Genomic DNA, 55,491 nt, shown 5'->3' with positions numbered 1-55,491 from the left:
CCAAAAAATGCGCGGCCTGCGCGGCGTACGGCGTGGAGTATCCGGGATCGGACGCTGCAGCAGCTCCGCCCGGCCCGCCCTCGGCCACGCCCTCGACTCCGCGGAACGTGAACTCGTCGACCGGATGCTCACCGCCCACGAAACGCGTCACGACGATGCCCGCATCTCCGGTCACCTGCAGCGAGGTGGCGAAGGAGACGGATGCCGGCATCCGCGCGTGACTGAGCACCTGTGCGAGGCCGCCATCCTCGTACCGCACGGTGGTCTCGACGGGCCCGAGCGGGTCGAGCGACGTGGAACGAACCCCGACCGGACGCCCGAGCACGAGGTTCGCCTGATCCAGATCGTGGATGCCGAGATCCACGGCCGGCCCGCCCGACTGCTCCTCGTCGAACCACCACGGCGTCGCCGGCGGGGCGATCATCCGCTCGGCGCGCACGTGCACGGGTTGCCCGATGCCGCCGGCTTCGACCACCGACCGCACTCGCGCGTACGCGTCGAAGAACCGAACGACGTGCCCCACCATGAGCACGCGACCCGACGCCTCCGCCTCGCGTGCGATGGCCTGGGCATCCGGCACGGTGAGCGCCATGGGCTTCTCGAGCAGCACGTGTTTGCCCGCGCGCAGCGCGGCCTCCGTGATCTCACGGTGCGTCGGCGTGGGCGTGCAGACGGTCACGATGTCGACGGCCGGGTCGGCGAGCGCGACCTCGACCTCAGTGACCGTGCGGGCGTTCGGCGCATCCTGCAGCGAGGCATCCGGATGCCTAGCCACAAGGTAGGACACCTCGGCCCCCACCTCACGCCATGCGGCCGCATGGGTCGCGCCGATCATTCCCGGTCCGACGATAGCGACAGTCATGACGTCATCCTCGCAGGCGCGGCACCGGACGGACCATCGAGCGCAGAGACGGTCGACCGTTCGGCGGCGTACCGACGCCCGGCTGCTGCCCGCTGGTCAGGCGAGGCGCTCGCCCTCCAGATGCTCGACGAGCTTCCACGTGGCGCCTTCGTCGTCGCTCACCCAGCCGTCGAACGTGTAGCTCTGCTCGGAGACGTTGCTGAAGTTCCAGCGGATCGGCCGCTCGTCGTTCTGCGTGCCGTCCTGTCGGATGCCGTCGCGCCAGCCCTGCGCGACCAGGTTCGCGTACTGGTTGAGCGCCGGGGAGAAGTAGCTCACCCGCACGACGCCGGCCGTCGGGTCGTACACGCGCACGGCGACCGCCACCGTCTCAGGCCCCTTGCCCGAGTCGACCAGCTCGAGGTCTTCGATGGCGCGGCCGTCCATCACCCACGACACGAGCCAGGTGAAGTCGCGATCCCGCCATTCGCCTGTCGTCTCCTCCAGCCGCCGGCCGCGAACATGCCACGAGCCCACGAGCTGCCCGAAGCGCGTCATGCGTTTCGGATGCTCGGGAGACGGCCCCGAACTGACCAGGGCATCCGAGAACATCCGGTGCGCCTCAGCGCGGCCTGCGTCGTCCATCGGCTCGCCCTTCTGTGAGATTCCGGTCAGCTTTCCGCCGACTGCGCTTGGAGGGGCGCGGACGCCCGTGCATCCCCGGTCCCGTCGCTCGCGTGCGTGCCGCTGACATCCGTTCGGTGGAAGCCGAGGTACGAACGGGATGCCGTCGGCCCCCGCTGCCCCTGGTACCGCGAACTGTACGCGGCGGAGCCGTACGGCTTCTCAGCAGGAGATGACAGCTGGAAGAAGCACATCTGGCCGATCTTCATGCCCGGCCAGAGCTTGATCGGCAGCGTGGCGACATTGCTGAGCTCGAGCGTGACGTGGCCCGTGAATCCGGGATCGATGAACCCGGCCGTGGAGTGCGTGAGGAGTCCGAGCCGGCCGAGTGAGCTCTTGCCTTCCAGTCGAGCGGCGACATTGTCGGGCAGGGTCACGCGCTCGAAGGTCGAGCCGAGCGCGAACTCGCCGGGGTGCAGGATGAACGGCTGGTCGCCATCCACCTCGACCAGATGGGTGAGCTCCGGCTGGTCCTGGGCCGGATCGATGAACGCGTACTTGTGGTTGTCGAACAACCGGAAGAAGCGATCGAGGCGCACGTCGATGCTCGACGGCTGGATCATGGCCGGGTCGTACGGCTCCAGCGAGATGCGTCCGGCGTCGAGCTCGGCTGTGATGTCGCGATCGGAGAGCAGCACCCCGCCAGACTACAGACGATTGAGGCTTGGTGAGCGGGAGCTCGCTCACGCTCACCAAGCCGATTGAGCCTGTTGAGCGCGACAGGGCGAACACAGACGATTGAGGCTTGGTGAGCGGGAGCTTGCTCACGCTCCTCGAACCGATTGAGCCGGTTGAGCCCGAAGGGCGAACACAGCCGATTGAGTCTGTTGAGACCGAAGGGCGAACACAGACGACTGTGCCGAGAGCGTCGACCGCAAGCGGTTCCTTGCGAGCGACGCCGACTGGACGCCGAGACGACGCCCGTTAGGATGTCTATGCCCGCCTCGGCAGGCACGTGCGGATGTAGTTCAATGGCAGAACCTCAGCTTCCCAAGCTGATAGCGCGGGTTCGATTCCCGTCATCCGCTCTCATGGCTCCGACGCCGTCCAAAGGACGGTGGCGGAGCCATTCGTGTAGCTGGGCCGGGAATCGAACGAGCAGGCGAAGCCTGCGTTCGAAGGGCCCACGCGGCCGGAGGCTCCGGGCGCAAACGCCGCCGCGGTCCCTCGTTCTGGGAGCAGCGGCTCCCGGCCGCAGTCTGATGGTCTTGGATGGTGCCGGATTGCTTCGGGGTGATCGTCGTGGCCGTGACCGCGCTCGCGCTGGGCATGGCGCTCGGCTCCCTCATCACGTACGTCCGCGTTCACCGCCGACGACGATGACACCTGCGTCTCGCGGTACAACCTGCCCCTCGACGCTCAGCGGCGGGGCCTCACTTCGCCGGCTGGGGCACTCCGAGCATCCGATCGAGCAGCCTGGCCACCAGCCCCGCGATGCCGAGCAGGAACAACGCGTAGTACGACAGCTCGGGCACGACGATCGAGAGGATCAGGCTCACCACGAACAGGATGCTCATGGCCAGGTTGACGGCCATGCCGCGCAGCAATGCGATGCGGGTGATGTCGTGCAGACGTGGGTGGGCGCTGAGGAACAGGTCCTGGCAGAACCCGAGCAGGCTGGTCAGTGCCATGGTGCCGATGTACGCGACTTTCACGAGCGCGTCGTCCCCGTCGGGAAGGTTCGTCATGGCGGTGGCCACCGGCAACCACACGATCGTCAGCAGCCAGGCCACGTTGAGCCAGAGCAGCCCGGTCGTGACGAGCCGCACCCGCGCGTACATGCGGTGGTGATTGATCCAGAACATCGCGATCACGCCGAAGCTGATCAGAAAGCTCAGTAGGAGGAATTGGTTGCCGGCGAACCACGAACTGGCCGATGCCTCGCTCTCGCCTCCGGGACGGGTGAGCTCGGTCAGGGAGTCCAGCAGCGGCAGGATGAGCAAGGTCAGCGCGATCGCGACGACCGCATCGACGAACGCCTTCGCACGGTCCGCGCTGAAGTAGTTCTCGACGTTCTCCGCCTGCACGGCATCGTTGCCCGCCTCTTCGCTCACCCGACGATGTTATGGGCCGACGGGCCGCATCGCTCCGTTAAGCTCACAACGAGCGGCGCTGGCGCCGACAAGGGTGTCGCAACACTCGACGGGGGAAGACGATGACCGACAGGGTCGGCACGACCCTCGGCCTCACCTCGGCCGAGGTCGCTGAGCGGGTCGCCGACGGGCGCACGAACGCCTACACGGATGCCACCAGCCGCTCGGCGTGGAGCATCGTGCGCGCCAACGTGTTCACCCTGTTCAACGGCATCATCGTCGCCTGCTTCGTGGTGCTCCTCGCTCTCGGCCGCTGGCAGGATGCCCTGTTCGGCTTGAGCGCGATCGCCAACACGATCATCGGGTCGGTGCAGGAGTTCCGTGCGAAGGCCGCGCTCGACAAGCTGGCGCTGCTGCACGCGCCGAACGCCCGCGTGCTGCGGGACGGCCGGCCGCACGACGTGGCGATCGCCGACGTGGTGATGGACGACATCCTCGTGCTGCGCGCCGGCGACCAGATCGCGGCGGACGGGGTGGTCATCCAGTCCGCCCGGCTGCAGGCCGACGAGTCGATGCTGACCGGCGAGTCGGATGCCGTCGACAAGCTTCCTGGCGGCGAGGACGGCGCAGGCGAGGTGCTGAGCGGCTCGATCGTGGTCGGCGGCGAGGGCCTGGCGCGCGTCATCCGCGTCGGCGCCGACTCGTTCGCGAACAAGCTCGCCAGTGAGGCGAAGCGGTTCTCGCTGGTGGCGAGCGAGCTGCGCAGGTCGGTGAACCGGGTGCTGAAGTTCCAGGCCTGGATCATCGGTCCCATCGCCCTGCTCGTGCTCAACGCGCAGCTGTTCGTGTTCGGAGGCTGGGCCGAGGCCGCCAGGACCGGCGAGTGGCGCCAGGCTGCGGTGAACGCCATCGCCGCCGTCATCGCGATGATCCCTCTCGGACTCGTGCTCATGACGAGCATCGCGTTCGCCGTGGGCGCCGTGAAGCTGGCGTCGCGGCAGGTGCTCGTGCAGGAGCTGCCTGCCGTCGAGGGCCTCGCCCGCGTCGACGTGATCTGCCTGGACAAGACCGGAACCCTCACGGAGGGCGAGATCGTGTTCGACGAGGCGCATCCGGTCGCGCAGTCGCTGCCGTCCGGATGGAACGAGGTGCTCGCCTGGTACGGCGCGGAGCCCGACGCGAACGCCACCGCCCGTTGCCTCACCGCCGCCTATCCAGCAGGCCGGCAGCTCGAGCCGTGCGCGCGCATCCCGTTCTCCTCAACTCGCAAGTGGAGCGCCGTGTCGTTCACGGCGCACTCGGCAGGCACGTGGGTTCTCGGCGGGCCCGAGATGGTGTTCGGCGACGGCGCTCACGCCGAGCTGCGGGAGCGGTCGGCGCAACTGGCGGCATCCGGTCGCCGTACCCTCGTGCTCGGCCACTCGCCCGCGGCTCTCACAGCCGAGCAGGTGGAGGCGGAGGCGCTCCCGGTCGACCTCGCGGCAGTGACGCTGCTCACGTTCCGCGAGAGCGTGCGGTCGGATGCCCTGGAGACTCTCGGCTACTTCGCGTCGCAGGGCGTGGACGTGAAGATCATCTCGGGCGACAACCCGCAGACCGTGGCCGCCATCGCGCGCGAAGTCGGGCTGGATGCCCCGATCGGCTTCGACGCCCGCGAGCTGCCCGACGACCCGGATGCCCTCGCCGCCGCCCTCGAACAGCACACCGTCTTCGGCCGGGTCACCCCGACCCAGAAGAAGGGCATCGTGCAGGCGCTGCAGGCTGCCGGGCACACGGTCGCGATGACCGGCGACGGCGTCAACGACGCGCTGGCCATCAAGGAGGCGGACATCGGCATCGCCATGGAGTCGGGCTCGGCGGCCACCAAGGCGGTCGCCCGCATCGTGCTGCTCGACGGCAAGTTCGAGCACCTTCCCGGCGTGGTCGCCGAGGGGCGTCAGGTGATCGCCAACATCGAGCGCGTCTCCATGCTGTTCCTCACCAAGACGGCCTACGCGACGGTGCTGGCCATCGTCTTCGGCATCAGCGTGATGCAGTTCCCGTTCCTGCCTCGGCAGCTGTCGATCATCGACGGACTCACCATCGGCATCCCCGCGTTCTTCCTCGCGCTCATGCCGAACCCGCGCAGGTACATCCCGGGGTTCCTGCGCCGATCGCTGAGCTTCGCGATCCCGGCAGGCGTGATCGTCGGGCTCATCCTGTGGTGGTACTCGTGGGCGGCCAAGGACCTCGGCATCGGGCAGGACGAGCTGCGAACGGGAGCGACGCTCATCCTCACGATCGTCGGCCTGTGGGTTCTGGTGGTGCTCTCCAGGCCGATCGACGGCTGGAAGATCGTGATCATCGGCGCCATGATGATCGGTCTCATCCTGGTCTACGCGGTTCCCCTGTCGCGCGACTTCCTCGGACTCGTCGATCCGTCGCTCTACGACACGCTCCTCGTGATCGGGCTGTCGATCCTCGCCGTCTTCGGCATCGAGGTCGTGCGGTTCATCCATCGGCGCTACGTGCGCCGCCACGGCGGCTCCGGCGACTACTGAGGCGACTGCTGAGCCGTCGCTCCAACGCGGATGCGCCGCATCCGTTCACATGCCGGTGCGGCGTGCTGCGGCATCCTGCTCGCTGATGTGCGCGAAGTACCTGCCGCCGCGCCCCACCCAGAGCACCACGACCGTGAGCACCGCGACGACCATCAGCGTGATCTCGAACCAGTACGACGACACGTCGATCACGAGCGCCGCCACGGCGAGCGCGAACTCGGCCGCCATGGCGATCGTCGTGAGCACACGCGCGTAGTGCTTGCCGCGTCTGAGCGCCGATGCGAGCGCGATGATGAACAGCCCGAACAGGATGATGATGGCGCCGATCAGCGTCACGCCGAACGACCCGCCCAGCATCCCGTTGTCCACCACGTAGCGAAGCAGGATGAACACGAGCCCCAGGCCGATCGCGAGGAATCCGGCGATGAAGGTCAGCACCACGACGGCGATGAGCTCGGCCGGGGGGCGACGACGCCGCGCCGACGCCGCCGGGTGGCGCCGCGGTTCGTTCGCGGGTGTTCCCGAGGTCATGCTCACACCCTATGAGTCGAGGGATGCGCCGCGGAACGGCAGCGGCGGCTCCGTCCGCGGTGCACGGCACAGAAGTATCTGGCCGGCACACCGTGTATTCGGCCGAATGGGCGGCGTGCCGGCCGGGCCCCGCCGAACGATCGGCGGGCGGACCCCGTCAGGTTTCGGGTGGGATCCGGAATGCGGCGGCCGTCGATCGGCCGGCGCGGAAAGTTCCGGTTGGAACCGTGGGGCCCGTGGGCGCGGTTGCGGCCCCCGCGACATCCGCGCCCATGGCATCCCCACATGAGTCCAGTGCGGAGGCCAGCCCCCCGGCACGATGCCTGCAGCGCACGTGACTCATGCGAATCATCTTGCCGCGCCGCAGGGGCGGGGGCCAGAGCGCAGGGCCGCGATTGGGGCCGAACAGCCCGTTCTGGCCGCCCCAATTCGGGTGACGATGCCTCCGCGCGGCTCGTGGACCGGGTTTTCGGGAGGCTCAGTAACGCCGGAATCTCGGTTTGCCGCACATCTCATGAGGCTCATGGCGATCTGTCATGGGGCACGCATACCGTGTAACTCCTCGGCGCGCCGAGCCGATTCCACCCCGCGAAGAAGAGGAGCACCTCGTGTCGGATTCCCGTGCGGTTCGTCCACCACGCACCCCTCGTGCCCCCTTGCGCGTCGGCATGTTCACCCGCGGTCACCTGCGGCGGCTCGCGAAGCGGGATGCCCGTGCCGGCGTGCCGCGTGCTGCCTACGAGGCGGAACCCGTCGGCGATCCCACGCCTGCCGTGCAGGTGATGCAGGCGCACGCGGCGACGTACGCACAGCGCGAGGGGCAGCGGTTCTTCACCGACGTGCGCATGCAGTGGATGGAGCACGAAGCCCTGACGGACACGCTGACGCGAGAGCAGCAGGAGTACGCGGAGCGCGCCAGCGGACTCGAGAAGGCCGCGATCGAGGCGATGCTGGATGACACCAGCCCCGCCCACGAGGAGCTGCGGCGCCTGGAGCGGCGCATCCAGCGCGACCACAGACGGGCCGCGCACCTGAAGGCGATCATCCACACGAGGTTCACGGTCGCCCGGCTGAGGGCGCGTCGGTACTTCGACTACTCGGATGAGAAGGTCGCGATCTACTGGAGCAACCTGCGGCGCCGGCATCCCGCGGCCGAGAACATCAGCGACCGACCGCCGGTGCTCGCCCGGCCGACGTGGCTCACCGTCGACGACAGTTACCGGGCCCTGGAGCTGTGGCACGGCACCGACGTGTTCGGGGGGATCGCCGCGGGAGGACAGCCGCGGCTGCCGGCGTCGTGACGAGCTGGCCGGCAGGAGTGCTGGATGCCCGCGGGCGGGCGAGCCGGGCCGGTGACCGGCATCCGGTGCAGGCTCGCGCTCAGCTAATGGCTGGGCAGGCGGCGGACGCTGGAACGAGGGGGCCGGTCGCGCACGCGACCGGAGCGAGGAGGAGACCATGTCGAAACGTGACCGGCTAGGGGCCGTGGTCGCCGTCGTGGACACGCACGACGCGTTCGGTCTGGAGACCGTTGAGTACCGGCTGCCGAAGGTGCGCCGCCTGTCCCGCAGGCTGCACTGGCGGCTGTGGCGCATGCGGCGTTCGCTCGATGTGGAGACGCTGGACGTGTTCGAGCACGAGATCTCGGCGTTCGAGGAGGCCGGCCTTGCCGAGCTGGCGCGTCAGCGCACCCGGCACGAGGCCACCACGGCTGCGCTGCAGACCATCGCGCGCGGCCGCATCGCGCTGGTGGACGGCGCACTCGCGTCGGTCCACGCCGACCTCGCCAAGGCAGAAGCCGACGCGGCGATGCTGGAGCGCAAGCTCGCCGACCGCGACCCGCAGTTCCACAGCTACGCGTAGGGGGATGACATGGCTCGCGACATCGTGATGCGGCCGCCGCGCAGCGGTCCGCGCCTCGGCAGGCTCTCGCCGCTGGCGCACGTGCTGGTCTACGTGCTCCTGCTCGGCATGATCGCCGTCGACTACTACCTGCTGTCGCAGACGCTCACGCTTCTGCTGCGCAACGACAGTCAGTACGGGTCGATCGGCGCCATGATGTACATCATCACGGCAGGCATCTCGGCCGCGATCGTCACCATTCCGCACCTGGTGGCCGTGCTGATCCGCCGCATCGAGAGCGGGATCACCACGCGTGGCTGGGTGGCGGTCGTGATCGGACTCGGAGTGCTGTGGGCGGCGATCCTGATCGCCGTCACCCTCGCCAGGATCAAGGCCGGGATCGACACCCAGAACGCCGGAGGTCTCTCCGGCCTGGTCGGCACCCAGCAGGCGACGACGACGGGCTTCTCGTGGACCGCGCCGGACACGATCATGGCCTTCCTCATGCTGGGCGTGCTGACGACCTCCGGCGCCTTGAGCTTCGTGACGGCCTGGCTGACCACGCGTCCGCTGGTCACGGCGGTGGAGCGCGGATGGCGCAGGGTCGCCAAGCTGCGTCAGCATCGCGACCGTCTGCTCGCCGAGCAGCTGAAGGCGGCGGAGACGGTCGCGCAGCAGGCTCTGCAGGATGCCGCCGACCAGCAGCGCTACCAGCTCGCGCAGGCGACGCTGCGCTGGCAGCTGGAACAGGTGCGAGCCCGGCTCGGCACTCGCTTGGCGCAGCGCCAGCGCGATCCGCAGGGAACCAGCCAGATCATCCACGAGCTGCAGCTGCGCCGGGAACCGCCGGAACCGGCGGCCTGAGCACGCCGACGCCCCGCAACGAGAGGACCCCTGTGAGACATCCCCATCGCCTCATCGCCCCCGCGCTCGCGGCGTGCCTGGTCGCGGCCGCCCTCGCCGGATGCTCGTCGTCGGCCGCGGCGTCCGGCGCGTGCAGCCAGGCGCACAAGCGCAACCTCGGTGTCGTCGCCGGCAGCACGGCCAACGAGCCGGCGACGCAACTGCCGGCATCCGCCACCAAGCAGCTGCGGGCCACGGGTGAGAGCAACGGCAGCGTGACGATCGTGGTGCCCTCCGGTACGCCCCAGGCGCGCGGCACGACCCTTCTCGGATCGACGGCCAACGACGAGATCGTGTGCAAGAGCGATCAGCGCAACAAGCTCACGCAGGTGACGAACTACATCAACGCACTGAAGGCGTCGACACCCGAGGTGGACTTTCTCGACTCCATCGACCAGGCGGCGCGCAACCTGGGCAAGGACTCCATGGGCGTTCTCGTGGTGGGGAGCGGACTGCAGACGGTGGACCCGCTGAACTTCGCCGTGCAAGGCCTGCTCTCGGCCGACCCGCAGCAGGTCGCCTCCGACCTGAAGTCGAAGGGGGAGCTGCCCAAGAACCTCGAGGGTGTGACCGTGTACTGGTCGGGACTCGGCGACGTCGCCGGGCCGCAGCAGCCGCTCACGATCACCGCGCGCAGCAACCTGGAGGCCATCTGGGCCGCGATCGTGAAGGCGGCGGGCGGCACGCTCTCCGTGCTGCCCGAACCGGCATCCGGCGCGGCGGCCACGGGGCTCCCGGCCGTCACGACGGTTCCGGTTCCCGCTGCCGCGACCAAGACGGACTGGTCGCATCCCATCGTGGTGCGCGACAGCGACCTGCTGTTCGTGAAGAACACGGCGACGTTCTCACAGCCGGCCACCGCCCAGCAGGTGCTCGCCGGCCTCGTGCCCGCCATCGAGCAGAACGGCCAGACCGTGACCATCACGGGTACGGCGTCCAAGGATCAGGCCACGAGCAACGCCTCCGACCTCGTGCTCTCCAAGCAGCGAGCGGATGCCGTCAAGCAAGCGCTCGTGACGCTCGGCGTGCCCCCTTCATTGCTCGTCACGGCGGGTGTGGGCCACGACTGGTGCGGCTTCAAGCCCGAGACGGATGCCACCGGCACCTACTCCGACGCCCTCGCCGCACAGAACCGCTCGGTGATCCTCACCTCGGCTGGCGTCGGGCTCTGCGGGTAGGCGGATCCAGGACCCGCCGTCGCGTGCGCGGCTAGCGGCGCACGTCCCACAGATGGTGCACCGGATCGTGGATGAAGTACCGTCCGAGCGTCTCCACCGTGAACACGCTGCCGTCGCTGCGGCGGCCGCTTCGGCCGAGCGCCGCGTCGGGAACGGCCTGCCAGGCATCCGCAAGAGCGAGGCCTTCGTCGCGCAGCTGCCGGGCCACGGTCGCCGGGTCCTGATGGTTGTAGCGCTCGGCCACGGCCGTCGCGTCCTGGTCCCAGTTCTCGAACTCCGGGTCGTCGACCTCCAGCAGCAGGCGCAGCCTTCCGCCCATCACCCGGAACACGTCGCGCACATGCGCCGCGTACTCCAACGGCGACCAGGTGGACTCGTCGGGTCGCTCCCGCGCGTCGTCGCGCTGGAGCACGGGCGTCCACGCGGCCACGTTCTCCCTGGTGAGCCGAGGGATGTCGCGGAACGCGACGCTGCTCGCGTCGAACCCGCACTCCGGGCAGGCACGCTCGAGCACCCAGGTCCAGTTCTTGGTGTCGGGAATGATGGGCATGGCTCGACACTAACGGCAAGCCGACCTGCCGGTGTTCGCGCGCGTGCTGGGCAGCACCCAGGTCAGTTCGCCGGCAGCGGGCGGTACACCGCGGGAGCCGGCGTAGGCTCGGGGGCCGGAGTCGGCGCTGGGCCGGCGTCGGCCGGTCGGCAGGTGGCGAGCTGCTGGAGCGCCGCCTTCGCGTCGTCCGCCTTCCAGGGCAGCGAGACGCCGGGAGCCTTGCGCCCCTCCGCAGGGGCGAAGCCCGCCGCGATCGCCGTGAGCTCCATCGCCAGCGACTGTGCGTACGCCGCACCCGAGGTGGAGTTGTTGAGCATGACGACGACCGTCAGACCGGAATCGGGGTCGCTCAGGACGGACGTGATGAAACCGGGCACCGAGCCGTCGTGTCCGCGCATCGGGCCGAGTTGCAGGCCGCCCATGCCGTACTGCTGCCAGGCCGCCACATCGGTGCCCAGCGGAACCGTCTTCCACGCCGCCTTCTTCGTCTCGCCTTGCAGCAGCGATGCCGTGGCGAAGGACTGCGCGAACGTCTTCAGGTCGCCAAGGGTGGAGACCACGCCCTTCGCCGTCCACGCCGAACTCGGCGCCATGGCCGTGTCGTCCATGAGGGTGCCGCATCGCGGATCCCCCGTCACCTCGTCCAGCGCCGTCGCGTACCCGTGCAGGTCGGAGCCCGGGATGCTTGTGGTCTGCGGCAGCGTCGACGACGACATGCCGAGCGGGCTGAAGACCTCGTCGCGGTAGAGGGTCTGCCAGTCCTTGCCCGTTGCGGCCTGCAGGGCCATGCCCAGCAGGATGAAGCCGGCGTTCGAGTACGACCAGGTCTGCCCAGGCGTTCCCGCGCGAGGCTCTCCCATCCCGTTGGAGACGAGCTCGAGCGGAACGTAGGTGCGCAGCGGGTTGTCGACGAACTGCGGGCCGAGCGCTGCCGAGTAGTCGCCGAGACCCGAGGTGTTCTGGCACAGTTGGCCGAGCTTCAGACCGTCGATGCCGACGAGCCTGGGCAGGTACTTGCTCACCGGGTCGTCCAGCGACACCTCGCCCTTCTGAGCGAGCGACAGCAGCACGGTGCACGTCATCGGCTTGGTCACCGATCCGATGCGCCAGGCCATGTCGGGCGTGACGGACTGCTTGCCCTTCGTGGTGGTCGTGCCGATCCCCGCCGTGTATGTGCCGGCCCACGGCGCCCAGACACCGACGATGGCGCCCGACGCTCCCGCGAGCTTCATGGCATCCGTCACGGCGGTCTTGATCGCTGTCGCCTCATCGTTCGGAAGGGTCACGGATGCCTGCGAAGGCTCGGACGACGACGTCCCGGGAGCCGTGCATCCGGCAAGGCCGAGCGTGGCGGCCAGCATGGCGGCGATGCCTGCCACGAGCAGGCCGGAGCGGCGCCTGCGCCCCCGGCGCCGTGACATGCTTTCCACTCGAGGTCCCCCCGGTCCTGTCATTCCACCTTAAGCGCGACGCTGCGGATTCCGCGCAGCCTGGCATAACGAGACGACAACGGACGGAGGCGGATCATCCGAAAGGATGACGTCTCGCGCGCATGTGGTCCGACCACACAGCGCGTGGATGACCCACCCGGCTACGGCGGAGTGAGGCAGTCGCTCCCGAAGCGGAGCTCCCGAAGCGGCACTCCTCGAAGGGGCGCTCCCGAAGTGCGCCTCCCGCAAGGAGCACTTCGGGTGCAGCGACGCCCTGCCGTCTACTCGCCGAGCATGAAGCGATCGACGTCGCGGTCGACCATCACGTCAGCGGGCCGCAGCGGCCTGGTCAGATAGAGGCCGTCCAGCGACGTCAGCCTGCTCAGGGCGACGTAGGTCTGCCCGGGGCTGAACGCGCGAGCACCGAGGTCGACGATGGCGCTCTCGTACGTCTTGCCCTGCGACTTGTGGATCGTCACGGCCCACGCCAGACGCAGCGGGAACTGGGTGAACTCGGCCGCGACATCCTTCGTCAGCTTCTTCGTCAGCGGATTGTAGATGTACTTGTAGCGCTCCCAGACGGCCGGCTCCACCTCGTAGAGTTCGCCCTCCACGTCGACCCACACGTTCGAGTCGATGCGCGCCACGGTTCCGATGGTGCCGTTGACCCAGCGCGGCGGATCCCCACCCTGTCCGGTGTCGTTGCGCAGGAACATGACCTGCGCGCCGACCTTCAGCTCGAGCGTCTCGTCGGCCGGGTAGTTGCGCTGTCCGAAGTCGCCAGAGACCTCGGCCTTCGCCGTCAGGGCGCGCCCGGGGAGGCGGCGGAGTGCCGACGCGTTGATGCGGTTGACCGTGTCGTTGCGGGTGGCCAGCGTGATCGTGCCGTCGTCGGGCTGCGGTCGTGCTCCCATGCTGTTCAGCCGGTCGGCGATCTCCTTCGTGACCCGCCCGTGTCGCACGGCGTTGAGCATGAGCTTGAAGTCCAGCTCGTGCTGGCGGTGGATCTCGCTCAGCTCGAACCGCCGCAGCGACACCTCCTGCCACACTTTCGCGTCGAAGAACCACATCGAGCGATAGTGGTCCGCGAAGTACGCGCGTTCGTCGGCGTCGCCGGGCACGGGTGCCAGCTGGTACGGGTCACCGAACAGCACGATCTGCACGCCGCCGAACGGTTCCAGCTTGCGCTGGCGGGCCTGACGGAGGGCGCGGTCGATGGCATCCATCAGGTCGGCGTTGACCATGGACACCTCGTCGATGACGAGTGTGTCGATGGTGTTGAGAAGCTTGACGAGCTCGCGCGGCTGGTCGAGGTCGTGGTCGGCGATGACGCCGATGGGCAGGCGCAGCAGCGAATGGATGGTCTGACCGCCCACGTTGAGCGCCGCGACACCGGTCGGCGCGCTGATCACGAGCTGCTTCTCCGTGTTCCAGGCCAGGTGGTTGAGAAGCGTGGACTTGCCGGTGCCGGCGCGCCCGGTGACGAACACGTGATCGCGCGTATGCTCGATGGCGTCGAAGACGGCCGCCTGCTCGGCCGTCAACCTCACCGTGTTCAACGCTGCGGCTCCTTCGCGGCATCCCTGCCGGCTGCGCCGCCTACCTCGTCGAGCGGTCCGGCTCTGCCGTCGGTGCGCTCCGGATCGTCGGATGCCATGCGCTGCAGCATCGCGTTGTAGGCGACGAGTTCGGCGTCGCCGTTGCGATCCGCCTGCCTGTCTCGTCGTTTGCTCTCGCGGGCATCGCTCCGGCTCCACTGCACGGCCACGGTGATGGCGAGGGCGACCGTGGGAATCTCGCCGATGCTCCATGCGATGCCGCCCGCCAGCTGCTGGTCGGCCATGGGCGTCACGCCCCAGGTGCGGCCCATCGCGCCGAACCAGTCGGCGAGGAACAGGCTGTCGGTGGTCAGGATGGACAGCCCGAAGAAGGCATGGAACGCCATGGTGCCCAAGAGCAGCACGAGCCGGAGCGGATACGGGAACCGATACGGCACCGGGTCGATGCCGATGAGCGACTGCACGAACAGGTATCCGGTGATCAAGAAATGGATGATCATCCACTCGTGACCGATGTGGTCGGTCGTCGCCCAGCTGAACAGCGGCGAGTAGTAGAACGCCCAGAGCGACCCTGCGAAGAGCACGGCGGCCGTGATCGGATGCGTGAGGAACGCGGCGACCTTCGAGTGCACGACGAGCAGGATCCACTCGCGGCCGCCCCGAGAGCCGTCCGAGCGCTTCTTGATGGCGCGCAACGCTAGCGTGACGGGTGCGCCGGGGACGAGCAGCACGGGCACCGCCATCGTGAGCAGCATGTGCGCGAGCATGTGACTGGAGAAGAGGTACTTCTCATAGACGTTGATGCCGCCGTTGGTCACCCACAGCAGTGAGAGGATGCCGGCGACCCAGGCGATCGTGCGCCCGACGGGCCACTTGTCGCCGCGCCTGTGCAGCCGCACGACGCCGGCGAGATAGAAGAACAGTGCGAACGCGCATCCGATCAGCCACAGCGGATCGATGTTGATGCCGAACAGGTAGCGCGCGAGCGTGAGCGGTGCCGGCAGCGGCTCCCCGGTCAGCACCTCTGCCGGGGTCGGCTGCGAGACCGGAACGTCGGCGATGGGCGTCGCGGTGCGCGAGAGAGCTGCCGCCACGCCGGAGGCGATTCCCATGAAGCCGAGCTCGGCAGCCGCGATCCACCAGAAGTACTTCCTGGCGCCCCCGTTTCTGATCCGGTCGATCATGTACCGCCGCCAGAACATGCCGAACAGGCCGAGCACCGCCAGCGCCAGCACCTTCACCAGCACCAGCACGCCGTACGCGGTGAGCAGGTTCTGCAGGGTTCCGATGCGCAGGTCCGCGTTGATGATGCCGGAGAACGCCACGACAACGAAGCAGATGATGGCCAGCGTGGAGAACCGCTCGAGCACGGTGACGAGGCGGTCCCCGTCCAGCGTCTTGCGGATGAGCACGATGGTGAGCAGGCCGCCGATCCAGATGGCGGCGAAGACGAGATGCAGGCCGAGCGAGGTGATCGCCTGGTCGTGCCCCGCCGTTCCGGCGGCGTGCCCGCTCAGGGCCATCGGGATGAGCGTGCACAGCGCCACGACGGCGACGAAGGCGACGGCCGTGTGGTTGCGCACGGCGAAGCAGAGCACCGTCGTCACGGCTGCGATGAGCGTGATCGCCAGCCAGACCTGTCCGACGGCGATCTGCGTGGCGAACTCGCTGATGCCGTCGCTGAACTGCTGGCTGAACGAGAGCGCGGAACCGGTCACATTGAGGTACGTCAGCACACCGGTGATGGCGCTGACGACCGTCATGATGGCGGCCGAGCCGGCCGCGACATCCAGAGCCTTGTCGTACTCCGGTTTCTCGGGGCTCAGAGCGAAGCAGGCCATGAGCAGCGAGCCGATCATGGCGGCCGCGCTGAGGTTCACGAACAGATTCGCGACCGGCAGTCCCCACCGCACCACAGCGCCGGGGTCGAGAAGCGCAGGCGCGGATGCCCCGCCACCATACGCGAGCGCCACCAGAATGGCCAGCAACGCGAACACGACGAGGGCGACGGGACCCGCGACGCGTTGCACTCTGCTCACCTCTCAAGCGTAGGCGCTGCAACCTTGGCGGAGGACGAGACCGCGTGCCCCTGCATCACGTGCGGAGAAGCGCGCCCTGGGGACGCAGAGAGGTCGCCACCGGTCGCACGACGTCCCGCTGGTTCGGAAGCATCGCAGTGCCCAGAAGACGTCCGCCCGTTCGGCGGCACAACACTCGCCCGACGGGTGCTGCTGCTCGGGAGGTGGGACGGCTGACGGGGAGGACGCGGGTGAGCGGCGGCGCGGCCGACCGGGTCATCCGTGCACGGGAGGTGCCATTGCTGACTGGGTGCGCCACTGCGAAGCGCCGGACCGAGCTCCATGAACGCGGTGACGACATGCGAGAGGGGGACGCCGGCGAACCGGCATCCCCCTCTCCAGAGTGCTGAGGACTACTTGACCGAGGCCTTGAGCTTGCTGCCAGCGGTCAGCTTGACGCGGTGTCCGGCCGGGATGTTGATCTCGGCACCGGTCTGCGGGTTGCGACCCGTGCGAGCGGCCGTCTCCGTGCGCTCGGCAGCGAGCCAACCCGGGATGGTCACCTTGCCCCCACCGGCGACGGTGTCGGCGATGGTCGCGAAGAAAGCGTCGACCACAGCCCCCACGGCGGCCTGACTCTGACCGGTCGACGCGGCGACCGCCGCCACGAGCTCGGTCTTGTTCAGCGACTTGTCAGCCATTGAGTGTCCTCCTCGGACGTTCTGCTGCTCAGCAGCGTTTGTTGTTGAAGATCACGGCACGAGCCGCTTGCAGTTCGCGGACGGTCCGTCCCGAACCGCCCTCAAGGTACCAAGAATCCGCGGAATCTCGCGGATTTTCGGCCCTTCCGAAGGCAATTCAGGCCCCGGATGACCCAACTCGCCCCGGAGCGCGGCGGTTATGCACAGAAATGGCCCACTTATGCACAGGACGGCGCCGTCCGGCACGCGGGACGGCTGTGCGCGTATTGCACGGGACGGCGGTGTCCGGCACACGGGAACGGCGTCGTCGACCGGCGGCATCCCGCATCCCGAAACCGACCAAATCAGCCGAGACAGACCGCACGGAGTGCTGTCTCAACCGGAATGTGCCGTCGCACCGCGACGTGGGCGGAACGCCGACGCCACGGGGCCGCGGGGCGGGACGGGACGCGACTGGGTGGGACGGGAGGGACGGAACGGGAGGGGCCGAGACGGCAGGGACGGAACCGGAGGGGCCGAGACGGGAGGGGCCGAGACGGGAGGGACCGGGACGGGAGGGACGGGGACGCGAAAAGGGGCGCCATCCCGAAGGACGACGCCCCTTTCGAAGCACCAGCGGCGGGCGTGGATGCCCGTCCGCGCTACCGGCGGCCGATCACCAAGAGGACTTGGTGATGCCCGGCAGCTCACCGCGGTGAGCCATGTCGCGGAAGCGCACACGCGAGATGCCGAACTTGGTCAGCACGCCACGGGGACGACCGTCGACGGCGTCACGGCTGCGGAGACGCACCGGCGACGCGTTGCGCGGCAGCTTCTGCAGACCGACGCGGGCGGCCTCGCGCTCCTCGTCGCTCGCGTTCGGGTTGACGAGGGTCTTCTTCAGCTCGGCGCGCTTCTCGGCGTAGCGGTCGACGACCACCTGGCGCTGCTTGTTGCGCGCGATCTTGCTCTTCTTAGCCATGCTCTACCGCTCCTCGCGGAATTCGACGTGCTTGCGCACGATGGGGTCGTACTTCTTCAGCACGAGACGGTCGGGGTCGTTGCGGCGGTTCTTCTTGGTCACGTAGGTGTAACCGGTGCCGGCCGTCGAACGAAGCTTGATGATCGGGCGGATGTCCTGCTGCTTGGCCATCAGATCTTCTCCCCACGGGCCAGGATGTCCTTGACCACGGACTCGATTCCGCGGGCGTCGATCACCTTGATGCCCTTGGCGCTGACGTTCAGAGTGACGTTACGGCGCAGCGAGGGCACGTAGTACGTCTTCTTCTGGATGTTCGGGTCGAAGCGACGCTTGGTGCGTCGGTGCGAGTGCGAGATGTTGTGTCCGAAACCGGGCACAGCTCCCGTCACCTGGCAGACAGCTGCCATGATTCCTCCATCAATACCGAAGGGCGGATGCCCTTCCCAAGATCTCTTGTCGGCACGCACAACCCATTCGGTTCACGAGAAGGGGATTGTGTGAGCGAACTGTGCAGAGGAGCCTGCACAGACGAACATCTAGCTTACGCGACACGCCGCATCCGCCCAAATCGCGCCGCATCCGCCCGCGTCGTGCCAGCATCCGCCACCCACATCGTCCCACCCGACCGAACTGTGCCGGCATCCGCCCGCAGGCTGGCGGCATCGCCGCACCGGTCGCGCCGGCAACGAGAACAGCAGGTGTCGCCCGCAACAGCAGACATCCTCCTGTTTTCAGCGCGAGAGCGCGATCACTGCTGTTTTCGGTGCGGAGCGGCGGCCGGGGCGACGGCCGGAGCAGAGACGGATGACCCCGTGCACGCCGCGCAGAGGCCGAACACGTCGACGACGTGGCGCGCATCCGTGAAGCCGTGCTCCGAGGCCACCCGATGCGCCCACGCTTCGACGTCGTCGGCCGCGATCTCGACCGTGAGCCCGCATCGCCGGCAGATCAGATGGTGATGGTGCCCCGAGGTCGAGCACGCACGGTAGAGCGCCTCGCCATCGGGCGACTGCAGGGAGTCGGCCTCGCCCTCTGTCGCCAGGTCGGCGAGCGCGCGGTAGACCGTCGCCAGTCCGATCGGGGACCCGTGCTCCCGCATGCCGGTGTGCAGGCTCTGCGCGCTGACGAATCCCTCGTTGGAGGCGAGCGCCTCGCGCACGGCCTCGCGCTGCCACGTATTGCGCTTCATGATGCACCTGCCTCGTCGGAGAGCGCGGACTGGGCAGTCTTCGGTGTCGCGCCGGCGAGGTCGACCACCGCCGCACCCGCGGACGCCGGCGAGCGGCGGGTGGGATGCCCAGCGACGGCTCCCACGGGCATCCGCCTGCCGCTCACTCCGCGACGCTTGCGCGACCACGCGACGATGCGGCACACCACGTAGATGAGGAATGAGATCGTCGTCACGTACGGGCTGATCGGCACCGAGCCGCCGAGGGCCAGCATGATTCCGCCCACCATCGAGACGATGCCGAACCCGACGCTGAGCAGCGGTACGACGAGCGGCGATGACGACACCTTCAACGCGGCGGCGGCGGGGGTGACGAGGATCGACAGCACGAGCAGCGCTCCGACGATCTGCACCGAGACGGCGACCGCGAGCCCGAGCAGGAGCATGAAGACGATCGACAGCGTGCGGGTCGGGACGCCGCGGGCGGCAGCGACGTCGGCATCCAGGCTCGCGAACGTGAGCGGCCGCCACACCACCGCGAGCCCGGCCAGCACGATGACCGAGATGACCAGCAGGGCGCCGATCTGCGGGTTGTCGATGGCCACGATCTGGCCCGTGAGCAGCCCGAACTTGTTGGCCGACCGCCCCGGGTACAGCGCGAGACACAGGATGCCGAGTCCGAGCCCGAACGGCATCAGCACGGCCGTGATGGAGTTGCGTTCCCTCGCTCTGGAACCGAGCAGCCCGATGAGCAGGGCCGCGACGAGCGAGCCGACGAGGGAGCCCTGCACGACACCGACGCCGAGCAGCAGGCCTGCGGATGCCCCGGCGAACGAGAGCTCGCTGATGCCGTGCACGGCGAAGGCCATGTCTCTGGACATCACGAACACGCCGATGAGCCCGCCGACCAGGCCCAGCATCGCTCCGGCCAGGATCGAGTTGTGCAGCAGCACCAGCAGCTGGCCGTAGTCGGTGAAGTCGAAGATCTGGTTCCACCAGGTGGAGGCATCCGCGTGGATCATCGCTCGCTCCTCCCCCCGGTCGCAGCGCCCGGCACGGTGTGATGCAGGTCCTCGCCGGTGTCGTGATGCGGGTCGTGGTGCTCGTCGTGGTGCGCATGGAGGCCGTCCGGGTGTGCGCCCGGCGCGTCGGCCGTTCCGACGACGACGATGCGTCCGCGCGTGCGGATGACGTCGACCGGTGCGTCGTAGAGCTCGCTCAGCACCTCGCTGCGCAGCACCTGGTCGGGTGTGCCGATGCGGAACTTGCCGCCGGCGAGGTAGAGCACGCGGTCGACGAGGTCGAGAACCGGGTTCACGTCGTGCGTCACGAACAGCACACCGAGCTGCCGCTCGCGGCGCTGCCTGTCGATGAGCTCGCTCACCGCGCGCTGGTGCGCGAGGTCGAGCGAGAGCAGCGGCTCGTCGCAGAGGAGCAGCCGCGGGTCTCCGGCGAGCGCCTGTCCCACGCGCAGCCGCTGCTGCTCCCCGCCGGAGAGCGTGGCGATCGGCACCGGGCCGTACGGAGCGGCGCCGACGGCATCCAGAAGGCCGTCGATGCGCTCCCGTCGCCTCCGCGACGGCCAGGGAACACCCCACCGGTGCCCGTCAAGCCCGAGGCCCACGAGATCGCGGGCGCGCAACGGAGTGCCCTCGTCGGCCAGCCGCTGCTGCGGGATGTAGCCGATGCGGCGATTGCCTCGCGTCACGGGCTCGCCCAGAAAGTCGATCGAGCCGGAGACGAGCTTCTGCTGGCCGAGGATGACCTTGAGCAGGCTGGTCTTGCCCGATCCGTTCGCGCCCAGCACGGCGATGAACTCACCGCCGTGCACGTCGAGGTCGAGGCCGGACCACAGGGTGCGCTCCGCGAAGCCGAGCGTCGCATCGCGCAGGCTGAGCACGGTCTCGAGCGATGCTGCACTGGGCGGCTCCTGCACGCCCGCCGCCTCCGGCCCTTCCAACGCATTCGGCCTGGCCAGCGCGTCCGGCTCTGTGGGCGCCCCCGGCGACCCCGGCGCTTCGGAGTGCGTTCCGGCCGCGACGGCCCGTGCCGCGTCGTTCACGATGCCGTCCTCTGCAACGCGGAGCCGATGGCATCCAGGTTGGCGCGCATCCAGGTGAGATACGTCTTGCCCTCTGGCAGGGTCTCCGTCACGGGAACGACGGGGATGCCGTTGGACTTCGCCGCGTCGACCACTTTCTGAGTCTGCGCGCCGGTCGTCTGCTCGTTGTATGCCAGGAGCACGACGGACCGCGACGAGAACAGGTCGAGGGTCTGCTGCAGCACGGACGGGGCGACATCCGAGTCGTTCTCGATCGCCTCGCTGAACTTCTGCGGCGTCTTGTCGACCAGCCCGATCGCGTTCAGCATGTACAGCGGAACGGGCTCGGTGATGGCCACCCCCTCGCCGTCGTGCTCGGCCTTGAGCTGGGACTCCGTCTCGCGCAGCTTCTGCACGGAGGAGGCGAACCGTTTCTCGTTGTCCTCGAACGTGCCTGCGTCGTGCGGACGTGCCGTCGCGAACGCCGACTCGAGCCTGCGCGCCACCTTGTGGACGGTGGGGAAGTCGTACCAGAGGTGCTCGTTGAACTCCCCGTCGGCCGGATGCTGGTCGTATCCGGAGATGTCGGCGGCGTTCAGCACGACGGGCTTGGTGTGGAGCGAGCCGAGCATCTCGTTCACGAAGTCGTCGTAGCCGCCGCCGTTCACGATGACGACCTCGGCTTTGGAGAGCGCGAGCTGATTCTGGCCGCTGGCCTGGTACTCGTGGGGATCCTTGTCCGGGTCGTCGATGATCGACGTCACGGCCACGTCGTCTCCTCCCACCGCCCGGGCGATATCACCCCAGACGTCGGTGGAGGCGACGACGGAGATGCGGCCGGTGTTGCGGGGATCGGAGGCGCCGTCGGCGGGCGAGGATGAGCATCCGCTCAGGACGGCGGCGACCGTGGCGGTCGCCAGCAGGGGAGCGATGAAGGCGGAGCGCTTCATGGAAAAGGGGAACCTGTCTAAGTCGCGTTCGCGAGAGCTGCGTCGACTGGCGCAGACCGAGCGGTCGGTGACGCGACTGACGCGGACCGCCTATTGATAATGATACTCAACAGCAACAGTGCTCGGGACAACGGGTGCCCGGCGGCCCTCTGCCTTTCCGACCGCTCGACGCCGTGTCAGAGGACCTCGGCCCATCGCGTCGACGGATCTCGGCACGCCGCGTCGTCCGTATCGGCCTCGCCGACGCCATCCGGCCGCTCGGCGCCGTGCTCGCGGGGCGCTCGGCGCGCCGTGTCCGCACGGCGCAGTGCCGCGTCGCTCTGCGCCAGTGCAAGGATCGACGCATGACCGGCCGACTGATGCTGCTCGACACCGCCTCGTTGTACTTCCGCGCGTTCTACGGCGTGCCGGAGAGCGTGAAGGCGCCCGACGGGATGCCGGTCAACGGCATCCGCGGCCTGCTCGACATCATCGCCAAGCTGGTCTCCGAGTTCGAGCCGACCGAGCTCGTGGCGTGCTGGGACGACGACTGGCGTCCGCGCTGGCGCGTCGACCTGATCCCGTCGTACAAGGAGCACCGGGTCGCCGAGCAGGTGCCGGGCGGTGTGGACGTGGAGGAGACGCCGGCGGGGCTCGTGCCGCAGATTCCGGTGATCAGGGAGCTGCTCGGTGCGCTCGGCATCGCCGTGGTGGGCGCCGAGCAGTCCGAGGCCGACGACGTCATCGGATGCCTCGCCCGGCGAGCGGCGCAGCGTGCGCCCGGTGCCGCGGTCGACGTCGTCACCGGCGACCGCGACCTCTTCCAGCTGGTCGACGACGCGACAGGGGTGCGGATCATCTACACGGCGCGCGGGATGAGCAAGCTCGAGCTCGTAACGGATGCGGTCGTGCAGGCGAAGTACGGCATCTCGCCTCGCCAGTACGCCGCGTTCGCCGCCATGCGCGGGGACCCTTCGGACGGGCTGCCCGGCGTCGCCGGGATCGGCGAGAAGTCGGCGGCCGGCCTGCTGCGGGAGTTCGGGGACCTCGACGGCGTGCTCGCTGCGGCATCCGACCCGGCGACGCCGCTCGGCACCGGCGTGCGCACCAAGCTCACGGCCGCCGCCGACTACCTGGAGCGAGCCGTGCCGGTCATCGCGGTCGGCGAGCGTGTCGAGCTGCCCGAGGTGGACGGCACGCTGCGCGCGCTGGATGCCGACGGGCTGGCATCCGTGCGTGCCATAGGGGAGCGCTACGGCCTGGGCGGTGCGCTCGACCGCGCGTTGAAGGCCCTGGAGGCGCGCCGCCAGGCGTGACTCGCCCACTCCGACCGCTCAACGCGAACCCGCGCCGATCGTCCTCCTGGCTCGCACGCTCGAGGCACCCGACGCTTCGGCGAACCTTCCCGACGCCCCCAGTGAACGCGGCGGCCGGACGCCTCAGTCCAGGAGCAGCGCCGGCTCCTCGATGATCGCCGCAACGTCGGCGAGGAAGCGGCTGGCGACATCCCCGTCGACCACGCGGTGATCGAAGGATGCACCCAGCGTCGTGACGAAGCGCGGTCGCACTTCGCCGTCGACCACCCACGGCTTCTGCTTGATGGTGCCGAGCGCCACGATCGCGACCTCGCCGGGGTTGAGGATGGGCGTTCCGGTGTCCATGCCGAAGACGCCGATGTTCGTGACGGTGATGGTGCCGCCTGCCATCTGCGCGGGCTGCGTCTTGCCGTCGCGCGCCGTGATGGTGAGCTGCTCCAGGGCGCCGGCCAGCTCCAGCAGCGTCATGGACTGCACGTCTTTCACGTTGGGAACGATCAGGCCGCGTGGGGTGGCGGCGGCCACTCCGAGGTTGACGAAGTGATGCACGATGATCTCCTCGTCGGTCCACGTCGAGTTCACCGTGGGGTTGCGGCGCACGGCCCAGATGATCGCCTTCGCCATGATGAGCAGCGGCGACACCTTCACGCCCGCGAAGTCCGGCGACTTCTTCAGCCGCTGCACGAACTCCATCGTGCGCGTGGCATCGACGTCGACGAACAGGCTGACGTGCGGCGCCGTGAACGCGCTCGTCGTCATCGCCGTGGCGATGGCCTTGCGCACACCCTTGACCGGGATGCGGTCCTCGCGGGCATCCGGCCACTCCGGCGTCTGGATGTTGCGGAACACGCTGGCCTGGCTGGCCTGCCTGATGACGTCGTCGCGGGTGATCTCGCCGGCGATGCCCGTGCCGGAGATCTGCGCGAGCTCGACGCCGAGGTCTTTGGCCAGCTTGCGGATGGGCGGTTTCGCCACCACGGGCACGGCCCTGGCGGCGGGAACGAGGTCGGCGGCCGTCGGCACATGCCTGCCCTGGGCCTCGGATGCCTGGCTACGCTGGCTCATCCGGCGGCTCGCCCCGTGCCCCGCCGACCCGTAGCCCACGAGCACAGCTCCCGGCCTGGGCTCGTCACCCTCCCGCTCGATGAGCACGGATGGGTCGGGCTGCAGCTCCTCCTCGTCGACTTCGATGACGTTGTCGATGCCTGTGCCGCCGTCGGCGACGCCGCCCTGCGGCCCAGCGCCGACGATGATGATGGGCGCGCCGACCTCGACCGTCTCGCCTTCGCCGACCAGCAGGCGGTCGACGACGCCCTCGAACGGCGACGGCAGCTCGACGAGCGACTTCGCCGTCTCGATCTCGCAGAGCACGTCGTTCAGGTGCACGGCGTCGCCGGGCGCGACCTTCCACGACACGATCTCCGCCTCGGTGAGGCCTTCGCCGACGTCCGGCAGCAGGAACTCGGACTCACTCATGGCACTCCTTGGACGATGGGGTCGAGACCCGCGATGCGGTGTCGCCGCACGGCGAACACGGATGCGATGGCCTCGCGGACGGGATGGCCTCAGTACGCGAGCGCACGATCCACGGCCTCGAGCACGCGGTCGGCGTCGGGCAGGTAGGCGTCTTCGAGCTTGGCGGGCGGGAACGGGGTGTCGAAGCCGGAGACCCTCAGCACGGGGGCTTCGAGCGAGTAGAACGCCTTCTCGGCGACCGTAGCGGCGATCTCGCTGCCGAGGCTGGCGAATCCCGGTGCCTCCTGCGCCACGACGAGCCTGCCGGTCTTGCGCACCGACCCGAGCAGCGGGCCGTAGTCGATCGGGGAGAGCGATCGCAGGTCGACCACCTCGACGCTCGTGCCCTCGTCGGAGGCGATCTCGGCGGCGCGCAGCAGCACGCTGACCATGGCTCCGTGTCCGACCACCGTCACCTCCGAGCCCGTGCGCACCACCCGGCTGGCGTGGAGCGGCACGGCGCTGGCGGAGAAGTCGACCTCCCCCTTCGGCCAGTACCTGCTCTTCGGCTCGAGGAAGACGACCGGGTCGTCGGAGGCGATGGCCTCCTGGATCATCCAGTACGCGTCGTTCGGCGTCGACGGGCTGACGACACGGAGACCGGGCGTGTGGGCGAAGTAGGCCTCGGGGCTCTCCTGGTGGTGCTCGACAGCGCCGATGTGGCCGCCGTAGGGGATGCGGATGACGACCGGCATGCTGATCGCACCCTCGTGCCTGGCGGTGAGCTTGGCGAGCTGCGTCGTGATCTGGTTGAACGCAGGAAAGACGAAGCCGTCGAACTGGATCTCGCACACCGGCCGGTAGCCCCGCATCGCGAGGCCGATGGCGGTGCCCACGATGCCCGACTCGGCCAGTGGCGTGTCGATCACGCGATGCGACCCGAACTCGGCCTGCAGGCCCTCGGTGACGCGGAAGACCCCGCCGAGCGGACCGATGTCCTCGCCCATCAGCATGGCCTTGGGCTCGTCGGCGAGCGCTTGCCTCAGCCCCGCGTTCAGCGCCTTGGCCATCGGCAGGCTCTCCACGCCGGTGCGGAACCGCGAGCCCGCCTGCGCCTGCCGCACCTCGGTCGTCGTGTCGTTCATGCGCCGGCCCCCTGGGCGGCACTCGTCGGGACGGACATCGGGACATCTGCTTCGAACGACTTCTCGTACCGCTCCAGCCACGCCTGCTGCTCGACCATTCCGGCGTGCGGTTCCGAATACACGTTCTCGAACACGATCTCGGCGGTCGGGGCCACGAGCTCGAGCGTGCGTCTCCGCACATCGGCGGCGTAGTCGGCCGCCTCCTCGTCGATCGCGTCGAACCACTCGTCACCCACACCGCGGCCGGCGAGGAAGGCCCGCATGCGCACGATGGGGTCGCGCCCGCGCCAGTGGTCGTCTTCGTCCGGCGATCGGTACCTGCTCGGGTCGTCGCTCGTCGTGTGCGCGCCCATGCGGTACGTGACGGCCTCGATGAGGCTCGGTCCGCGACCGCTCCGCGCGTCGTCCAGCTGCTTGGCGGTGACCAGGTAGCTGGCGAGCACGTCGTTGCCGTCCACCTGCACGCCGGGGACGCCGAACCCGCCGGATCGCAGGTAGAGCGGCGCGCGGGACTGCGTCTTCACCGGCACCGAGATGGCCCACTGGTTGTTCTGCAGAAAGAACACCTGGGGCGTCTGGTAGCTGCCGGCGAAGACGAAAGCCTCGCTGACGTCACCCTCTGAGCTCGCGCCGTCGCCGAAGTACACCATGACGGCTTGATCGGATGCTGCGTCGCCCGTCGCGAACGCCCCCTCGAACTTGACTCCCATCGCGTATCCGGTGGCATGCAGTGCCTGGGTGCCGAGCACCAGCGTGTAGATGCGCATGTTGCCGTTCTTCGGATCCGTAGGATCCCAGCCGCTGTTCGTGACGCCGCGCATGACCCGTATGATGTCGAGCGGATCCACCCCGCGAATCGTTGCGACGACGTGCTCCCGGTAGGACGGGAAGATCGTGTCCTGCGGTTTGGCGGCATGCGCCGAGCCCACCTGTGCCGCCTCCTGGCCGCTGCTCGGCGGCCACAGCGCGAGTTGCCCCTGTCGCTGGAGGTTCGTGGCTTCGGTGTCGAAGCGGCGCACGACGACCATGTCGCGATAGAAGCGCTGGAAGTCGTCGTCGGAGAGCGCCTCGAGGTGCGGCAGGAACTCGGCAGCGGCATCCGTCGGCTCGAACCGGCCGTCTTCGGTCAGCACCTGCACCGTCGCTGTCGAGAGCCCGGCCGGCGACGCGAATCGGTCGTTCGTGGCAGACATCCTGACTAACCTAACTGCTCGTTTTGCGCACTCTTCCGTAGGTGATCGACAAGCTCCTGGGCGATCTTTAGCACCCGGTCCATAGATTCCTCTTCGCCGACGCCCACCCGGATGCCGTCGGGCGCGAACCCGCGAACGGCCAGTCCCTCGTCGAAGAACCTGTCGACGCAGAACGGCGTGTGCTCGCCCGTCGGCAGCCACACGAAGTTGCCCTGCGCATCCGGCACGCTCCAGCCCTGATCGAGGAGGGCGTCGCGCAAACGACCACGGCGCTCCGCGATGGCCGCCACCCGGTTAAGCAGCTCGTCCTCGCGTTCCAGCGAGGCGAGCGCCGCGGCCTGCGCGGTGTCGGTGACGCTCATCGGGATGGCCGTCGACCTGGCCGCGTTGAGCAGCCGTTCCGGCCCGACCGCATATCCGATGCGCAATCCGGCGAGGCCGTAGGCCTTGGAGAACGTGCGCAGCATCACGAGGTTCGGGTATCGGCCGACGAGCGCCCTCCCGTCGACGTGCGCCGGGTCGGTGACGAACTCGACGTACGCCTCATCGAGCAGCACGAGACGGTCGGCCGGCACGGACGCCATGAACCGTTCGAACTCGTCGGCGGTCACGATCGGCCCAGTGGGATTGTTGGGCGTGCAGACGATGATGACGCGCGTGTGCTCAGTGATGGCTGCCGCCATGGCGTCGAGGTCGTGCCGGGCATCGTGCAGGAGGGGAACGGTGACGCTGGATGCCCCCGACACCGTCACGAGACCCGGATACGCCTCGAACGAACGCCACGCGTACAGCACCTCGTCGCCGGGGCCGGCCGCCGCGTTGATGAACTGGGACAGCAGCGCGACGGAACCCGCTCCGAGATGCACCTCCGCGGTGCCGACGCCGAACCGCTCTGCCAGCCGGTCGCGGAGCGCGAGCGCTGCGCCGTCGGGGTAGCGGTTGAGCGTGCTCGCCGCGGCCGTGGCCGCCAGCACCCCTGGCAGCGGATCGAACGGGTTCTCGTTGCTGGAGAGCTTGAAGCCGTCGGCCGGGGGGACGCGCCCCTGCGCATACGCTGCAAGCCGCGCGATCTCGGGGCGCAACAGCACCCGCTCGACGTTCTGGGCATCCACAGGGCTAACTTACCCGCGCTCGTATTCCGCACCCTGAGTGCATTCCGCACCCCGCTGTGCGCGTTTCGAACCCGTGTGCGCTCCGCAGCCCACGACGCTCGGCCGCGCCCCCGAGCACTACGCACCCCGGGGGGGGCACCCCCCTCGTGAGCACTCCGCATCGGCGTAAGCGCTCCAACCCGTCGGTGCTTCCCGCGGCTCCATACACGTCTCTGCCTTCCTGCTCCCGCTCTTCCCTGGCGGGCCGCGCCCTGGAACACTGTGCAGATGAGGTTTCTGCTGAAGCTCGTCCTCAACGCGTTCGCCCTGTGGGTCACCACCCTGATCGTGAGCGGCGTGACCGTGAAGTCCTACGACAGCGCAGGCGGGACGTTCCCGCTGATCCTCACGTACCTGCTGCTGGCACTGATCTTCGGCATCGTGAACGGCATCGTGGGCACCATCATCCGCATCGTCGCCTTTCCGCTCTATCTGCTGACGCTCGGACTGATCTCCCTCATCGTGAACGGGCTGCTGCTCCTGATCGTGTCGTGGATCAGCGACGCAATGGGCTTCGGCCTGCACGTGGACGGCTTCTGGGACGGCGTGTGGGCCGCCCTGATCCTGGCCATCATCAGCTGGCTGCTCGGACTGATCTTCCGGCCGGTCATGCGGCGCTGACCGTTCATGCACGGGAGCAGTCATCCTGCACTCACCGGTGCGCAGAAGTCGGCCGACGGCGGTGCAGGATCCACCCGGATGCCGCGGTAGAGCGCGGACTGCCCTGCAGCGCCCTCGGGAAGTGCGGCGAGCGCGGCCGACAGGCGCGGGTCGCTCGTGGCATCCATCTTCTCGGCGGTGATGGCGTACTGCTTCATGAGATGGGCGTCGATCGGCGACGAACCCTGCGGAATGTCGCCGGTGAACGTCTGACGGGTGACGAGGATGCGGTCGCCGCCGTTCCTGTCCGCAGCCAGAGGGATGCCGCCCAGGGCAGGCACCAGGTCATCGGTGTGCTCGACGGCGACATCGACGGTGGCGGAGGGGACGTCCACGCCGGCCGTCGGGGAGCCGAACGTCACGAGGGCCGGTGTCTGATACCGACCGGAAACGGTGAGGTCGGTGGCGACGATGCCACCCTGCGAGTATCCGATCGGGATGACAGTGTCGCCCGGCTGCACGCCTGCCTGGCGCATCGCCTCCTCCGTCGCCCTCAGAGAGGCGGGATCCAGTTGGGCCACGCCCACAAGGTCGCTCGTCAGGTCGAACGGCTCGTCCCCGGCGACAGGGGAGGTGTCGACCGTGCCGCCGACGTACACCAGGTACGTCGGCTTGCCGCTCTCTCCGGCGTAACGCTCGACGCGCACCTGGGGTGAGTGCTCCCGCGTAGGCGGAACGCGCGAGGCGAGGTCCGCGAAGCCCGTTGGCGGTGCGACCGAGCCCGTCGTCGTCCGCTCCACGCGCACCGGAGCCTCCTCGAACAGGCCAACCGCTCGTCCGGCTCCCACGACGACCGACGTGGCACCTCTCAGCCCGAACGCCCGCGTGCCGCGGTCGTCGGTCAGTCCCGTGAGCCACAGCGGTGCCCCTGCAGCGCCGAGCATGGTGTCGTCCGCGGCGGAGACACCGAATCTGATGAGCGACACGACCCGCGGATCGCGCAATGCGCTCGCCTTGGACCCGACCGCCCTGCCGAGATTCTTCACGAAGGCTTGCGGGGAGCCTGCGGCGATCGTTCCCACCTGAAGGGCGGTCGCGAGCGTGGCCAGGATCTGGGGCAACGCGAGTGCGCCGAGGAAAGCGGCGATGGGCGCGAGCCGTCCGAACGACCACCCCACGAAGGTGCTCAGCTCGGCCGATCTCGCATCCGAGGTGCGCTCGGCTTCGCTGTAGTTCGCCGCCGCCACCGCGAGATCCGCGGCCAGCTTGCCGGCGTCGGAGGCTGCGGTCCGGATGCCTGTGGCCGCGTGACGAGCGAGTCGCGCCGCATCCTGAGCACCGACGGCCACGGCACCCGGTGCGAGGGCCAGCGCCGGGCCGAGCGCGAGCACCGGCTCGAGCGCAGCGGGGAGGTCGTCCAGGTCGCGGCTGAGGAAGGCGAGCGTGGCGTGCGCCGAAAGGAGAGACTCCGATGCCACTTCGGTGCTGCCTCCGGAGATGGTGATGTCGCCGCTCACGTGCGCCGGCTCCCCTCGAGCGCCGATCCTCGAGGGCGTTCGGATGCCCCTGGCGCTGGGAGAAGCGAGCTCCGGACGAGCGAGCCTGGAACGAGCGAGCCTGGAACGAGCGAGCCATCCGTCATGGACAGCCGGGACAGCCCATCGGCCGCATGATCGAGTGCCAGCATTGCCTGGCCGATCGTCGCGGTGAGGTCATCGAGCCTGTTCCTGAAGCGGCGCTGCGCCTCCGACCGCCAGTCGAGGTCGGCGGCATCCGGCAGCTGGGCCGCGACGGACGCGAGCTCGGAACGCACATAGTCGACGGCCGCCTGCGCGGCTCGCACTGCCGACTCGTCCAGACGATCACCTCCTCGGTCGCCCCCAGGTTGCCTCGGCGCCAGTCGTCGCCGAGGACGTGGGGGCGGAACCGGGGGCAGGCGGCCGTCGAGACCGGTTGGGGAGGGCGGGACCGAGGGCCAGGACGGTTCGAGGGCCGGGGCGGATCGAGGGCGAGACCGAGGGCGGGATCGGTCGCCGAACGTACAGCAGAATGGAGGCATGAGCTTTGCGCCGGATTCCCCGGGCGCGCACCCCCAGGCATCCGTCACGTCCGATGCCCCGCTGCCCGAACCGCTGGACGGCGATGCGACCGTGCGGTTCCGCATCTGCTTCGTGTGCAGCGGAAACATCTGCCGGTCGCCCATGGCCGAGGTGGTGCTGCGCCGGCTGGCTGAGGAAGCGGGCCTGGCGGATCGGCTCGCCATCTCATCCGCCGGCACGGGGGACTGGCACGTCGGCGAGCAGGCGGACCCGCGGGCACTGGATGTGCTGCGCGCGCACGGTTACGACGGCGCGACTCACCGTGCCAGGCAGTTCGACCCCGGCTGGTTCGACGACTTGGACCTGGTGGTCGCGCTCGACCGGAGCCACGAGCGGATCCTCAAGAACTGGGCGACGAACGAGGTCGACCGCAGCAAGGTTCAACTCCTGCGCAGCTTCGAGATGCCGCGCTCGGACTCCATGGACGTGCCGGATCCCTACTACTCCGACCACGCCCTGTTCGCCGCGGTTCTGGGCATGATCGAGCGCGCCGACCGTGCGCTTCTCGACCAGCTGGCGCCCGCGCTGCGCCTCCCTGCCCCCGCGACCGCGCGCGGAAGCGCAGCTGCACACGACCGGGAACCGACGCAGGACCGGGAACCGACGCAGGACCGGAAACCGGCACGGCCGCCCCTGCACGTGCAGGAGCAGCTCCCCGGATTCCCGTCGACAGCAGACCAAGAACAAGGACAAGGAAAGCCATGACGTCCCTTCCTCCCCAGCCGCTCAGCCCGCTCGACGGCCGGTATCGCGCCGCCGTCTCCGAGCTCGGCGACCACCTCTCCGAGGCCGGCCTGAACCGTGCGCGGGTGCAGGTGGAGGTGGAGTGGCTGCTCTACCTCACCTCGCACGGCATGTTCGGGATCACGCCTCTGGACGAGGAGCAGGCATCCGCGCTGCGTGCGCTCGTGAGCGACTTCCGCCAGGACGAGATCGATCGACTGGCGACGCTCGAGGCGACGACCAGGCACGACGTGAAGGCCGTCGAGTACCTCGTGCGCGAGAAGCTGCACGATTTGGGTCTGGACTCCGTGGCCGAGCTCACGCACTTCGGGTGCACGAGCGAGGACATCAACAACCTCTCGTACGCCCTCACCGTCAGGTCCGCCGTGACCGAGGTCTGGCTTCCCAAGCTGCGTGCCGTCATCGATGCGCTCCGCTCGCGCTCGTTCGAGATGCGGGATGCCGCCATTCTCGCGCACACGCACGGCCAGCCCGCGACCCCGACCACGATGGGCAAGGAGTTCGCCGTGTTCGTGTACCGTCTGGAGCGCATCGCCGCACAGGTGGCGGCCAGCGAGTACCTGGGCAAGTTCAGCGGCGCGACCGGAACGTTCTCGGCCCATGTCGCCGCCGACCCGGCGACGGATTGGCCGGCGGTGTCGCGGGAGTTCGTGCAGTCGCTGGGTCTCACCTGGAACCCGCTCACCACGCAGATCGAGTCACACGACTGGCAGGCCGAGCTCTACGGCCGCATCGCACACGCCAACCGGGTGCTGCACAACCTCGCCACGGATGTCTGGACCTACATCTCGCTCGGCTACTTCAGGCAGATCCCGCAGGCGGGCGCGACCGGATCGTCCACCATGCCGCACAAGATCAACCCGATCCGGTTCGAGAACGCCGAGGCGAACCTCGAGCTGTCCAGCGCACTGCTGGACTCCCTCGCCGCCACGCTCGTCACCAGCCGCCTGCAGCGCGATCTCACGGACTCCACGACGCAACGCAACATCGGCGTCGCACTCGGCCACTCGCTGCTCGCACTCGACAACATCCAGCGCGGCCTCACCGAGATCGCCTTGGACGAGGATGCCCTCGCGCGCGACCTCGACGCGAACTGGGAGGTGCTGGGCGAAGCCATCCAGACCGTCATCCGAGCCGAGGTGACGGCAGGGCGCTCGTCGATCAGCGACCCGTACGCGCTGCTGAAGGAGCTCACGCGCGGCAAGCGCGTCGACCGCGAAGGGCTGGCGGAGTTCATCGGCACGCTCGACATCGGCGACGACGCCAAGGCGCGGCTCCTCGCGCTCACGCCCGGGTCGTACACGGGGTTGGCCTCGCAGCTCGTCGAGTACGTGGATCGGTAGGTCGGGCGGGGAAACCGGCTAGGCGGGTTTCGACGGGCTCAACCCTCGGTGGCCGGGCTTCGACAGGCTCAACCCACCGCGGGGCGCTAGTCGTGGGGGTTGCGCGGGACGTCGGGGCGGGATGGGCCGGCATCCGGTGACGACGGCGGCAGCTGCGGATGCTCGCCGTCCTGCTCGGCGAGATCCTGGCGCTCGGCGTCATCCGGTTTGAACCCGAGCGCGAACATCGCGAGCACCACGAGCGTCACGATGAACGCCACACCGAAGAAGATCAGGGCGAGAAGCGGCTCGCGAGTCGCCATCAGCACGATCAGACCGGCGAACAGCGCGAGCACGGCCGCGAATCCCAGGAACTCGGCAGGCTTCATCCTGTCGCGCAGGCTCGGCCTGCTGCTCGGCTGAGGCTTGTTCTGATCGGTCACGCGCGTCTCTCCGAAGCGTTCTCGCCCGTGTCATCGGCACCGGCGTTCTCGGCAGGCTGGGCATGCGCCAGCCCGAACTTGAGGGTGAAGGCGCCGATACCCACGTACACGCCGACGATGACGGCGTAGGCGCCGAACAGACCGACGGCCAGAAGGGAATCGGGAGGGATGACGAGGAACACGATGGCCAGGATCACGGTGAGGCCACCGATCACGGTCCAGTCCCGTGCCACGTCGACCCTGCGACGGCTGCGCAGTCCGCAGTAGAGCTCGGCGAATCCGGTCAGCAGCGCCCACACGCTGACTCCGTACAGCAGCACGCCGAGGCCCGCACCGTTCAGCGTTAGCGCGGCGACGCCGACGACGACTCCGAGTGCACCCTGAGCGACGAACAACCAGCGATTCAGCGCATCCTTCAGAAGCAGTCCGCCGAGGCCGACCACGACGCCCTCGACGAGCGCATAGCTGCCGAAGACGAGTAGTCCCACCCTGGCGGAGTGCTCGGGATCGAACGTAACGAAACCGCCGGCGAGCAGCGCCACGATGGCGCGCACGAGCGCGGCGACCCAGTAGCGCTCGGGACTGAGGCGCGCAGACGCGGCTGTGCTCACGTGACTTCTTTCGTGCAGGTGGAGGGCATCCGGATGCCGGTGCGCGGTTTCGCGATCGAACGTGCCCGCTGGCATGCCTGAGCGGATGCTTCGGCCTGCTCGATTCTACCCGCTGTAAAGCGCAGTCAAGCTGGGAGCCCTGCCCCTCGCTACCTGAGCACGCCGACCGCGACGGTCCCGTCGACGTCGTCGTCTCGCGTGATGGACACCGAGAATCCGGCGGACTCCAGGATGCCTGCCGTCGCGGATGCCTGCCGCCTGCTGGTCTCGATGAGCAGGTGCCCGTGCGGCGCGAGCCACTCGCGCGCCCCCTGCGCCACCCGGCGCTGCAGCTCGAGGCCGTCCTCGCCGCCGTCGAGCGTGGCGAGCGCTTCGTGCTCGCGCGCCTCGGGCGGCATCAGCCGGATCTCGTCGGTCGGCACGTACGGCGCGTTCGCGACGATGAGGTCGACGGTGCCGCGCAGCGCCGAAGGGAGCGGTGCGTACAGATCGCCGGTGTAGACGTGCGGAGCAGTGGATGGGTCATCGATGGGTGCGCCTTCGTCGCCGTTGTCTGCTGCCCGGCGGTGGGTGACAACGGCGTCGAGGGTGCGCCGCGCACAGTCTGTCGCAACGGGATCGATGTCGCAGGCGTGGATGGTGGCATCCGGGCGCCGCGCCAGCACCGCAGCGCCGATCGCCCCAGCGCCGCAGCACAGGTCGAGCACGACGGGCGCGTGCGGCGCCACCCGGATCGCCTCGCGCACGAGCAAGCCGGTACGGGTGCGCGGCACGAAGACCCCGGGCGCGACGGCGACCCGAAGCCCGCAGAACTCGGCCCAGCCGACCACATACTCCAGCGGCTCGCCAGACACCCGCCGTGCGACGAAGCTCTGCAGCTGATCGTCGTCCGCCGCCTCGGCGACGATGAGTCGCGCCTCGTCCTCGGCGAAGACGCAGCCTGCTGCGCGCAGCCGGCTCACGATGGCGTCGACGTCGGCGGAATCGGATGCGGTCATGGGGCGAGAGTATGCCCGTCGTCCATTAGCGGGTGGCCGGCGACTTACCGGCGGTGGCGGTGAGGGCGGCGAGGCGCGCCGCGGCATCGGTCGACGGCACGGGCGTGTAGATGACCACGTGCAGGTCGGGGTGGTCGGAGGGCACGAACTGGTGGTGTTCGAGCGTGAGGAGACCAGCGGTGGGATGCCGGAACATCCGCTCGCGCGACGCGAACCCCTCGATGTCGTGCGCGGCCCAGGCCGACCGGAACTCGGGGCTCGCCGCCTCGAGCCGGGCTACGAGATCGAGGTAGGCGGGATCGCCCAGGCGAGGACCGGCATCCGCCCGGAACTCGGCGACGAAGCGCCGGCTCGTGGCGTCCCAGTCGGGCAGCAGCTGGCGCACGTACGGGTCGGTGAAGACGAGCCACAGCAGATTGCGGTCCTCGGCCCGCGCTGTCGCGACGCCCGGATAGAGCGCGGCATAGGCGGCATTCCAGCCCGCCAGCCCCCAGTCCGCCGTGATCGTGTAGGCGGGCGAGCCAGCGAGGGCGTCCATGAATCGCTGCAGCTGCGCCGGCGCGATCGCCGTGGGCGCGGGTGCTGCCGCTGCGGCGGGCGAGTACCCGGCGAGGGAGAGCAGATACGCATGCTCCGTGACCGTGAGGCGCAGGGCCCGGGCCAGGGCGTCGAGCACCTGGCGCGAGGGATGGATGTCGCGCCCCTGCTCGAGCCAGGTGTACCAGGTGACGCTGACGCCGCTGAGATACGAGACCTCTTCACGGCGAAGTCCCGTCGTGCGTGCTCGTCCGACCGACGGCAGGCCGGCGTCGAAGCGGGAGAGGTTCTCCCGCCGCGCACGCAGGAAGGCGCCGAGTTCCGACCTTCCCTGCTGCGTGGCTCCCATGCGACAAACGCTAGTACGACGAGTACTAGCATCACGCCCCTTCGCTGCCGCCATCCGGCGGAGCCGGCGGGGAATCACCCCTAATCTCGAAGGGTCCCTGAGATCGAGGAGTCCCTTGTCGGCATCCGATGTTCCACGCTCCACCGACCGGATGCTGCGCAGCGGCATGCTGCTGATCGGGCTGTTGCTGATCGCCGCGAACCTGCGCGCGGCGATCACCTCGGTCGGGCCGGTGCTGGGCGACATCCGCACCGACCTGGGGATCAGCGCGGTAACGGCATCAGTGCTGATCTCGATCCCGCTCATCGCGTTCGGGCTGTTCTCGCCCGTGGCGCCGATGATCGCCGCGCGGCTCGGCATCGAACGCACGCTCGGCGCTGCGCTCATCGTGCTCGCTGTGGGCATCATCGCCCGTTCGTGGCCCGGCCAGGTGACGCTCTGGGCCGGCACAGTCCTGCTCGGGCTGGCGATCGCGCTGATCAACGTGCTCCTGCCAGCTCTCGTGAAACGCGACTATCCCTCCAGGGTAGGGTCGGTCACCGGCACCTACTCGGCCGTGCAGTCCGGGGTGGCGGCGATCGCGGCCGGCGTCGCCGTTCCGATCGCGGATGTCTCGCAGAACGGATGGCGCCTGTCGCTCGGCATCTGGGCGGCGCTCGCGCTCATCGCCTTCGCGGTCTTCCTGCCGCAGCTGCGCCGCTCGTCGAGACCGGTGCCGGTTCGACCACGATCCGAGGGCGGGCGCGCCGCGAAGCGGTACCGGTCGCCGTGGAGCGTGGCGCTCGCCTGGCAGGTGACGCTGTTCATGGGGCTGCAGTCGACCATCTACTACACGGTCGTCACGTGGTGGCCGGCGGTCGAACAGGCGGGTGGCGTCTCGGCGGCCGTCGCGGGATGGCACCAGTTCACGTACCAGATCTTCGGCCTCGCCGGCACGATCCTGTGCGCGGCCACGATCAGCAGGCTGCGCGACCAGGTCCCCATCGCCATCGGCGTGAGCGTTCTGATGTTCGCCGGCATCCTCGGCCAGCTGCTGGATCCGACCTTCGGCCTGCTCTGGATCTCGCTCATCGGCCTCGGATCGGGTGGATCCATCGTGCTGGCGCTCGCGCTCCTCGGGCTCCGCACGCACCACCACGGACAGTCCGCCGCGCTGTCCGGTATGGCGCAGTCGATCGGATACCTGCTGGCGGCGACCGGCCCCATCGCAATCAGCGTTCTGCACGATGCGACGAACGCCTGGGCCGTGCCTTTGGTCGTGATGCTCGGGGTCGTGGTCGCACAGGTGGTGTTCGGCATCCTCGGCTCCCGCGACCGGCTGCTCGGCCTCCGCCCGGATGCCGTCGCGCCGGCACGGGAAACGCCGGCAGGGGAAGGGTGAGCCACCCCGGAAGGTCGCGGCTGCGTCGGCGGAGACGAAAAAGGTTCTGCACCGTGTCGATCTCCGGGTGTCCCGTTCGACCTCGGTGATGAGAGGGTCGTGATGGGCGATCCCCGATGACGAGGAGAACACGATGGGCAAGTACATGCTGATCATGCGCAGCACCGACGAGGCGGCGGCGGAGTTCATGAACACGGACTTCACGGAGCTCCTGAACGAGATTGGCCGCTTCAACGACGAACTGGTCAGGGCGGGCGTGCTTCTGGCCGCAGAGGGTCTGGACACCCCGGACAACACGGTCGTGGTGGACTTCACGGGCGAAGCTCCCGTGGTCACCGACGGTCCGTACGGCGAGACCAAGGAGCTGTTCAACGGCTACTACATCCTCGATGTGGCGTCGGCCCAGGAAGCCGCCGAGTGGGCCAAGCGCATGCCGTACACGAAGGGCTCGAAGATCGAGATCCGCCGCGTGACGACGATCGACGAGTTCCCGCAGGACAACGAGTGGATCCAGAAGGAGCGCGCCTGGCGTGAGGCGACAGGACAGCTCTGATCCTGGCGAGCACGCCGCGCCGGCCGGATCTCACGGGCACGTTGCACGCGACGATCCCCGTGAACCGGCCGACGGCGGCGGCCGCCGACCAGGCACCCGGCGAGCCTCCTCGGAGGCGCGACGCACGGTCGAGGCCGTGTGGCGCATGGACGCGGCGCGCATCGTCGGTGCGCTCGCTCGCTACACCGGCGACCTGCCTCTGGCCGAAGACGTCGCGCAGGAGGCGCTCGCGGCGGCGCTGGTGAGCTGGCAGACGGAGGGCGTGCCGCGGGATCCGATCGGCTGGCTGCTCCCGGTCGGGCGCCGACGGGCGATCGATGCGTTCCGTCGGCGCTCGGCCGCCGACGAGCGTTACGCGCTGCTCGCCCGGGACCTCGATGAGACGATGGGCGGCACCGACATCCTGTTCGATCCGGATGCCATCGACGACGACGTGCTCGCCCTCATCTTCACCGCGTGCCATCCCGTGCTCTCGCGGGAGGCGGCGATCGCGCTGACCCTACGCGTGGTCGGCGGTCTCACGACAGACGAGATCGCGAAGTCGTTCTTCGTGCCGGTGCCGACCATCCAAGCACGCATCACCCGCGCGAAGAAGACGCTGGCGGCCGCGCACGTGCCGTTCGAGGTTCCTCCGGATGCCACGTCGCGCGCGGAACGGCTGGGATCCGTGCTTTCGGTTCTCTACCTGATCTTCACCGAGGGCTCGTCCGCCACCGGTGGAAGCGCCTGGATGCGCACCGACCTGGCGAGCGAGGCGCTGCGCCTGGCTCGGGTGCTCGTGCGGCTCATGCCGGTCGGAGAGGCGTACGGCCTCATCGCACTGATGGAGTTCACAGCAGCGCGATTCCCGGCGCGGCTGGATGCCGACGGGCACCCGGTGCTGCTGGAGCAGCAGGACCGCAGCCGCTGGGACCGCGCGGCGATCGTCCGTGGGCGCGCTGCCCTGGCCATGGCCGTCGCGGAGGGCCGAGGGCTGGGCGCATACGGCTTGCAGGCATCCATCGCCGAGTGCCATGCGGTCGCCCCCAGCGTCGAGGCGACCGACTGGGACCGGATCGTCGTGCTCTACGAGGCGCTCGGGCGCCTGACACCGTCGCCGGCCGTCGAGCTGGCGTGGGCCGTCGCGGTGGCGATGGCCTCCGGTCCGGCCGCCGGGCTCGCGATCGTGCACGACATCGCAGCGAAGGATGCGCTGCCCGGCTCGCATCTGGTGCCCGCCGTTCGTGCCGAGATGTCTGCCCGCATGGGCAGGCGGGCAGAGGCGCGCGCCGATTACCTGCTGGCAGCAGAGCTGTGCGCCAACGCGGCGGAGCGCGAGGTGCTTCTCGAGAAGGCGCACGCGATCGATCCCGCGGAGTGAAGCGGCGCTAGCCCTGCGGGAACCCGCCCGCCGGCCACGCCGGATGCTGCCGCGGCGGGGTCGTGAAGATGCGCGAGTAGATGTCGTCGATCACGGCGTTCTTGTCCAGGTTGTACGAGTCCGGATCTTCGGCGGTGGCGACCGCCAGGTGCCGTTTCGCGGCCGCATACAGGTCGCGATCATCGGGATGCGAGCGCAGCCAGTCACGGAACAGCAGGTGGCGAAGCGGCTCGGGAGACCCGGCCTGGAAGACGTGCAGATTGACGCCGCCGTCGCGGCGCACGAGCATCCGATGTCCGTTCCACCACGGTTCGCGAAGCACGTGCCGATACCGTTCGGTGAGAGCGGGAACGTAGGCGTCCTCGTCGGCCGAGTCGAGCACTTGAACGTCGATGTCGATGATCGGCTTGGCGGGCAGTCCCGGCACGGATGTCGACCCGACGTGCTCGATCCGCACGATGACGTCGCCGAGCGCGGCGACGATCTCCACACGCTCCCGCTCGTACTCCTGCGGCCACGCAGCGTCCGGTTCGACGATGACGATCGGGTCGATGACCGGCGGCATGCCCTCCACCCAGCGGGCCTCGCCCTGGTCTTCGTCGCCCAGCTGGCGTCTGGTGAGCTCGAGCGGATACATCTCGTACCTCTCGTCGGACTGTGCGCGCACGTGTGCCTCCCGTTCGGATCGAGCAAAGTCGACCAGCGTACGTCCGCACGGGCCGCGCTCGCAAGCATCCGGGCCGCGCTCGCAAACATTCGGTCTGCTCGGCCGAGCCCTCCCTCGGCCCTCCGCCCCGCCTTCGCACACGCGCTGCGAGGATGATGCGGTGACCTACGACGCGACGGAGACCGCCACCGAGTACCGCGCCAGCCGGGTGCTCGTGCACGCGAACGCCCGCTTCGAGGCTTTCGTGGCCGCGTTCGAGCAGACCGTTCCCGAGCTGACGAACGAGGATGCCAGGGCCCGGCTCGCCGACGACGGCGACTGGTCCGGCTTCACCAGGGGACTGCAGTGGGAGGCGCCGTCGGGGTTCGTGCGGGTGTGGTCGTGGGCGCCGACCGAGCTGATGCGGCACGCGGGCAGTCCAACGCCGAGCGCCGTGTGGCTCATCGTGCAGCACGCCATCGGGGCGCGGCTGTTCCGGCACGATCCGGCGGCGATGCTCTACTCCCCGCTACGTCTCGAGGCGCACGCGGCAGCGGATGCCGGCACCGTCGTGAGCTTCGACGTTCCGAGTTCGCAGCTGCGCGGGTTCGGCATCAACAAGGTGACCCAGGCCGGGGCCGAGCTCGACCGCGCACTCGGCGATCTGCTGGAGGATCTCGGCCTGCCCCGGCCCTCGGAGCTCAGGCGCTGATCCGCCCGGCGCCGGGCTCGTCGGGCGGATCACGCCGGACGCTCACGCACGGTGAGACCCTGCACCGAGGTTCCGATCACGCCGTTCTCGTCGTGCAGCACGGTGTGCGTCGCGCCGAGCCCTGTCGATCCGTAGGCCACTATCGTGTCGAATCCGAGCCACTCGCCGTGAGGCTGCGCGAACAGGTGCGCCGTCAGATCGATGTTCGGGAACAGCACGGCCTGAGGCGCGAACCGCGGAGTGATGCCGTTCGCGATGTCGAGGATGCTCAGCAGCCGTCCGGTCGGGCTCACGTCTTCGGTCTCCAGCAGCGCCACGCGCGGACGCAGCCACACCTGCGCCCGCCCCTGGCCGAGCCGCCGGCCGCGCACATCCACGGTGCGCACGAACTCGCCCGGCCACGCGTCGAATCCGCTCCAGTCCTCCACCTCGTCCACACCGGCCATGGGCTCGAAGGCGTCGCCCGCCAGCGCCTGCGTGTCGTGACGCGCCATGAGCCACGCGCGAAGCGTGACGGCGGCCCGGCCTCCGTGGCTCATGCTCGCCTCGACGAGCTCGACGGTGCGGCCGGGGCGCAGCATCCGCGTCTCGACCTCCACGACGTCGATCGGCATGGTGCCGAGGATGTCGAACGAGAGCCGGCCGAGCTGCAGACCGTCGGCGAGACGCGCGGCGAAGGTGCGCTCGATCACATGCGTTAGAAGCCCGAGGGCGGGAGCGATGTGCTGTTCATCCGGATCCCACGCGCCGCCCACCGCGGCAGTGGCACGGAAGCGGGTGTCGTCGAGTCGTTCGAAGTAGGCGGCCACCCTGGGATCGTAGCGATCCCGCCGGACCGCGTCGCCGCCCCGCCGCCTCACCGCACGCGGCAGTCTTCACGATTCTCCGGCCCGCGGTAAATGGGTGGCGGGGCCGGTCGGCGCCGTCAGTCGGTGAGGATGACCAGCTGCTGGGTGGCACGGGTCATCGAGACGTAACGGTCGACGGCGCCCTCGATGCCGTCGCCGAACCGGTCAGGGTTCACCAGCACGACCAGATCGAACTCCAGTCCCTTCACATGCTCGGGGCTGAGCGATCGGATGCGCGCGGTCGGCTCGAACGACGGGTCGCCGATCACGCACGCGAGCCCTTCGGCATGCCCGGCCGCCCACTCGTCCACGATGCGTCGCAGCTCGGAGGTGCCGCCTCGCACCACGGGATGCCCTCCGCTGCGGATCGACGTCGGCACATTCGCGTCCGGGATGGCGGCGCGGATGACCGGCTCGGCGGCATCCATGACCTCCTGCGGCGTGCGGTAGTTGATGCTGAGGGATGCCAGCACCGCGCTGCCCAGTCCCACCCGCGCCAGCCTGTCGTGCCACGACTCGGTGAAACCGTGCCGCGCCTGAGCCCGGTCGCCCACGATGGTGAGGCTGCGGGACGGGCACCGCACCAGCAGCATCCGCCACTCCGCGTCGGTCAGCTCCTGAGCCTCGTCGACGATCACGTGAGCGAACGGGCCGGCGAGCGCGTCCGGATCGGGGGCCGGCAGCGCGGACTCGTCGATGAGCGCGTTCTTCACGTCGTCGCCGCGCAGCATGGTCATCACCATCAGCTCGGAGTCGTCAGCCGCGATGAGGTCGTCGGCGATGCGCTTGCGCCGCTTGCGTTCGGCGGTGAGCGCCGCTTCGCGTTCCCTGGCCCGCCGCACGGCGGCGGGGTCGCCGATCCGCTGCCGCGCAGCATCGAGGAACGGAAGGTCGGACACGGTCCAGGCACGGGCATCCGCGCGTTGCAGCATCCTGACGTCCTCGTCGTCCAGCCACGGAGCGCACAATCGCAGATACGCCGGCACCGACCACAGGTCGCCCACGACGCCCGCCGGATCGAGCAGCGGCCACGCCTTCGCGAACATCGAGGCCAGCTCGTCGTCGCGTGCGAGGTACCGCCTCACCTGGTGCGGAGGCACCTCGTCGTCGTCGACCTGATCGACGAGGATCTCCAGCGCGGCCTCCCACACCTGGTCGCGCGCCTCGTTGTGGGTGGCGGTGGGCTCCGCCGAGTCGAACGCCTCCGCCCACTCTGCAGGTCCGACCTCGACCTCGCCCCATGGCGTCTGGACCACCAGTTCTCGACTCGGCGGCCGCTCGTAGTACCGCACGGCCGCTTCGACGGCATCCACGAGCCGAGCGGATGCCTTCAGCCGCGCCACCCGCTCGTCCGGTTCGTCGTCCGCCGCAGCGCCCTCCGGCACGAGGTCGCGCAGCGTGCAGATCCGCACGCTGTCCTCGCCGAGGCTGGGGAGCACGTCGTCGACATAGTCGAGGTACGCCTGGTGCGGGCCCACGAACAGCACGCCGCCTCCTCCGCCCGCGATCCGCGGCTCCGAGTAGAGCAGGTACGCGGCGCGGTGCAGGGCCACGACCGTCTTGCCCGTTCCTGGACCTCCGTCGACGACGAGGGGGCTGTGCGCGTCGGCGCGGATGATCGCATCCTGATCCGCCTGGATCGTGCTCAGCACATCTCGCATGCGCGGCGAGCGGCTCGTGCCGAGGCTTGCGATGAAGGCCGACTGGTCGTCGAGCGCGACGTTGTGCTCGAGCCCCTCGGCGGTGAAGACCTCGTCCCAGTAGTCGCTGACGCGCCCGCGCGTCCAGCGGTAACGGCGGCGACTGACCAGGCCCACGGGATCCGCGTGCGTTGCGGCGAAGAACGGCTCGGATGCCGGTGCCCGCCAGTCCACCAGCAGTCGTCGCCCCTCATCGTCGGTGAGTCCGATGCGCCCGATGTAGGTGGGCTCGTGCCCGTCCGCGGTCACCATGCGCCCCAGGCAGAGGTCGAGCCCGAAGCGACGCAGGAGCCGCAGCCGGGCGCTGAGCCTGCGGACCTCCAGGTCGCGGTCCATGGCTGCCTGGCCGATCCCGCCCGGCGCGCGGCGCGCCTCGGTCAGCCGCCGCTCGAGGTCTGCGAGCTGTGCGCCGAGGGCGACGGCGAGCGCCTCGAAGTGCTCCTCGTCCGCTCCGATGAGCTCGGGATCCGATTTGGCCGCGAGCCAGTCCGGCAGGGCGAATGCCCTGAAGCCGCGGGGTGTGTTCATCGTCATCGCCGTCATGCGCCGCCCGTCGTTCCGCGCCGGATTTGCGGCGCGATCAGCGATTCTGCACCCTGACCCCGCCCTTGCCGCAAGGCCCCCTCGAGGAGGGATAATGGAAATGCGGGCGGAGCGCGTGACACCAGGTTCGGCGTACCGATCACCGGAATGCCGACGACCGGAATGCCGACCCGAAGGCCGATGACCCGAAGACGCGAGAGCTGAATGTCCGGGAGCCGAATGCCAAGCCGCCACGTGAGCACCGTCATCCGTCGTTCTCCGCAGGATGTCTACGCCTACGCCTCGGATGCGAACAATTTGCCCGCCTGGGCCGCCGGGCTCACGGATGCCCCGATCAGCCGCGACGGCGATGCTCTCGTCACCGAGTCCCCCCTGGGTCGCATTCGCATGGTGTTCGCTCCGCGCAACGAGTTCGGCGTGCTCGACCACTGGGTCACGCTCCCGTCCGGCGTCACGACGTACAATGCGCTGCGCGTAATCGAGCACCCGGACGGCGCGGAGATCATCTTCACGCTGCGCCAGCTGGATGCCACCGACGACGAGTTCGCGCGCGACGCCGGGCTCGTGGCCGCCGACCTCGAGCGGCTGCGCGGCATCCTCGAGGCCTGAGCCGCGACGGCTGAGCCTCAAGCGCTGAGGCTCGAGGGCTGAGCCGCGAGGGCTGAGCCGCTCACGAGGTGCGCGGCCGACTCCGCGATCTCGGCTCGTACGCCAGGAGGAACGCCGCCACGCCTGCGTCGATGACCCGCTGCAGGTCGTCGTCCTGCACGGGGACGGTTCCGCCCGTGAACATGACCTGGTTGCTCGGTATCCAGAGCAGCATGCCCGCGAACTGCTGTGCGGCGAGCTCGGGAGCCGGCACCGCCAGCAACCCGCGCTCGTCGAGCACGGCAAGGCACCTGGCCACCGAGGCGAGCATTCGCAGGAACCCGCGCTCCCAGTATAGGGTGCCGAGCTCGGGGAATCGTGCCGCCTCGGCGATCACCAGCCGGCGCAGCTTCTGGATGCGCGACGCCATGATCGAGCGCGCGAACTGCTCGGCGAGTTGCCGCACGGCCTCCTCGGCGGTCGCCGCCGAGCGCAGGTCGTCGACGAGCGGAGCGAATGGATCGTGGATCTTGTCGCACTCGGCACGGATGAGCGCCGCGAACACGCCCTTCTTGTCGCCGAAGGCGCGATACAGGGTCTGCTTCGAGACGGCGGCGGCAGCAGCGAGCTGGTCGGTGCTCGTGCCGACGTATCCGTTCGCGACGAACACCTCGAGCGCGCTGGCGAGCATCCGATCGAGCTTCTCCTGCGCGACAGGCGATGTGGCGGAGGCTGCGACATGCGATGCGGCACGGGCTGCGGCAGAGGCGGGCTTGCGTTCCATCAGTACTAGACAGTACCGTACTGAGCGCACCGAGTACCGATCGGTACTGTCCATCACGGAGGGAGAGCCCATGTCGTTCCAGGCGTACCTGGACACCATCGAGAAGAAGACCGGACTGACGCCCCGGCAGCTGGTGGACATCGCCCACGAGAAGGGACTGGATGCGCCGGGCGTCAAAGCCGGGCAGATCCTCGCCTGGCTGAAGGACGACTACGAGCTCGGGCGTGGTCACGGCATGGCGCTCGTGCACGTCATCCAGAAGGGCCCGACGATCAGCACCAAGCACGTGGGATCGGACGGCGTTCACCGGGACGAGTCGGAGACACTCTGGCTCGACGGGATCGCCAGCAAGCCAGCCTGAGTGTCCGGCCGGTCGGCGTGTGTCCAGCCGAGCTCGCCGCTTCCAGGATGCCGTGCCAGGCATCCGACGCCGGCCGGCCCCCTGCACAGCGCGCCTAGCGCGAGAGCAGGCCGCGCCGGAAGCCCTCCGCGACGGCCGCCGCCCGGTCGCCGACCCCGAGCTTGGAGTAGATGTTCAGAAGGTGCGTCTTCACGGTCGCCTCGCTCACGTGCATCCGCGCGCCGACCGTGCGGTTGGTCGCACCGCCGGCGACGAGCGCGAGCACCTCGAGCTCGCGGGGGCTGAGTGCTGTCGCTTCGGGCGCGCGCACCCGACCCATCAGGCGTGACGCGACGGACGGCGCCAGTACGGCATCCCCTTCCGCCGCGGCGCGGATGGCCCGTACCAGCTCGTCTCGCGGCGCGTCCTTCAGCAGGTAGCCGGTGGCCCCCGCCTCAATCGCCGGCAGCACGTCCGCGTCTCCATCGAACGTCGTCAGCACGACGACACGGCTGCGGATGCCGAGCCTCACGAACTCGCGGATGGCGCCAACGCCGTCGAGCTGCGGCATCCGCAGGTCCATGAGCACCACATGCGGATCCAGCGCTCGCGCCAGCCCCACCGCCTCCCGGCCGTCCGAGGCCTCGCCGACGACCTCGATGCCCGGGTCGGACGAGACCATGCCGACGATGCCGTCGCGCACGACCGGATGATCGTCGACGACGAGCAGGGTGACCGCGCTCATGCGCGTGCCGCCGTCACGCGCGCCCGGACCGCGGTCCCCCTGCCCGGCCTCGATTCCACGGTGAACTCTCCGGCGATCGACTCGATGCGCTCGCGCATCGCGACCAGACCGAAGCCGCCGTGCTCTCCGTCCCTGGGGCGCTCGACGCGCTCACGCACGTCGAAGCCGCGTCCGTCGTCCCGCACCTCGAGAAGCATCCCCCTGGCATCCGATCGCAGAACGAGCGTGACCCGGTGCGCGTGCGCATGCTTCTCGATGTTGGCGAGCGCCTCCTGCGCGGTTCGGAGAAGAGCCACCTCGACGTCGGTCGGCAGGGCGCCTGCGTCCCCCGAGGTCGTGACCTGCACGAGGATGCCCGTTCGGGCCGACCACATGCGGGCGACGTTCCGCAGCGCCTCGGGAAGACCTGCGGAGTCCAGCGGAGCGGGCCGCAGTGCGTTCACGGATCGCCGCGCCTCCGCGAGACCGTCGCGGGCGAGCGCGAGGGCGGCTTCCTTGTGCCGCCGCCTCGCCGCCTCGTCCTGCGCCTGATCCGCCGCCTGCAACTGCGTAATGATCCCGGTGAACCCCTGTGCCAGGGTGTCGTGGATCTCGCGCGACATTCGCGAGCGCTCGAGCTCGGTCGCACCGAGCCGCTGCTGGGCCTGTGCGAGGGCGACGCCCCAGCCGAGGCCGCACATGGCGACCACGTTCAGCGCGATGACCGCCACCGCCGCCACCGCCCATCCCGCTTGCCCGATGTAGCCGGAGCTCTGCGCGATGCCCGCCACGGTGGCCGTGGCGGCCACGGGAATGAGCTCCCCTGGCCACCTCGCCAGCGAGTAGGAGAACATGAACGACGCGATGGTGAGGAATCCGAAGTAGCCATCCCGCAGCACGAGCACGAAGTTCAGCACGATGAGCACCGTGAGGAACACGGCGATGGCGGCCGGCCGGTCCCGCCAGGGGAACGGCAGCTGACGCATCACGACGATCCAGGCGCCGAAGGCGAGGCACAATCCGAGCGTCGGCGCCACGCGCGACCACTGACCCCATTGCGCGATCAGTGTGTAGACGATCAGGATCCCCAGCACGGTGTACGGGGTCACCGTCAGCACACGGCGCCAGCGCGGATCGACCACGTTCAGACCCTACGCGTTCTTCGGGAACAGGCCGGAGGTGGGCGGCAGGAAGATCAGGATGACCATCGGCAGCAGGATCGCGGCGCAGACGGCCTGCTCGACGCGCATCCACGCCGGCAGGAATCCGGGGATCGCCACGATCACGATCAGCGCGGCGACCACGATCGGGCTGACGATGCGCAGTCGCACGAAGGCCGCGCGCGAACCCCGAGACGCGAACCGCGCGATCAACAGCAGCACCACCCCGCTGGCGAGCACGAATCCGCCGCGAATCCAGATGGCGAGGTCGAGCGGGATGCCTGCCGCGGTCAGCACGATCACGAAGGCGATGAGCGCCGCGCTGACGGCGAGGAAGGCCGTGGTCAGGGCGAACACGGGACGGAAGGCCGAGCGTCGAGCGGCGGCGAGGTCGGATCCGTAGTAGGTGGTTGTCTCAGTCATGACTCCAGCGTCGCGGGCGGCGCGAGCTCTCGGATCAACCGTTCGGCTGCCCTTTGCGACCGATCGGATGACCCGTCGCCGCTCTGGCAATGGCGCGTCGCCGACCGGTGGACACGGCCGCGTAGGGCTACCGCGGAGCCGGTCGCGACTCAGCCGAGCCGCGAACTCGCGGCCCTCAGCTCGTCGAGCGCCGCCGACGTGTAGTGAGCGAGGTCGTGCTCCGATGTCGGATCCGCCTCCGACCATTCGGTGTACCCCAGCTTGAACGCGAGCATCCCCAGCTCGCCCGCGAGCTGCGCCGTGGTCGACGCCACACCACGAGCGACGAGCGCGCTCGTCATCGCCGCCGCCATGCCGACGCTCTTCAGCGCGTCGCGTTCCTGGAGCTCGGTGTTGGCGGCGATGGCCGCCCTCATGCGCGGCCCGAGCTCTCGATTGACCGGCCCCATGGCATCCGACACGCTGCGAAGGCCCGCCGCGACTGCCTCGAGCGGGCTCGCGTCGGCGGGAGCCACGGCGATCCCCTCGACCATCAGCCCGCTCAGCGTCTCCTGGCCTGCGACGAGCAGCTCGCGCTTGTCGGGGAAGTAGCGGAAGAACGTGCTCTTGGTGAGCCCCGCCCGCTCGGCGATCTGCGCCACCGTCGTGGCGTCGTATCCCTGCTCCGTGAACAGCTCAACGGCGGCGACGACCAGGCGTTCCCGCGCACCAGGCTGCCACCTACTCATGCCCTCATCCTACTGATGGGACCTCGGTCCCATCACGGTGCTACTGTGATGAGACAGAAGTCCCATCACCTGGAGGAGCATCGCATGCAGGTCTTCATCACCGGAGGAACCGGTCTGATCGGATCGGCCGTGGTCGCCGAGCTCGTCGGAGCCGGCCACCACGTGGTCGCGCTCGCCCGATCCGAGGATTCGGCCGAAGCACTGAGAATGGCGGGCGCCTACCCCGTGCGCGGAGACCTCGGCCACGTGTCCACGCTGCGCGACCGGGCCGCGGATGCCGACGGCGTCATCCATCTGGCGTTCCGCAACGACTTCAGCGGCCCCGACGCGCTCGCGCACGCCATCGCCGAGGAGAGCGCGGCGGTGGCCGCCATGAGCGAGGCGCTGATCGGCAGCGGAAAGCCGTTCGTCACGGTCTCCGGAACGCCGCCCGTGCCGGGGCGGACCTCGACGGAGCATGACCCCCTGCCGACGGACGGACCCGTCGCGGGCCGCAGCCGCGCCATTTCCGCGCTGTTCGAGCTCACGTCTCGCGGTGTTCGCGCCGTCGCCGTGCGGATGCCCAGAACCGTGCACAACGAGGGCAAGGGCGGATTCGCCGGGCTGCTCACCGACATCGCACGCCGCACCGGCGTCGCGGGGTATCCGGGTGACGGCTCCCAGCGCTGGCCGGCCGTGCACGCGCTCGACGCGGCGGTGCTGTTCCGGCTGGCGCTCGAGCGCGGCGAGGCGGGCACATCCTGGCACGCGGTGGCGGAGGAGGGAGTTCCGGTGCGCGAGACCGCCGCTGTGGTCGGCAGGCGACTCGGGCTCCCGGTCGAGCGCGTGCCCGAGGAGGCGTTCGGCCCACTCGGACCGATCTTCGCCATGGATCAGCCGTCATCGAGCGAGTACACGAGGCGAGTGCTCGGCTGGGAGCCGACGCATCCCGGCCTCCTCGACGACCTCGAGCGCATTTAGGCCTGACGCTGCTGGGCGGCGCCGGCGGCGGCATCCGTCATATGTCGTTCCTCCGAACATACCTCCGATAGACTCTTACCGGAGAGCGGGGGTTCGACGATGCAGGATTCCGACCCCCGCGCGCCGCGAAACGTCGCGGCTGGCCGCCCACGGCGGTTCGCGGCACTGCGCAACCGCAATTCGCGCCCCTACCTGTTCACCTCCGGGCTGTCGATGATGGCCGACAACACGGAGCACGTCATCACCTACTGGGTGCTCTGGCAGACGTTCCACTCGCCCGCGCTCGTCGGATTCCAGGTGATCAGCCACTGGCTGCCGTTCCTTCTGCTGTCCGTCTGGTCGGGCACCCTGGCCGAGAAGTATGACTGCCGCAGGATCATCCAGGCGGCGCAGGGCCTGTTCATGCTGGTGTCTGCACTGTGGGGCGTGCTCTTCCTCACCGGCACGCTGCAGGTCTGGGAGGCGTGCGTGCTGCTCGTGCTGCACGGCCTGGCCGGATGCATCTGGTCGCCGGCCGAGCAGCTCATGCTGCACGACTTCGTGGAGCGCGACGAGTTGCCGAGCGCCGTGCGCCTGAACGCCACGTTCCAGAGCCTGGGCATCCTGTTCGGTCCTGTCGTCGGCTCCGTGCTGCTGCTCTGGCTCGGGCCCACCTGGGGCATCTTCGCGAACGTCCTGCTCTACCTGCCGATGACCGTCTTGATGTGGCGCACGCCGTTCACCGGGCACACGAGGGATGCCGGACTGCTCGCGGACGCGCCGCGGGTGCGGTTCAGAGACACGGTGCAGGTGCTCAGGCGCATCCGTTCGAATCACCTGATCATCGCCATGATCATCATCTCCGGACTGACCGCGCTCACGGTCGGGAACGCCCTTCAGGTCTCCATGCCCGTGTTCGCCGGCCGGCTCGGAGCCGGCGGCGAGGGCGATCTCACCTACGGCATGCTGCTGTTCGCCATGGGGTTCGGCGGCGTGGCCGGCGGCTTCCTGCTCGAGGCCACCGGATTCGTGCGACCCACGCTGCGCGCGGCCGTCGCCTCGACCGTCGTCTTCGGCGGCGCCACGCTGGCGTTCGCGCTGACCGGCAGCTACGTGCTCGCACTCGTAGCGCTCGCGGTCGCGGGCTGCGGTGAGGTCGCGTCGCTGTCCATCACGGGCAGCATCGTGCAGCTGGAGGCGCCGGCCGCCGAACGAGGGCGTGTCCTCGGCGTCTACGGGATGTTCGCCTCCGGTCTGCGCACCGGAGGCGGCGTCACGCTCGGTGTGCTCGGCGCTCTCGTCGGCGTCATCCCTGCCGTCGGCACGTTCGCGGCGGTGCTCTGCGTCGGCGCGCTGGGCGCGTGGTGGTTCGCGGCGCGGCCAGCGCGGCCTGCGCGTCCTGCGCGCTGACGGGCTGCGGCGAGCGCTGCCCCTCGGAGACGGATGCCGGATGCCCGCCCGGTCATACCGGCCGCGTGAACAGGTTGACGAGATTGCCGTCCGGGTCGCGGAACAGCGTGGAGCGGTTGCCCCATGGCATGGTCGTCGGCTCGAGCACGACATCGGTCAGGTGCGGGCGGAGCCGCTCGAGCTCGCGGTCGACGTCATCCACGAGGAACTCGATGATGATGCTCCCCGCCGCGTGCGGCACGGGCGCCGCGGCACCCAGCATCCGCACGGTCGCGGTGGCGCCGATGGCGAGCGTCGCTCCTGACCCGCGGATCTCGGCGAAGACCGGCGCCGGTCTGACCGCCTCGGTGCGTGTCACGAGCTCGTAGAAGTCCACGAGTCGCGCGACGTCGTCGGTGATGATGCGAATGGAGGCGAAGGGCATGGTGTCTCTTTCGTCGGAATGACGACCGGCGGGCCGCCGACCGTTCCATCATCGACCGACCTCGCGACACCGTCGTGTCGGTGTTTACGGATGCCGTCCTCATCGGACGGTCTGCTCGGCACGATCTCCGGCGGCACGATCTCGGCGGCCGGTCACTAGGCCGGTCACTGGCCCCTTCACCTCGTGCGCATCACTCCGGCACGATCGGGCGCAGCTCGCCGAACGGAATGGCCAGGTCTTCGGCCCTCACCGTCCTGACCGGCGGGTGTTCCCCGGTCGGCACCGCCTCGAGCACGCGATCGCCGCGGAAGGCGCGGATGCCGTCCCGCAGCCGGCACCAGCTCACGAGGTACCAGTCCTGTCCCTTCCCGATGTAGCCGAGCGGCTCGATCTCGCGGCTCGACTCCCTGCCGTCCGCGTCTCTGTATCGGATGCGCAGCACGCTGTTCTCACGCAGGGCGCGCGCCAGTACGGCAGGGGCGTTGCCGTGGCCGGCATCCTCGAGCAGCTGGATGCGCTGGGCCAGCAGCGCCGTCCGTCGTACGTCGTCGGCACTCAGCACCGCGGAGATCTTCCTGCTCGCGCTCAGTGCCCCCTCACGGAACGGGCTGCGGGCGAGCTGTCCGAGTCCGATCGTCACCGCGAGCGCTTCGTCCATCGTCAGCCCCAGCGGGGGCAGCGTGTGGCCGGCGTCGATGGTGTATCCCCCTGTGCGACCGGCATCCGCCCAGATCGGCACTCCGGCGGCCTGAAGGGCACCGATGTCGCGCTCGACGGTGCGCGCGCTCACTTCGAAGCGGTCTGCCAGCCAGCGAGCGCTTCGCCGGTTCGGAGCCGCGGCCCGCAGTTCCTCGACGAGTGCGTAGAGCCGGTCGGTTCGAGTCACCCCAGAACTCTAGGTTCGACGGCAGACGCTCGTGCCGGGTCGCGCCCGCCCGCAGGCGCGTTTCGACCGTATCCGCCCTGCACGCGGTCGACGTCTCAGACGTCCGGGTAGCGCTGGTGCTCCGAGGCGGGAACGAGGCCCAGTGCGTCGATGATGTGCGCGGCGGCCTCGTCGGGCGAATGGCGTTCGGTATCCACGGTGAGCTCGACGGGCGGCTGCTCGGTCGAGACTTCGCTCGCCCGTATCCGTCGCAGGGTCTGCACGTCGGTCAGCTTGGCGAACTCGCGACGACTGGGCAGACCGATCCGCCGTTCCTGCTCAGCGAGGCCGACGGTGAGCCGGACGAATCTCACTCGCCCGCCGCGGCCCTCCACCGCGCGCCGCACCCGCTCCGGGAACCCGGAGAGCACCGTCGGCTCGGGAGCGAAGGTGAAGATCAGCGAGGTTCCCGTTTCGGCCGCCTCCTCGAACGTGGCCAGCCAGAATTCCTCCCTCAACCGCACGAACGACGGCGTACCGAACGGGAAGACGGCCGTCAGAGCATCCACGATCAGGTGGTTGTGGAACAGGCCGAAGTTCAGCCGAGCCGCGAGTGCTCTGGCGACCGTGAGCTTGCCCGCCGCGGCGGGTCCGTGCAGGAAGACCAGGTCCATGCCGGCGATGCTATCGGCGCCTGTTCGTGGCGGTCGCGAATTGGTGGTTGCCCGACGGTCGGAACGGGCGTACTAATGAGTCACACCAGGCACGAAGCCTCTCGGCGCTCACGACCCGATGTGCCCGAACCGTTCGCTCTTTCCACCTCACGTGCCTCGGCTCTTCTGGATCGTCGGCTCCGGCACGCTCTACCCGCTGGATCGCCTGCCGCACCGGTGCAGCAGGTCGATCCGGCTCCATTCGAAATGAGGAGACGCGTGGATCTCCAGCTCACCGACAAGATCGCGGTCGTCACAGGCGCGAGCAAGGGCATCGGCCTGGCCGTGTGCCGTGCGCTCGCTGCCGAAGGAGCCAGGGTGGTCGCGGGCTCCCGTGGCGGTTCCGCCGAGCTGGATCGGCTGGCGGCCGAGCATCCGGTGAGCTCCGTGCTCGTCGATCTCGGCGATGCAGACGGACCGGACCGCCTCGTCGAGCAGGCGGATGCGTTCGGCGGCCTCGACATCCTGGCCAACAACGTCGGCGCCGCTCCGCTGCGCAAGGACGGGTTCCTGGCCATCACCGACGAGGAGTGGCAGAGCACGATGAACCTGAACTTCTACGCGGCGCTGCGCACCACGAGGGCGGCCATCCCGCGGATGCTCGCGCGCGGCGGTGGAAACGTCGTCACCATCGGCTCGGTCAACGCGTTCCTGCCCGACCCCGGGGTGATCGACTACTCGGCCGCCAAGGCTGCGGTATGGAATCTGTCGAAGTCGCTCTCGAAGGAGTTCGGGCCGAGCAACCTGCGCTTCAACAGCATCAGTCCCGGTCCCGTGGAAACCGACCTCTGGATGGGCGAGCACGGAGTCGCTCAGACCTACGCCGCCGAACACGGCGTGGATTTCGAGACGGCCAAGGCCGAGGCCGCCGCCAGCCAGGGCGGGTTCTCCACCGGACGCTTCACGAAGCCATCCGAAGTCGCCGATCTCGTGCTGCTTCTCGCCAGCAACCGGGCAGGCAACGTGAACGGATCGGACTTCATGATCGACGGCGGGCTCGTTAAGACGCTGTAGGCACCACACTCTATTCACGCAAGGAGACCGCAATGTCCGATACCGCCCCCGTCGTGTTCATCCACGGCCTGTGGATCCACTCCTCCGCCTGGGCACCGTGGCAAGAGCTCTTCGAGAGCAAGGGATACACCATCTCGGCCCCAGGTTGGCCCGGCGACGGCGCGACCGTGGCCGAGACCCGGGAGAACCCCGACGCGCTGAACGGAGTGGGCATCGAAGCGATCTGCCACCACTATGCCGATCTGTTCGAGCGGGAAGGCATCGAGCCGATCGTGGTCGGGCACTCGTTCGGCGGCCTGATCGCCCAGGAACTGCTCGCGAACGGTTTCGCCACCGCCGCCGTCGCCATCGACCCTGCGCCCATCAAGGGCGTCAAGATCCTGCCGTTCGCTCAGCTGCGCTCCGGGCTGCCGGTGCTGGGCAACCCGGCCAACAAGGGACGTACCGTTTCGCTGAACGCGGCGCAGTTCCGCTATGCGTTCGGCAACGCGATCTCGGAGGAGGAGTCGAACGAGCTCTTCGAGAAGTGGACCATCCCCGGTCCGGGCCGCCCGCTTTTCGAGGATGCGACCGCCAACTTCAAGCGCGACTCGCCCGCCCGCGTCGACACGCACGCGGCAGGCCGTGGGCCGTTGCTCCTGACCTCCGGAACGCTCGATCACACCGTGCCGCGGTCGGTGACCGTCGCCGTCGACAAGCTGTACGCAGACAACACCGCCTCGGTCACGGACTACCACGAGTACGAGGGCAAGGGTCACTCCCTCACGATCGACTCCGGCTGGACCGAGGTGGCCGACGACGTGCTCGCATGGCTGGCGGCCCAGGGATACGCGCCGACGCCTGCGGACGCCGCCGGCGCCGCGGACACCGCAGAAGCATCGTCGTAGGGCGGCGCACCATGCAGGATGCCGCCTCCACGGCCGGCCATCACTGCCGCGGCGGCGCTGGGTAGGGCATGCTCTCTCCGCGCGCCACACTGATCGTCGCGATACTGGCATCCTTCATCGCCTTCCTCGACGGCTCGATCATCAACGTCGCCCTTCCGGCGATCGAGACGGACCTCGGCGGGGGAGTCGGAACGCAGCAATGGGTGCTCGACGCCTACCTGCTGGCGCTCGGCTCGTTCATCCTGCTCGCTGGGTCGCTCGCCGATTCGTTCGGACGACTGCGGATCCTGCGTTACGGGCTCGCGCTGTTCGGGATCGGCTCCATCGCATGCGCGTTGGCGCCGACCGCCGGTGTGCTGATCGGAGCGAGAGCCGCGCAGGGCGTGGGCGCCGCCCTCCTCGTGCCCAGCTCGCTGGCCCTCATCACGGCAGCCTTCCCCGACGAACGCAAGGGACGTGCCATCGGATCCTGGACCGCGTGGACGAGCACGGCGTTCATGATCGGCCCGCTGCTCGGCGGAGTTCTCGTCGATTCGCTGGGCTGGCGGCTCATCTTCGCCATCAACGTGCTGCCGATCGTCGTCACCCTCGTCATGACCGTGCGCGCTCGGCGAGAGGCGACCGCCGGGCGCGCATCCATCGACTTCGTCGGGGCCGCGTCTGCAGCACTCGGCCTCGGCGCAACCGTCTTCGCCCTGATCGAGCAGCAGAATCTGGGCTGGACGCATCCGGCAGTGCTCGTGCCGTTGTTCGCGGGAGTGGCGCTGCTCGCGGGATTCCTGGTGTGGGAGAGACGGGCACGCCATCCGATGCTGCCGTTGTCGCTTTTCGCCGTGCGCAACTTCCGCAACGGAAACCTGGCCACCGCCGCGAACTA

General features: G+C 69.2%; 59 protein-coding genes and 1 tRNA gene (1 of these 60 only partly in view). 21 read left to right on the top strand and 39 right to left on the bottom strand.

Translation table 11 applies throughout. The annotated features are described in order from the left end of the window. From VHB92_RS12730 to dcd, 3 genes are all read right to left on the bottom strand, one after another. Nucleotides 1-862 carry the 5' portion of a Gfo/Idh/MocA family oxidoreductase gene (locus VHB92_RS12730; RefSeq protein WP_325454130.1) on the bottom strand. Its footprint begins 125 nt before the window's first position, so the window shows 862 of its 987 coding nt (coding positions 1-862); its start codon is at nt 860-862; the stop codon falls past the left edge of the window. 96 nt (nt 863-958) lie between these two features. Further along, a complete protein-coding gene (locus VHB92_RS12725) occupies nt 959-1,486 on the bottom strand; it encodes a hypothetical protein (RefSeq protein ID WP_325454129.1) in 528 nt (175 codons plus the stop codon). Between the two features lie 26 nt (nt 1,487-1,512). Continuing rightward, nucleotides 1,513-2,163: a dCTP deaminase gene (gene dcd, locus VHB92_RS12720; protein WP_325454128.1), complete on the bottom strand. Its 651-nt coding sequence runs from the start codon at nt 2,161-2,163 to the stop codon at nt 1,513-1,515. A gap of 319 nt (nt 2,164-2,482) precedes the next feature. Between dcd and VHB92_RS12715 the strand changes: the two genes are divergently transcribed. Next, a tRNA-Gly gene (locus tag VHB92_RS12715) sits at nt 2,483-2,553 on the top strand. A 345-nt stretch (nt 2,554-2,898) separates the two neighbouring features. On the opposite strand, the gene VHB92_RS12710 is transcribed toward VHB92_RS12715, so the two are convergent. Continuing rightward, complete coding sequence (locus VHB92_RS12710) at nt 2,899-3,579, bottom strand: TMEM175 family protein (protein WP_325454127.1); 681 nt, start codon at nt 3,577-3,579, stop codon at nt 2,899-2,901. A 101-nt stretch (nt 3,580-3,680) separates the two neighbouring features. On the opposite strand from VHB92_RS12710, the gene VHB92_RS12705 reads away from it, so the two are divergent. Next, nucleotides 3,681-6,098, top strand: coding sequence for a cation-translocating P-type ATPase (locus VHB92_RS12705; protein WP_325454126.1), 2,418 nt, complete (start codon nt 3,681-3,683; stop codon nt 6,096-6,098). Between the two features lie 45 nt (nt 6,099-6,143). Here VHB92_RS12705 and VHB92_RS12700 read toward each other — a convergent pair whose 3' ends face one another. Then, the gene (locus tag VHB92_RS12700; RefSeq protein ID WP_325454125.1) at nt 6,144-6,629 is read right to left on the bottom strand and encodes a hypothetical protein; all 486 of its coding nucleotides are present in this window, start codon (nt 6,627-6,629) and stop codon (nt 6,144-6,146) included. Nucleotides 6,630-7,237: 608 nt separating this feature from the next. On the opposite strand from VHB92_RS12700, the gene VHB92_RS12695 reads away from it, so the two are divergent. The 4 genes from VHB92_RS12695 (at nt 7,238) to VHB92_RS12680 (ending at nt 10,552) form a co-directional block, all read left to right on the top strand. After that, nucleotides 7,238-7,930 (top strand): hypothetical protein, encoded by a 693-nt coding sequence (locus VHB92_RS12695; protein ID WP_325454124.1) that lies wholly within the window; start codon nt 7,238-7,240, stop codon nt 7,928-7,930. 157 nt (nt 7,931-8,087) lie between these two features. Further along, nucleotides 8,088-8,492 carry a hypothetical protein gene (locus VHB92_RS12690; RefSeq protein ID WP_325454123.1) on the top strand — a complete coding sequence of 135 codons (405 nt, stop codon included), beginning with the start codon at nt 8,088-8,090 and terminating at the stop codon, nt 8,490-8,492. A gap of 9 nt (nt 8,493-8,501) precedes the next feature. After that, nucleotides 8,502-9,335, top strand: coding sequence for a hypothetical protein (locus tag VHB92_RS12685; RefSeq protein ID WP_325454122.1), 834 nt, complete (start codon nt 8,502-8,504; stop codon nt 9,333-9,335). 32 nt (nt 9,336-9,367) lie between these two features. Further along, nucleotides 9,368-10,552, top strand: a complete 1,185-nt coding sequence (locus VHB92_RS12680; protein WP_325454121.1) for an OmpA family protein — start codon at nt 9,368-9,370, stop codon at nt 10,550-10,552. A 31-nt stretch (nt 10,553-10,583) separates the two neighbouring features. Here VHB92_RS12680 and VHB92_RS12675 read toward each other — a convergent pair whose 3' ends face one another. The 12 genes from VHB92_RS12675 to VHB92_RS12620 all read right to left on the bottom strand — a co-directional run bounded on the left by VHB92_RS12675 (nt 10,584) and on the right by VHB92_RS12620 (nt 21,930). Next, nucleotides 10,584-11,102: a DinB family protein gene (locus VHB92_RS12675; protein ID WP_325454120.1), complete on the bottom strand. Its 519-nt coding sequence runs from the start codon at nt 11,100-11,102 to the stop codon at nt 10,584-10,586. Nucleotides 11,103-11,164: 62 nt separating this feature from the next. Beyond that, nucleotides 11,165-12,523 carry a serine hydrolase domain-containing protein gene (locus VHB92_RS12670; protein ID WP_325454119.1) on the bottom strand — a complete coding sequence of 453 codons (1,359 nt, stop codon included), beginning with the start codon at nt 12,521-12,523 and terminating at the stop codon, nt 11,165-11,167. 290 nt (nt 12,524-12,813) lie between these two features. Further along, nucleotides 12,814-14,091 (bottom strand): ATP-dependent DNA helicase, encoded by a 1,278-nt coding sequence (locus VHB92_RS12665; RefSeq protein ID WP_325454118.1) that lies wholly within the window; start codon nt 14,089-14,091, stop codon nt 12,814-12,816. Continuing rightward, on the bottom strand, nt 14,088-16,130 hold the full coding sequence (locus VHB92_RS12660) for a cytochrome c oxidase assembly protein (RefSeq protein ID WP_325454117.1): 2,043 nt from the start codon (nt 16,128-16,130) through the stop codon (nt 14,088-14,090). Before VHB92_RS12660 ends, VHB92_RS12665 begins: the two co-directional genes overlap by 4 nt. Before the next feature lie 392 nt (nt 16,131-16,522). Next, nucleotides 16,523-16,810, bottom strand: a complete 288-nt coding sequence (locus VHB92_RS12655) for an HU family DNA-binding protein (RefSeq protein ID WP_325454116.1) — start codon at nt 16,808-16,810, stop codon at nt 16,523-16,525. A 655-nt stretch (nt 16,811-17,465) separates the two neighbouring features. Beyond that, complete coding sequence (rpsN, locus tag VHB92_RS12650) at nt 17,466-17,771, bottom strand: 30S ribosomal protein S14 (protein ID WP_325454115.1); 306 nt, start codon at nt 17,769-17,771, stop codon at nt 17,466-17,468. Between the two features lie 3 nt (nt 17,772-17,774). Then, nucleotides 17,775-17,942 (bottom strand): 50S ribosomal protein L33, encoded by a 168-nt coding sequence (gene rpmG / locus VHB92_RS12645; protein WP_146321261.1) that lies wholly within the window; start codon nt 17,940-17,942, stop codon nt 17,775-17,777. Continuing rightward, nucleotides 17,942-18,178 (bottom strand): 50S ribosomal protein L28, encoded by a 237-nt coding sequence (gene rpmB / locus VHB92_RS12640; RefSeq protein WP_022881957.1) that lies wholly within the window; start codon nt 18,176-18,178, stop codon nt 17,942-17,944. Before rpmB ends, rpmG begins: the two co-directional genes overlap by 1 nt. A 341-nt stretch (nt 18,179-18,519) precedes the next feature. Further along, complete coding sequence (locus VHB92_RS12635; protein WP_325454140.1) at nt 18,520-18,963, bottom strand: transcriptional repressor; 444 nt, start codon at nt 18,961-18,963, stop codon at nt 18,520-18,522. After that, a complete protein-coding gene (locus VHB92_RS12630) occupies nt 18,957-19,961 on the bottom strand; it encodes a metal ABC transporter permease (protein WP_325454114.1) in 1,005 nt (334 codons plus the stop codon). The genes VHB92_RS12635 and VHB92_RS12630 overlap by 7 nt, the downstream gene beginning before the upstream one ends. Continuing rightward, entirely contained in the window at nt 19,958-20,875 is a 918-nt protein-coding gene (locus VHB92_RS12625; RefSeq protein ID WP_325454139.1) for a metal ABC transporter ATP-binding protein, read from the bottom strand. The genes VHB92_RS12630 and VHB92_RS12625 overlap by 4 nt, the downstream gene beginning before the upstream one ends. A 122-nt stretch (nt 20,876-20,997) precedes the next feature. Then, nucleotides 20,998-21,930 carry a metal ABC transporter solute-binding protein, Zn/Mn family gene (locus VHB92_RS12620; protein WP_325454113.1) on the bottom strand — a complete coding sequence of 311 codons (933 nt, stop codon included), beginning with the start codon at nt 21,928-21,930 and terminating at the stop codon, nt 20,998-21,000. Nucleotides 21,931-22,274: 344 nt separating this feature from the next. On the opposite strand from VHB92_RS12620, the gene VHB92_RS12615 reads away from it, so the two are divergent. Then, nucleotides 22,275-23,225 carry a 5'-3' exonuclease gene (locus VHB92_RS12615; protein ID WP_325454112.1) on the top strand — a complete coding sequence of 317 codons (951 nt, stop codon included), beginning with the start codon at nt 22,275-22,277 and terminating at the stop codon, nt 23,223-23,225. Nucleotides 23,226-23,348: 123 nt separating this feature from the next. On the opposite strand, the gene VHB92_RS12610 is transcribed toward VHB92_RS12615, so the two are convergent. From VHB92_RS12610 to VHB92_RS12595, 4 genes are all read right to left on the bottom strand, one after another. Then, nucleotides 23,349-24,701 carry a dihydrolipoamide acetyltransferase family protein gene (locus VHB92_RS12610; protein ID WP_325454111.1) on the bottom strand — a complete coding sequence of 451 codons (1,353 nt, stop codon included), beginning with the start codon at nt 24,699-24,701 and terminating at the stop codon, nt 23,349-23,351. Nucleotides 24,702-24,790: 89 nt separating this feature from the next. Beyond that, nucleotides 24,791-25,750, bottom strand: a complete 960-nt coding sequence (locus VHB92_RS12605; RefSeq protein WP_325454138.1) for an alpha-ketoacid dehydrogenase subunit beta — start codon at nt 25,748-25,750, stop codon at nt 24,791-24,793. Between the two features lie 71 nt (nt 25,751-25,821). Beyond that, nucleotides 25,822-27,018, bottom strand: a complete 1,197-nt coding sequence (locus tag VHB92_RS12600; RefSeq protein WP_325454110.1) for a thiamine pyrophosphate-dependent dehydrogenase E1 component subunit alpha — start codon at nt 27,016-27,018, stop codon at nt 25,822-25,824. 5 nt (nt 27,019-27,023) lie between these two features. Then, nucleotides 27,024-28,130: a histidinol-phosphate transaminase gene (locus tag VHB92_RS12595; RefSeq protein WP_325454109.1), complete on the bottom strand. Its 1,107-nt coding sequence runs from the start codon at nt 28,128-28,130 to the stop codon at nt 27,024-27,026. Between the two features lie 267 nt (nt 28,131-28,397). Here VHB92_RS12595 and VHB92_RS12590 point away from each other — a divergent pair, with 267 nt between their 5' ends. After that, on the top strand, nt 28,398-28,790 hold the full coding sequence (locus VHB92_RS12590; RefSeq protein WP_325454108.1) for a phage holin family protein: 393 nt from the start codon (nt 28,398-28,400) through the stop codon (nt 28,788-28,790). A gap of 20 nt (nt 28,791-28,810) precedes the next feature. On the opposite strand, the gene VHB92_RS12585 is transcribed toward VHB92_RS12590, so the two are convergent. Both VHB92_RS12585 and VHB92_RS12580 read right to left on the bottom strand, forming a co-directional pair. Then, nucleotides 28,811-30,286, bottom strand: a complete 1,476-nt coding sequence (locus tag VHB92_RS12585; RefSeq protein ID WP_325454107.1) for a hypothetical protein — start codon at nt 30,284-30,286, stop codon at nt 28,811-28,813. Continuing rightward, nucleotides 30,283-30,612 (bottom strand): hypothetical protein, encoded by a 330-nt coding sequence (locus VHB92_RS12580; protein WP_325454106.1) that lies wholly within the window; start codon nt 30,610-30,612, stop codon nt 30,283-30,285. Before VHB92_RS12580 ends, VHB92_RS12585 begins: the two co-directional genes overlap by 4 nt. A gap of 214 nt (nt 30,613-30,826) precedes the next feature. Here VHB92_RS12580 and VHB92_RS12575 point away from each other — a divergent pair, with 214 nt between their 5' ends. Further along, nucleotides 30,827-31,573 carry a low molecular weight protein-tyrosine-phosphatase gene (locus VHB92_RS12575; protein WP_325454105.1) on the top strand — a complete coding sequence of 249 codons (747 nt, stop codon included), beginning with the start codon at nt 30,827-30,829 and terminating at the stop codon, nt 31,571-31,573. Beyond that, nucleotides 31,570-32,955, top strand: a complete 1,386-nt coding sequence (gene purB / locus VHB92_RS12570) for an adenylosuccinate lyase (protein ID WP_325454104.1) — start codon at nt 31,570-31,572, stop codon at nt 32,953-32,955. Before VHB92_RS12575 ends, purB begins: the two co-directional genes overlap by 4 nt. Nucleotides 32,956-33,041: 86 nt before the next feature. Here the strand turns inward: purB and VHB92_RS12565 are convergent, their stop codons facing one another. From VHB92_RS12565 to VHB92_RS12550, 4 genes are all read right to left on the bottom strand, one after another. Then, complete coding sequence (locus tag VHB92_RS12565; RefSeq protein WP_325454103.1) at nt 33,042-33,377, bottom strand: hypothetical protein; 336 nt, start codon at nt 33,375-33,377, stop codon at nt 33,042-33,044. After that, nucleotides 33,374-33,988 carry an HdeD family acid-resistance protein gene (locus VHB92_RS12560; RefSeq protein ID WP_325454102.1) on the bottom strand — a complete coding sequence of 205 codons (615 nt, stop codon included), beginning with the start codon at nt 33,986-33,988 and terminating at the stop codon, nt 33,374-33,376. Before VHB92_RS12560 ends, VHB92_RS12565 begins: the two co-directional genes overlap by 4 nt. Nucleotides 33,989-34,137: 149 nt before the next feature. Then, nucleotides 34,138-34,986, bottom strand: a complete 849-nt coding sequence (locus VHB92_RS12555) for a methyltransferase (protein ID WP_325454101.1) — start codon at nt 34,984-34,986, stop codon at nt 34,138-34,140. 25 nt (nt 34,987-35,011) lie between these two features. Beyond that, complete coding sequence (locus tag VHB92_RS12550) at nt 35,012-35,872, bottom strand: helix-turn-helix transcriptional regulator (RefSeq protein WP_325454100.1); 861 nt, start codon at nt 35,870-35,872, stop codon at nt 35,012-35,014. A 115-nt stretch (nt 35,873-35,987) separates the two neighbouring features. On the opposite strand from VHB92_RS12550, the gene VHB92_RS12545 reads away from it, so the two are divergent. The 3 genes from VHB92_RS12545 (at nt 35,988) to VHB92_RS12535 (ending at nt 39,166) form a co-directional block, all read left to right on the top strand. Further along, on the top strand, nt 35,988-37,253 hold the full coding sequence (locus tag VHB92_RS12545; RefSeq protein ID WP_325454099.1) for an MFS transporter: 1,266 nt from the start codon (nt 35,988-35,990) through the stop codon (nt 37,251-37,253). A gap of 133 nt (nt 37,254-37,386) precedes the next feature. After that, nucleotides 37,387-37,806: a YciI family protein gene (locus VHB92_RS12540; protein ID WP_325454098.1), complete on the top strand. Its 420-nt coding sequence runs from the start codon at nt 37,387-37,389 to the stop codon at nt 37,804-37,806. A 145-nt stretch (nt 37,807-37,951) separates the two neighbouring features. Beyond that, on the top strand, nt 37,952-39,166 hold the full coding sequence (locus VHB92_RS12535) for an RNA polymerase sigma factor (protein WP_325454137.1): 1,215 nt from the start codon (nt 37,952-37,954) through the stop codon (nt 39,164-39,166). A 7-nt stretch (nt 39,167-39,173) separates the two neighbouring features. Here the strand turns inward: VHB92_RS12535 and VHB92_RS12530 are convergent, their stop codons facing one another. Further along, nucleotides 39,174-39,833, bottom strand: coding sequence for a GrpB family protein (locus VHB92_RS12530; RefSeq protein WP_325454097.1), 660 nt, complete (start codon nt 39,831-39,833; stop codon nt 39,174-39,176). Nucleotides 39,834-39,993: 160 nt separating this feature from the next. Here VHB92_RS12530 and VHB92_RS12525 point away from each other — a divergent pair, with 160 nt between their 5' ends. After that, nucleotides 39,994-40,524 carry a hypothetical protein gene (locus VHB92_RS12525; protein WP_325454096.1) on the top strand — a complete coding sequence of 177 codons (531 nt, stop codon included), beginning with the start codon at nt 39,994-39,996 and terminating at the stop codon, nt 40,522-40,524. 29 nt (nt 40,525-40,553) lie between these two features. Here VHB92_RS12525 and VHB92_RS12520 read toward each other — a convergent pair whose 3' ends face one another. The 3 genes from VHB92_RS12520 to VHB92_RS12510 all read right to left on the bottom strand — a co-directional run bounded on the left by VHB92_RS12520 (nt 40,554) and on the right by VHB92_RS12510 (nt 43,863). Further along, nucleotides 40,554-41,333 carry a thioesterase family protein gene (locus tag VHB92_RS12520; protein ID WP_325454095.1) on the bottom strand — a complete coding sequence of 260 codons (780 nt, stop codon included), beginning with the start codon at nt 41,331-41,333 and terminating at the stop codon, nt 40,554-40,556. A 116-nt stretch (nt 41,334-41,449) separates the two neighbouring features. Further along, entirely contained in the window at nt 41,450-43,606 is a 2,157-nt protein-coding gene (gene helR / locus VHB92_RS12515; RefSeq protein ID WP_414653109.1) for an RNA polymerase recycling motor ATPase HelR, read from the bottom strand. A gap of 5 nt (nt 43,607-43,611) precedes the next feature. Next, complete coding sequence (locus VHB92_RS12510) at nt 43,612-43,863, bottom strand: hypothetical protein (protein ID WP_325454093.1); 252 nt, start codon at nt 43,861-43,863, stop codon at nt 43,612-43,614. Here VHB92_RS12510 and VHB92_RS12505 point away from each other — a divergent pair. Further along, nucleotides 43,850-44,224 carry an SRPBCC family protein gene (locus VHB92_RS12505; RefSeq protein ID WP_325454092.1) on the top strand — a complete coding sequence of 125 codons (375 nt, stop codon included), beginning with the start codon at nt 43,850-43,852 and terminating at the stop codon, nt 44,222-44,224. The two genes, VHB92_RS12510 and VHB92_RS12505, sit on opposite strands and share 14 nt — an antisense overlap. Nucleotides 44,225-44,285: 61 nt before the next feature. Here VHB92_RS12505 and VHB92_RS12500 read toward each other — a convergent pair whose 3' ends face one another. Then, a complete protein-coding gene (locus tag VHB92_RS12500) occupies nt 44,286-44,987 on the bottom strand; it encodes a TetR/AcrR family transcriptional regulator (RefSeq protein ID WP_325454091.1) in 702 nt (233 codons plus the stop codon). 70 nt (nt 44,988-45,057) lie between these two features. On the opposite strand from VHB92_RS12500, the gene VHB92_RS12495 reads away from it, so the two are divergent. Beyond that, entirely contained in the window at nt 45,058-45,348 is a 291-nt protein-coding gene (locus tag VHB92_RS12495; RefSeq protein WP_325454090.1) for a DUF4287 domain-containing protein, read from the top strand. 94 nt (nt 45,349-45,442) lie between these two features. On the opposite strand, the gene VHB92_RS12490 is transcribed toward VHB92_RS12495, so the two are convergent. The 4 genes from VHB92_RS12490 to VHB92_RS12475 all read right to left on the bottom strand — a co-directional run bounded on the left by VHB92_RS12490 (nt 45,443) and on the right by VHB92_RS12475 (nt 48,362). Next, the gene (locus VHB92_RS12490; protein ID WP_325454089.1) at nt 45,443-46,072 is read right to left on the bottom strand and encodes a response regulator transcription factor; all 630 of its coding nucleotides are present in this window, start codon (nt 46,070-46,072) and stop codon (nt 45,443-45,445) included. Beyond that, the gene (locus VHB92_RS12485) at nt 46,069-47,193 is read right to left on the bottom strand and encodes a sensor histidine kinase (protein ID WP_325454088.1); all 1,125 of its coding nucleotides are present in this window, start codon (nt 47,191-47,193) and stop codon (nt 46,069-46,071) included. Before VHB92_RS12485 ends, VHB92_RS12490 begins: the two co-directional genes overlap by 4 nt. Before the next feature lie 9 nt (nt 47,194-47,202). Then, on the bottom strand, nt 47,203-47,634 hold the full coding sequence (locus VHB92_RS12480; protein WP_325454087.1) for a hypothetical protein: 432 nt from the start codon (nt 47,632-47,634) through the stop codon (nt 47,203-47,205). A 149-nt stretch (nt 47,635-47,783) separates the two neighbouring features. After that, on the bottom strand, nt 47,784-48,362 hold the full coding sequence (locus tag VHB92_RS12475) for a helix-turn-helix domain-containing protein (protein WP_325454086.1): 579 nt from the start codon (nt 48,360-48,362) through the stop codon (nt 47,784-47,786). Nucleotides 48,363-48,446: 84 nt separating this feature from the next. Here VHB92_RS12475 and VHB92_RS12470 point away from each other — a divergent pair, with 84 nt between their 5' ends. Both VHB92_RS12470 and VHB92_RS12465 read left to right on the top strand, forming a co-directional pair. Next, a complete protein-coding gene (locus VHB92_RS12470; RefSeq protein ID WP_325454085.1) occupies nt 48,447-49,322 on the top strand; it encodes an SDR family oxidoreductase in 876 nt (291 codons plus the stop codon). Nucleotides 49,323-49,421: 99 nt separating this feature from the next. Then, nucleotides 49,422-50,711 (top strand): MFS transporter, encoded by a 1,290-nt coding sequence (locus VHB92_RS12465; RefSeq protein ID WP_325454084.1) that lies wholly within the window; start codon nt 49,422-49,424, stop codon nt 50,709-50,711. Between the two features lie 52 nt (nt 50,712-50,763). Here the strand turns inward: VHB92_RS12465 and VHB92_RS12460 are convergent, their stop codons facing one another. From VHB92_RS12460 to VHB92_RS12450, 3 genes are all read right to left on the bottom strand, one after another. Beyond that, nucleotides 50,764-51,135 (bottom strand): VOC family protein, encoded by a 372-nt coding sequence (locus VHB92_RS12460; RefSeq protein ID WP_325454083.1) that lies wholly within the window; start codon nt 51,133-51,135, stop codon nt 50,764-50,766. 190 nt (nt 51,136-51,325) lie between these two features. Beyond that, on the bottom strand, nt 51,326-52,021 hold the full coding sequence (locus VHB92_RS12455) for a YafY family protein (RefSeq protein WP_325454082.1): 696 nt from the start codon (nt 52,019-52,021) through the stop codon (nt 51,326-51,328). Between the two features lie 95 nt (nt 52,022-52,116). Beyond that, nucleotides 52,117-52,674, bottom strand: a complete 558-nt coding sequence (locus VHB92_RS12450; RefSeq protein ID WP_325454081.1) for a hypothetical protein — start codon at nt 52,672-52,674, stop codon at nt 52,117-52,119. Nucleotides 52,675-52,932: 258 nt separating this feature from the next. Here VHB92_RS12450 and VHB92_RS12445 point away from each other — a divergent pair, with 258 nt between their 5' ends. The 3 genes from VHB92_RS12445 to VHB92_RS12435 form a co-directional block, all read left to right on the top strand. Further along, complete coding sequence (locus tag VHB92_RS12445; protein ID WP_325454080.1) at nt 52,933-53,727, top strand: SDR family oxidoreductase; 795 nt, start codon at nt 52,933-52,935, stop codon at nt 53,725-53,727. A gap of 32 nt (nt 53,728-53,759) precedes the next feature. Continuing rightward, the gene (locus VHB92_RS12440; RefSeq protein ID WP_325454079.1) at nt 53,760-54,614 is read left to right on the top strand and encodes an alpha/beta hydrolase; all 855 of its coding nucleotides are present in this window, start codon (nt 53,760-53,762) and stop codon (nt 54,612-54,614) included. Nucleotides 54,615-54,682: 68 nt separating this feature from the next. Then, on the top strand, nt 54,683-55,491 hold an 809-nt coding region (locus VHB92_RS12435; RefSeq protein ID WP_325454078.1), incomplete at its 3' end, for an MFS transporter.

It is taken from the genome of Humibacter sp. (assembly GCF_035547335.1).
GTDB lineage: Bacteria > Actinomycetota > Actinomycetes > Actinomycetales > Microbacteriaceae > Humibacter.
The sequence above is the reverse complement of the archived record's forward strand: the minus strand, read 5'-3'. Positions and strand labels throughout refer to the sequence as shown.

What these genes read in the sequence shown, in the direction of transcription:
- VHB92_RS12540 (WP_325454098.1), top strand. Translation starts at nt 37,387, where the DNA reads ATGGGCAAGTACATGCTGATCATGCGCAGCACCGACGAGGCGGCGGCG.
- VHB92_RS12510 (WP_325454093.1), bottom strand. Translation starts at nt 43,863, where the DNA reads ATGACGGTGCTCACGTGGCGGCTTGGCATTCGGCTCCCGGACATTCAG.
- VHB92_RS12675 (WP_325454120.1), bottom strand. Translation starts at nt 11,102, where the DNA reads ATGCCCATCATTCCCGACACCAAGAACTGGACCTGGGTGCTCGAGCGT.
- VHB92_RS12480 (WP_325454087.1), bottom strand. Translation starts at nt 47,634, where the DNA reads ATGACTGAGACAACCACCTACTACGGATCCGACCTCGCCGCCGCTCGA.
- VHB92_RS12690 (WP_325454123.1), top strand. Translation starts at nt 8,088, where the DNA reads ATGTCGAAACGTGACCGGCTAGGGGCCGTGGTCGCCGTCGTGGACACG.
- VHB92_RS12465 (WP_325454084.1), top strand. Translation starts at nt 49,422, where the DNA reads ATGCAGGATTCCGACCCCCGCGCGCCGCGAAACGTCGCGGCTGGCCGC.
- rpmB (WP_022881957.1), bottom strand. Translation starts at nt 18,178, where the DNA reads ATGGCAGCTGTCTGCCAGGTGACGGGAGCTGTGCCCGGTTTCGGACAC.
- VHB92_RS12600 (WP_325454110.1), bottom strand. Translation starts at nt 27,018, where the DNA reads ATGTCTGCCACGAACGACCGATTCGCGTCGCCGGCCGGGCTCTCGACA.
- VHB92_RS12440 (WP_325454079.1), top strand. Translation starts at nt 53,760, where the DNA reads ATGTCCGATACCGCCCCCGTCGTGTTCATCCACGGCCTGTGGATCCAC.
- VHB92_RS12450 (WP_325454081.1), bottom strand. Translation starts at nt 52,674, where the DNA reads ATGGACCTGGTCTTCCTGCACGGACCCGCCGCGGCGGGCAAGCTCACG.
- purB (WP_325454104.1), top strand. Translation starts at nt 31,570, where the DNA reads ATGACGTCCCTTCCTCCCCAGCCGCTCAGCCCGCTCGACGGCCGGTAT.
- VHB92_RS12655 (WP_325454116.1), bottom strand. Translation starts at nt 16,810, where the DNA reads ATGGCTGACAAGTCGCTGAACAAGACCGAGCTCGTGGCGGCGGTCGCC.
- VHB92_RS12700 (WP_325454125.1), bottom strand. Translation starts at nt 6,629, where the DNA reads ATGACCTCGGGAACACCCGCGAACGAACCGCGGCGCCACCCGGCGGCG.
- VHB92_RS12685 (WP_325454122.1), top strand. Translation starts at nt 8,502, where the DNA reads ATGGCTCGCGACATCGTGATGCGGCCGCCGCGCAGCGGTCCGCGCCTC.
- rpmG (WP_146321261.1), bottom strand. Translation starts at nt 17,942, where the DNA reads ATGGCCAAGCAGCAGGACATCCGCCCGATCATCAAGCTTCGTTCGACG.
- VHB92_RS12630 (WP_325454114.1), bottom strand. Translation starts at nt 19,961, where the DNA reads ATGATCCACGCGGATGCCTCCACCTGGTGGAACCAGATCTTCGACTTC.
- VHB92_RS12610 (WP_325454111.1), bottom strand. Translation starts at nt 24,701, where the DNA reads ATGAGTGAGTCCGAGTTCCTGCTGCCGGACGTCGGCGAAGGCCTCACC.
- VHB92_RS12555 (WP_325454101.1), bottom strand. Translation starts at nt 34,986, where the DNA reads ATGACCGCATCCGATTCCGCCGACGTCGACGCCATCGTGAGCCGGCTG.
- VHB92_RS12575 (WP_325454105.1), top strand. Translation starts at nt 30,827, where the DNA reads ATGAGCTTTGCGCCGGATTCCCCGGGCGCGCACCCCCAGGCATCCGTC.
- VHB92_RS12535 (WP_325454137.1), top strand. Translation starts at nt 37,952, where the DNA reads ATGGACGCGGCGCGCATCGTCGGTGCGCTCGCTCGCTACACCGGCGAC.
- VHB92_RS12500 (WP_325454091.1), bottom strand. Translation starts at nt 44,987, where the DNA reads ATGGAACGCAAGCCCGCCTCTGCCGCAGCCCGTGCCGCATCGCATGTC.
- helR (WP_414653109.1), bottom strand. Translation starts at nt 43,606, where the DNA reads ATGACGATGAACACACCCCGCGGCTTCAGGGCATTCGCCCTGCCGGAC.
- VHB92_RS12550 (WP_325454100.1), bottom strand. Translation starts at nt 35,872, where the DNA reads ATGGGAGCCACGCAGCAGGGAAGGTCGGAACTCGGCGCCTTCCTGCGT.
- VHB92_RS12460 (WP_325454083.1), bottom strand. Translation starts at nt 51,135, where the DNA reads ATGCCCTTCGCCTCCATTCGCATCATCACCGACGACGTCGCGCGACTC.
- VHB92_RS12605 (WP_325454138.1), bottom strand. Translation starts at nt 25,750, where the DNA reads ATGGCCAAGGCGCTGAACGCGGGGCTGAGGCAAGCGCTCGCCGACGAG.
- VHB92_RS12475 (WP_325454086.1), bottom strand. Translation starts at nt 48,362, where the DNA reads ATGAGTAGGTGGCAGCCTGGTGCGCGGGAACGCCTGGTCGTCGCCGCC.
- VHB92_RS12620 (WP_325454113.1), bottom strand. Translation starts at nt 21,930, where the DNA reads ATGAAGCGCTCCGCCTTCATCGCTCCCCTGCTGGCGACCGCCACGGTC.
- rpsN (WP_325454115.1), bottom strand. Translation starts at nt 17,771, where the DNA reads ATGGCTAAGAAGAGCAAGATCGCGCGCAACAAGCAGCGCCAGGTGGTC.
- VHB92_RS12705 (WP_325454126.1), top strand. Translation starts at nt 3,681, where the DNA reads ATGACCGACAGGGTCGGCACGACCCTCGGCCTCACCTCGGCCGAGGTC.
- VHB92_RS12725 (WP_325454129.1), bottom strand. Translation starts at nt 1,486, where the DNA reads ATGGACGACGCAGGCCGCGCTGAGGCGCACCGGATGTTCTCGGATGCC.
- VHB92_RS12615 (WP_325454112.1), top strand. Translation starts at nt 22,275, where the DNA reads ATGACCGGCCGACTGATGCTGCTCGACACCGCCTCGTTGTACTTCCGC.
- VHB92_RS12495 (WP_325454090.1), top strand. Translation starts at nt 45,058, where the DNA reads ATGTCGTTCCAGGCGTACCTGGACACCATCGAGAAGAAGACCGGACTG.
- VHB92_RS12590 (WP_325454108.1), top strand. Translation starts at nt 28,398, where the DNA reads ATGAGGTTTCTGCTGAAGCTCGTCCTCAACGCGTTCGCCCTGTGGGTC.
- VHB92_RS12490 (WP_325454089.1), bottom strand. Translation starts at nt 46,072, where the DNA reads ATGAGCGCGGTCACCCTGCTCGTCGTCGACGATCATCCGGTCGTGCGC.
- VHB92_RS12470 (WP_325454085.1), top strand. Translation starts at nt 48,447, where the DNA reads ATGCAGGTCTTCATCACCGGAGGAACCGGTCTGATCGGATCGGCCGTG.
- VHB92_RS12670 (WP_325454119.1), bottom strand. Translation starts at nt 12,523, where the DNA reads ATGTCACGGCGCCGGGGGCGCAGGCGCCGCTCCGGCCTGCTCGTGGCA.